45 protein-coding genes, 1 other RNA gene and 1 riboswitch are annotated in these 56,965 nt (G+C 55.3%); of the genes, 21 read left to right on the forward strand and 25 right to left on the reverse strand.

Going from position 1 to position 56,965, the window contains the following annotated elements:
• The first annotated feature begins 164 nt into the window (after window positions 1-164).
• Window positions 165-1,553 carry a GH25 family lysozyme gene (locus tag SOR61_RS03030; RefSeq protein ID WP_320611217.1) on the forward strand — a complete coding sequence of 463 codons (1,389 nt, stop codon included), beginning with the start codon at window positions 165-167 and terminating at the stop codon, window positions 1,551-1,553.
• Window positions 1,554-1,612: 59 nt separating this feature from the next.
• Here SOR61_RS03030 and SOR61_RS03035 read toward each other — a convergent pair whose 3' ends face one another.
• Entirely contained in the window at window positions 1,613-2,272 is a 660-nt protein-coding gene (locus SOR61_RS03035; protein WP_320611218.1) for an HAD family phosphatase, read from the reverse strand.
• A gap of 129 nt (window positions 2,273-2,401) precedes the next feature.
• Between SOR61_RS03035 and SOR61_RS03040 the strand changes: the two genes are divergently transcribed.
• Window positions 2,402-3,043, forward strand: coding sequence for a thiamine diphosphokinase (locus SOR61_RS03040; protein WP_320611219.1), 642 nt, complete (start codon window positions 2,402-2,404; stop codon window positions 3,041-3,043).
• 51 nt (window positions 3,044-3,094) lie between these two features.
• Here the strand turns inward: SOR61_RS03040 and SOR61_RS03045 are convergent, their stop codons facing one another.
• The 11 genes from SOR61_RS03045 to SOR61_RS03095 all read right to left on the reverse strand — a co-directional run bounded on the left by SOR61_RS03045 (window position 3,095) and on the right by SOR61_RS03095 (window position 17,445).
• Window positions 3,095-3,904: a hypothetical protein gene (locus tag SOR61_RS03045; protein WP_320611220.1), complete on the reverse strand. Its 810-nt coding sequence runs from the start codon at window positions 3,902-3,904 to the stop codon at window positions 3,095-3,097.
• A gap of 197 nt (window positions 3,905-4,101) precedes the next feature.
• Complete coding sequence (locus SOR61_RS03050; protein ID WP_320611221.1) at window positions 4,102-5,796, reverse strand: glutamine--tRNA ligase/YqeY domain fusion protein; 1,695 nt, start codon at window positions 5,794-5,796, stop codon at window positions 4,102-4,104.
• A 290-nt stretch (window positions 5,797-6,086) separates the two neighbouring features.
• Window positions 6,087-7,676: an FAD-dependent protein gene (locus tag SOR61_RS03055; RefSeq protein ID WP_320611222.1), complete on the reverse strand. Its 1,590-nt coding sequence runs from the start codon at window positions 7,674-7,676 to the stop codon at window positions 6,087-6,089.
• A gap of 97 nt (window positions 7,677-7,773) precedes the next feature.
• Window positions 7,774-8,343 (reverse strand): prolyl-tRNA synthetase associated domain-containing protein, encoded by a 570-nt coding sequence (locus SOR61_RS03060; protein ID WP_320611223.1) that lies wholly within the window; start codon window positions 8,341-8,343, stop codon window positions 7,774-7,776.
• Window positions 8,344-8,424: 81 nt separating this feature from the next.
• Window positions 8,425-9,573, reverse strand: a complete 1,149-nt coding sequence (locus tag SOR61_RS03065; protein WP_320611224.1) for an acyl-CoA dehydrogenase — start codon at window positions 9,571-9,573, stop codon at window positions 8,425-8,427.
• Between the two features lie 88 nt (window positions 9,574-9,661).
• Window positions 9,662-10,681: an electron transfer flavoprotein subunit alpha/FixB family protein gene (locus SOR61_RS03070; protein ID WP_320611225.1), complete on the reverse strand. Its 1,020-nt coding sequence runs from the start codon at window positions 10,679-10,681 to the stop codon at window positions 9,662-9,664.
• A gap of 21 nt (window positions 10,682-10,702) precedes the next feature.
• Entirely contained in the window at window positions 10,703-11,512 is an 810-nt protein-coding gene (locus tag SOR61_RS03075) for an electron transfer flavoprotein subunit beta/FixA family protein (RefSeq protein WP_320611226.1), read from the reverse strand.
• A 366-nt stretch (window positions 11,513-11,878) separates the two neighbouring features.
• Entirely contained in the window at window positions 11,879-13,093 is a 1,215-nt protein-coding gene (locus tag SOR61_RS03080) for an aspartate kinase (protein WP_320611227.1), read from the reverse strand.
• A 141-nt stretch (window positions 13,094-13,234) separates the two neighbouring features.
• On the reverse strand, window positions 13,235-14,428 hold the full coding sequence (locus tag SOR61_RS03085) for a homoserine dehydrogenase (protein WP_320611228.1): 1,194 nt from the start codon (window positions 14,426-14,428) through the stop codon (window positions 13,235-13,237).
• A 65-nt stretch (window positions 14,429-14,493) separates the two neighbouring features.
• Window positions 14,494-14,934 carry an ACT domain-containing protein gene (locus tag SOR61_RS03090; protein ID WP_320611229.1) on the reverse strand — a complete coding sequence of 147 codons (441 nt, stop codon included), beginning with the start codon at window positions 14,932-14,934 and terminating at the stop codon, window positions 14,494-14,496.
• 186 nt (window positions 14,935-15,120) lie between these two features.
• Window positions 15,121-17,445, reverse strand: coding sequence for a PBP1A family penicillin-binding protein (locus SOR61_RS03095; RefSeq protein ID WP_320611230.1), 2,325 nt, complete (start codon window positions 17,443-17,445; stop codon window positions 15,121-15,123).
• 250 nt (window positions 17,446-17,695) lie between these two features.
• Between SOR61_RS03095 and SOR61_RS03100 the strand changes: the two genes are divergently transcribed.
• From SOR61_RS03100 to SOR61_RS03140, 9 genes are all read left to right on the forward strand, one after another.
• Entirely contained in the window at window positions 17,696-17,992 is a 297-nt protein-coding gene (locus SOR61_RS03100; RefSeq protein WP_320611231.1) for a DUF1292 domain-containing protein, read from the forward strand.
• 24 nt (window positions 17,993-18,016) lie between these two features.
• Window positions 18,017-18,207: non-coding RNA, 6S RNA (ssrS, locus tag SOR61_RS03105), on the forward strand.
• 332 nt (window positions 18,208-18,539) lie between these two features.
• Window positions 18,540-19,694 carry an iron-containing alcohol dehydrogenase gene (locus SOR61_RS03110; protein WP_407066501.1) on the forward strand — a complete coding sequence of 385 codons (1,155 nt, stop codon included), beginning with the start codon at window positions 18,540-18,542 and terminating at the stop codon, window positions 19,692-19,694.
• A 181-nt stretch (window positions 19,695-19,875) separates the two neighbouring features.
• The gene (locus SOR61_RS03115) at window positions 19,876-21,177 is read left to right on the forward strand and encodes a hypothetical protein (protein ID WP_320611232.1); all 1,302 of its coding nucleotides are present in this window, start codon (window positions 19,876-19,878) and stop codon (window positions 21,175-21,177) included.
• A 26-nt stretch (window positions 21,178-21,203) separates the two neighbouring features.
• Entirely contained in the window at window positions 21,204-21,830 is a 627-nt protein-coding gene (locus SOR61_RS03120; protein WP_320611233.1) for a flavodoxin family protein, read from the forward strand.
• A 25-nt stretch (window positions 21,831-21,855) separates the two neighbouring features.
• Window positions 21,856-23,142, forward strand: a complete 1,287-nt coding sequence (locus SOR61_RS03125) for a CapA family protein (RefSeq protein ID WP_320611234.1) — start codon at window positions 21,856-21,858, stop codon at window positions 23,140-23,142.
• 88 nt (window positions 23,143-23,230) lie between these two features.
• On the forward strand, window positions 23,231-23,884 hold the full coding sequence (locus tag SOR61_RS03130; RefSeq protein ID WP_320611235.1) for a Crp/Fnr family transcriptional regulator: 654 nt from the start codon (window positions 23,231-23,233) through the stop codon (window positions 23,882-23,884).
• Between the two features lie 596 nt (window positions 23,885-24,480).
• The gene (locus tag SOR61_RS03135) at window positions 24,481-25,851 is read left to right on the forward strand and encodes a radical SAM protein (protein ID WP_320611236.1); all 1,371 of its coding nucleotides are present in this window, start codon (window positions 24,481-24,483) and stop codon (window positions 25,849-25,851) included.
• A 151-nt stretch (window positions 25,852-26,002) separates the two neighbouring features.
• A complete protein-coding gene (locus SOR61_RS03140) occupies window positions 26,003-28,378 on the forward strand; it encodes an HAD-IC family P-type ATPase (RefSeq protein WP_320611237.1) in 2,376 nt (791 codons plus the stop codon).
• Between the two features lie 94 nt (window positions 28,379-28,472).
• Here the strand turns inward: SOR61_RS03140 and SOR61_RS03145 are convergent, their stop codons facing one another.
• Window positions 28,473-29,687 (reverse strand): acetate kinase, encoded by a 1,215-nt coding sequence (locus tag SOR61_RS03145; RefSeq protein WP_320611238.1) that lies wholly within the window; start codon window positions 29,685-29,687, stop codon window positions 28,473-28,475.
• Window positions 29,688-29,846: 159 nt separating this feature from the next.
• Between SOR61_RS03145 and SOR61_RS03150 the strand changes: the two genes are divergently transcribed.
• The gene (locus SOR61_RS03150; protein ID WP_320611239.1) at window positions 29,847-31,037 is read left to right on the forward strand and encodes a nucleotidyltransferase family protein; all 1,191 of its coding nucleotides are present in this window, start codon (window positions 29,847-29,849) and stop codon (window positions 31,035-31,037) included.
• Window positions 31,038-31,132: 95 nt separating this feature from the next.
• On the opposite strand, the gene SOR61_RS03155 is transcribed toward SOR61_RS03150, so the two are convergent.
• The 12 genes from SOR61_RS03155 to SOR61_RS03210 all read right to left on the reverse strand — a co-directional run bounded on the left by SOR61_RS03155 (window position 31,133) and on the right by SOR61_RS03210 (window position 47,970).
• Entirely contained in the window at window positions 31,133-32,800 is a 1,668-nt protein-coding gene (locus SOR61_RS03155) for a formate--tetrahydrofolate ligase (RefSeq protein WP_320611240.1), read from the reverse strand.
• Window positions 32,801-32,817: 17 nt separating this feature from the next.
• Complete coding sequence (locus SOR61_RS03160) at window positions 32,818-34,320, reverse strand: IMP dehydrogenase (RefSeq protein WP_320611241.1); 1,503 nt, start codon at window positions 34,318-34,320, stop codon at window positions 32,818-32,820.
• A 17-nt stretch (window positions 34,321-34,337) separates the two neighbouring features.
• Entirely contained in the window at window positions 34,338-38,024 is a 3,687-nt protein-coding gene (locus SOR61_RS03165; RefSeq protein WP_320611242.1) for a phosphoribosylformylglycinamidine synthase, read from the reverse strand.
• 1 nt (window position 38,025) lies between these two features.
• Window positions 38,026-39,300, reverse strand: coding sequence for a phosphoribosylamine--glycine ligase (gene purD, locus SOR61_RS03170; RefSeq protein ID WP_320611243.1), 1,275 nt, complete (start codon window positions 39,298-39,300; stop codon window positions 38,026-38,028).
• A 15-nt stretch (window positions 39,301-39,315) separates the two neighbouring features.
• Window positions 39,316-40,494, reverse strand: a complete 1,179-nt coding sequence (locus tag SOR61_RS03175; protein ID WP_320611244.1) for a phosphoribosylaminoimidazolecarboxamide formyltransferase — start codon at window positions 40,492-40,494, stop codon at window positions 39,316-39,318.
• A gap of 15 nt (window positions 40,495-40,509) precedes the next feature.
• On the reverse strand, window positions 40,510-41,220 hold the full coding sequence (locus SOR61_RS03180; protein WP_320611245.1) for an IMP cyclohydrolase: 711 nt from the start codon (window positions 41,218-41,220) through the stop codon (window positions 40,510-40,512).
• Window positions 41,217-41,834 (reverse strand): phosphoribosylglycinamide formyltransferase, encoded by a 618-nt coding sequence (purN, locus tag SOR61_RS03185; protein ID WP_320611246.1) that lies wholly within the window; start codon window positions 41,832-41,834, stop codon window positions 41,217-41,219. Before purN ends, SOR61_RS03180 begins: the two co-directional genes overlap by 4 nt.
• Complete coding sequence (purM, locus tag SOR61_RS03190) at window positions 41,828-42,865, reverse strand: phosphoribosylformylglycinamidine cyclo-ligase (protein ID WP_320611247.1); 1,038 nt, start codon at window positions 42,863-42,865, stop codon at window positions 41,828-41,830. The genes purN and purM overlap by 7 nt, the downstream gene beginning before the upstream one ends.
• Window positions 42,866-42,870: 5 nt before the next feature.
• Window positions 42,871-44,292, reverse strand: coding sequence for an amidophosphoribosyltransferase (locus SOR61_RS03195; protein WP_320611248.1), 1,422 nt, complete (start codon window positions 44,290-44,292; stop codon window positions 42,871-42,873).
• Window positions 44,293-44,322: 30 nt separating this feature from the next.
• The gene (purE, locus tag SOR61_RS03200) at window positions 44,323-44,823 is read right to left on the reverse strand and encodes a 5-(carboxyamino)imidazole ribonucleotide mutase (RefSeq protein ID WP_320611249.1); all 501 of its coding nucleotides are present in this window, start codon (window positions 44,821-44,823) and stop codon (window positions 44,323-44,325) included.
• Between the two features lie 91 nt (window positions 44,824-44,914).
• Window positions 44,915-44,994, reverse strand: a riboswitch (ZMP/ZTP riboswitch).
• A 190-nt stretch (window positions 44,995-45,184) separates the two neighbouring features.
• Complete coding sequence (locus SOR61_RS03205; RefSeq protein WP_320611250.1) at window positions 45,185-46,690, reverse strand: hypothetical protein; 1,506 nt, start codon at window positions 46,688-46,690, stop codon at window positions 45,185-45,187.
• Between the two features lie 434 nt (window positions 46,691-47,124).
• Window positions 47,125-47,970 carry an LCP family protein gene (locus SOR61_RS03210; RefSeq protein ID WP_320611251.1) on the reverse strand — a complete coding sequence of 282 codons (846 nt, stop codon included), beginning with the start codon at window positions 47,968-47,970 and terminating at the stop codon, window positions 47,125-47,127.
• Between the two features lie 565 nt (window positions 47,971-48,535).
• On the opposite strand from SOR61_RS03210, the gene rimP reads away from it, so the two are divergent.
• From rimP to SOR61_RS03255, 9 genes are all read left to right on the forward strand, one after another.
• On the forward strand, window positions 48,536-48,991 hold the full coding sequence (rimP, locus tag SOR61_RS03215; protein WP_320611252.1) for a ribosome maturation factor RimP: 456 nt from the start codon (window positions 48,536-48,538) through the stop codon (window positions 48,989-48,991).
• 24 nt (window positions 48,992-49,015) lie between these two features.
• Entirely contained in the window at window positions 49,016-50,266 is a 1,251-nt protein-coding gene (gene nusA / locus SOR61_RS03220; RefSeq protein ID WP_320611253.1) for a transcription termination factor NusA, read from the forward strand.
• A 34-nt stretch (window positions 50,267-50,300) separates the two neighbouring features.
• Window positions 50,301-50,576 carry an RNase P modulator RnpM gene (rnpM, locus tag SOR61_RS03225; protein WP_320611254.1) on the forward strand — a complete coding sequence of 92 codons (276 nt, stop codon included), beginning with the start codon at window positions 50,301-50,303 and terminating at the stop codon, window positions 50,574-50,576.
• Window positions 50,569-51,030 carry a ribosomal L7Ae/L30e/S12e/Gadd45 family protein gene (locus SOR61_RS03230; RefSeq protein ID WP_320611255.1) on the forward strand — a complete coding sequence of 154 codons (462 nt, stop codon included), beginning with the start codon at window positions 50,569-50,571 and terminating at the stop codon, window positions 51,028-51,030. Before rnpM ends, SOR61_RS03230 begins: the two co-directional genes overlap by 8 nt.
• A 95-nt stretch (window positions 51,031-51,125) precedes the next feature.
• Window positions 51,126-53,513, forward strand: a complete 2,388-nt coding sequence (gene infB, locus SOR61_RS03235; protein ID WP_320611256.1) for a translation initiation factor IF-2 — start codon at window positions 51,126-51,128, stop codon at window positions 53,511-53,513.
• A 112-nt stretch (window positions 53,514-53,625) separates the two neighbouring features.
• Window positions 53,626-53,988 carry a 30S ribosome-binding factor RbfA gene (rbfA, locus tag SOR61_RS03240; RefSeq protein WP_320611257.1) on the forward strand — a complete coding sequence of 121 codons (363 nt, stop codon included), beginning with the start codon at window positions 53,626-53,628 and terminating at the stop codon, window positions 53,986-53,988.
• A complete protein-coding gene (locus SOR61_RS03245) occupies window positions 53,981-54,931 on the forward strand; it encodes a DHH family phosphoesterase (protein ID WP_320611258.1) in 951 nt (316 codons plus the stop codon). Before rbfA ends, SOR61_RS03245 begins: the two co-directional genes overlap by 8 nt.
• Window positions 54,924-55,793: a tRNA pseudouridine(55) synthase TruB gene (truB, locus tag SOR61_RS03250; RefSeq protein ID WP_320611259.1), complete on the forward strand. Its 870-nt coding sequence runs from the start codon at window positions 54,924-54,926 to the stop codon at window positions 55,791-55,793. The genes SOR61_RS03245 and truB overlap by 8 nt, the downstream gene beginning before the upstream one ends.
• 99 nt (window positions 55,794-55,892) lie before the next feature.
• Window positions 55,893-56,804: a bifunctional riboflavin kinase/FAD synthetase gene (locus tag SOR61_RS03255; RefSeq protein ID WP_320611260.1), complete on the forward strand. Its 912-nt coding sequence runs from the start codon at window positions 55,893-55,895 to the stop codon at window positions 56,802-56,804.
• Window positions 56,805-56,965: the final 161 nt, after the last annotated feature.

Consider the following 56,965-nt stretch of genomic DNA (forward strand, 5'->3'; position numbering starts at 1 on the left):
TACGAAAACTCGTTAAAAAACTTTCGTTTTTTATAGCGCGAAGCGCGTCGAGTTTTGTATGAGACGGGGCGGTGCGAAGCACCGCCAGCACGCGCAGCGTGCGTGTTTCAAATGAAAGAATTTCATTTGAAATTAGTATTAGAAACAAATGAGGTATTTTTCCAATGAAACAGAGACTCCTTTCCCTCCTTCTGCTGGCGGCCCTGACCTTCTCCCTGGCCGTCCCCGCCTCCGCCGCCGGAGCGCTCCCTTTTACCGATGTCAAAAGTGACGCCTGGTACTATTCCTACGTCAAGGATCTCCATGACAAGGGGATTGTAAACGGCACCACGCCCACTACCTTCTCTCCCCAGGGAAAGGTAAAGCTGGGGGAGGCCTTGAAACTCATCCTCATGGCCGCCGGCTACAAAGAGCAGGCGCCCACCGCCTCCCACTGGGCCAGCGGCTATTACCAGTTGGCCCAGAGCAAGGGGTTTCTTCCCTCCGGCATGAGCTTGGGGCTCAACGACACCATCAGCCGCCTGCAAATTGCCGAGCTCATCGTCAACATCCTGGGGCTGGAGCGCACCAATCAGTCTCCCTCCCCCTTCGCGGACACCAGCGACCTGTCCGCCCTGATCCTCTCTGACCATGGGATCTTCCAGGGCACGCAGGTGGATGGTAAGTCCTTCTTCTACCCTCAAAACAGCATCACCCGGGCGGAGATCAGCGCTGTGATCTGCCGGGTCTATGATTATCAGGCGTCCCAGAAGCCGGAGGACCCCGACAATCCCCCCGACATCCCGGAAGACCCCGACGAGCCCGACACCCCCAGCGGAGATTATTTCTATTTTAACGGCAAGAAAGTCTACGTGGTGGAGGAAATGCCCAAGCGGTCCTACGACTCCTCCCTCTTCCAGGTGAATGAAAACGGCTTTCTCACCTATGACAGCGACGAGTATTCCTGCAAAATCGGCATCGACGTTTCCCGGTATCAGGGGTCCATCGACTGGGCCCAAGTGAAGCAGGCCGGCGTGGACTTTGCCATGCTCCGTCTGGGCTACCGGGGATACAGCACCGGGGCCATCGTCAAGGACAACTACTTTGACAAAAACATTCGGGAGGCCTTGGCCAACGGCATCGAGGTGGGCGTTTACTTCTTCTCCCAGGCCATCAACGAGAAGGAGGCCGAGGAAGAGGCCCAGTTCTGCATGGATATTCTCAGTGCTTATCCCATCACCTATCCCATTGTTTTTGACTGGGAGCCTTATTCCAGCAGCCTGAACCCCCGCACCGACGGGCTCTCCGACCGGATGCTCACCAAATGCGCCGTGGCCTTCTGCAAGGCCGTGGAGGCCAGAGGCTATGAGAGCATGGTTTACTCCAACCTCACCTACTTCTACCTCCACTTTGACCTGTCTAAGCTGGTGGACTTTCCCCTGTGGCTGGCCCAGTACAACAAGACTCCCACCTTCTATTATCACTTTGACATGTGGCAGTATTCCAGCACCGGCAAGGTACCGGGGATTAACGGAAATGTGGACCTGAACATCCAATTCATTCCCAAGAAATAACGACGATAAAAGGCCGCGGGCCAGAGGAAACACTCCTCTGGCCTGCGGCCTTTCTTCTCTCACGTTTGTGCCTGTGCTCTCTCATAAAATCCCATAAAGTCCGTCAGGTCGGGCAGGTAGAGGTGGCAGGTCCCCTGAAGGGCCTCCTGGTCGCTGTAGGGATCGGCCACACCGGCCACCCGGTAGCCTGCCTGGTAGGCCGTCCGGGCGGCGTGGACTGCATCCTCAAAGACCCAGGTGGCTTCCGTGGCAGTCCCCATATCGTCCCGGGCATAGTGGAAGATGGTAGGGGTCCGCTTATCCACCCCCAGGTCTCCGCAGGTGACCAGGCCGTCCAGCAGGGGCAGCAGGCCGGTCCGGGCCAGGCCCGCTGTGATCACTTCCCGGTCTGTGGCGGTGGCCAGGGTGATGGCAACGCCCCGGCGGCGGAGCTCCGTCAGGAATTCTTTTGCCCCCGCCTTTGCCACAACCTCCTGGCGGTAAAAGGTGCGGATGGTCCCGTTGATGCCCGCCTCAATGTCCCGGTGGGAATCGGGCAGGCCATAGCTCTCCTTCAAATAGACGGCGCACTGAGAAAGGCTCAGGGGAAACAGGATCTGCCGCAGGCCCGGCCGCGCGGCAATGCCAAGGGACGCCAGGTAGCGCTCCCCCACCGTGTCCCACATCCCCATGGAGTCCAACAAGGTCCCGTCCGCGTCGAAAATCGCCCCTTTGATCACGGGCTCCGCCTCCTTTTGCGAAAATTTTATCGCCTCAGTGTAACAAAAAAAGTCCCCCTGGTCAAGGGGACGGCAACGTGTTATAATCAGACCACACCAGATTCTTTCGTGAAAGAGGAGTGATTCGCCATGTCTCAGCCCGCCTGTTTTATTTTTGGCGCGGGACCCTTCTTCGGCCTGCCGGTGGCCCCCGGTCCGGAGGATTTCATTCTGGCCGCCGATGGAGGCTACCGCCACTGCCTGTCCGTCGGGCTGCGGCCCCACCTGCTGCTGGGGGACTTTGACTCCCTGGAGGATTTGCCGGGGGACATCCCTGTCCAAACCTTCCCCGTAGAGAAGGACGACACTGACACGATGCTGGCCTTGAAATACGGCCTTGAGAAGGGCTACCGTGTCTTCCACCTCTATGGCGCCACCGGCGGGCGGATGGACCACACCCTGGCCAACCTCCAGGCCCTGGGCTTCCTGGCCCAGGCCGGGGCCACGGGGTATCTCTATGACGAAAGTTACACCTTTACCGCCCTGCAAAATGGCATACTATCCCTGCCGGCGCACAAGGAAGGGATTTTCTCCCTATTCTGCCTGGGCCCAGAGGCCCACGGCGTCTCCATACGAGGAGCCCAGTATCCCTTGGACAAGGTGCCCCTCTCCCCGTTTTTCCCCCTGGGGGTCAGCAACCATTTCCAGGGAAATCCCGTGGAGATCCAAGTGGAAGAGGGCTGCCTGCTGGTGGGCTGGGAGCGGGAATCACAGCCTGACGCCCGATCATAAAGGACAAAAAATCCCGTTGGAACCCATTCCAACGGGATTTTTTTCATTTCATCACATCAGCTTCGAGGTGAAATAGACCGCCAAAATAAACAGCCAGGCCGCCATCACCCAGATCGCGTAATAGGCCACAGCGGTACCCAAAGCCATTGGGGCCAGCAAGAGAACCACAGTCACCACCGCGGTGAGGTAATAGGCCAGATAAGCCGCGCCGGGCTGAAGCAGCGTCACCTCTTTGCCGCCAACCTTCAGCACACCGTTGTTTCCCTTCAGCTTCAGGGCCAAAACCACCCCTGCCACAGCCACCACCAGGGTGAGGATCAAATAGCCGTAATAGACCCTTCCCCCCTGGAAGATCCGGTAAAGCCACAGGCCCACCAGGCCCATGCCGCCCACCAGTACACAGCCGAAAAATTCTTTCTGATACAGGTAGAACACCATCATCAGAACGCCAAGACCGGGAACCACAGCCAGCACCACGGGAGAAGCCGCAGCCTCCATGTTCCGCAGGGCGAAACCGCCCAGCCCCATACACAGAAACCCACAGGCCATTACAACTTGTAAGGTTCCGTCTTTCCCCCGGCCTTCCTGCCGCACCTTCTTCGCCAAAAAGAGGAAGAGGATAAACAGGATGATTCCCGCGATGGGGAACACGGTCAGCACCTTGTAAAGGGGCATCTTGATCCCCAACTCACTGACCCGGGTGTGGATATAGTACCGATTGATGAGCACCATGACCACTTCTACCACAGCGGCGGCAGCCAGCCATAGCAGCATTTTGTTAAAGGCCTGATCCTCCTGCTGCTCTCTGGTCCGTACTTCCGGCGGCTTGCTTCTTCCGGTTTTTATCTCGTTTTTCTTCATATCGGTGAAAACACTCCCAATTCCAGGAACAGATCTCCACCCAGGGAATTTTCCCGCCCTTTCAGCGGAAGAAATTCACAAAGGGGCGATCTCTTGATCTTTGCTATTGTACCAGAAAATGAAGAGTTTCGCAAGGTAAAGAAGGGGATTTCTCCTCCCTGCTTTCCCCAAAATTTCCAGTTTTCCCAGGTCTAATTTTACTTTTTCTTGAAACTATCCTTCAGGGAAACGCTCCGGTTAAAGACCAAATGACCCGGCGCGGCGTCCTGATGATCCAGGCAGAAGTAGCCCTGACGCATAAACTGATAGGCCGTGGCGGTCTTGCCCTCCTGGGGCATGGGGGCCTGGGCCAGCCCCTGCTCCACCTTGCAGCCGGTGAGGACCTGGAGGCTGTCTGGGTTCAGATAGTCCAGGAAGTTTTTATCGGAGCCGTCGGGAGCGGGGTCGGTGAAGAGGTAGTTATAGAGACGGACCTCCGCATCGGCGGCGGTGTCGGCCTCCACCCAGTGGATGGTGGCGCCCTTTACCTTGCGCCCGTCGGCGGGGTTGCCCCCCTTAGAGGCGGGGTCGTACTCGCAGAGGACCTCTACCACCTGGCCTGCCTCGTTCTTCACGCAGCCGGTGCAGCGGATGAGATAGGCCCCCTTCAGACGGCACTCCTGGCCGCCGGGGGTGAGGCGCTTGTACTTGGGGATGGGCTCCTCCATAAAGTCGTCGGCCTCGATATAGAGGTGCCGGGAGAAGGGCACTTCCCGCTCCCCTCCTTCGGGGTCCACAGGGTTGTTTTCCACGGTCACGGTCTCCCGCTTGTCCTCAGGGTAGTTGGTAATGGTAAGCTTAACCGGGCGGAGGACCGCCATCACACGCTGGGCGGTCTCGTTGAGGTCCTCCCGCAGGCAGGCCTCCAGGAAGGCCCAGTCCACGGTGGAGTCTACCTTGGACACGCCAATGCGTTCACAGAAATTGCGGATGGACTTGGGGGTATAGCCCCGGCGGCGCAGGCCGCAGAGGGTGGGCATCCGGGGATCGTCCCAGCCGTCCACATAGTTCCCCTCCACTAGGGCACGGAGCTTCCGCTTGGACATCACCGTGTAATTGATCCCCAGACGGGCGAATTCGATCTGCCGGGGTTTGCTGGGCAGGTCACAGTGATCCACCACCCAGTCGTACAGGGGGCGGTGATTCTCATATTCCAGGGAGCACAGGGAGTGCGTGATCCCCTCCAGGGCGTCCTGAATGGGGTGGGCGAAGTCATACATGGGGAAAATGCACCACTTGGTCCCCTGGCGATGATGCTCAATGTAACGGATGCGGTAGAGGACGGGGTCCCGCATGTTGAAGTTACCCGAGGCCAGGTCAATCTTTGCCCGGAGGGTATACTTCCCCTCGGGGAACTCGCCGTTCTTCATCCGCTGGAAGAGGTCCAGGTTTTCCTCCACCGGGCGGTCCCGCCAGGGGCTCTTGGCGGGGGTGGTGGTGTCGCCCCGGTACTCCTTAAACTGCTCCGGGGTGAGCTCACAGACATAGGCCAGGCCTTTTTGGATAAGCTCCACCGCCAGCTCGTAGGTCTTTTCAAAGTAATCCGAGCCATAATAGAACCGGTCATCCCAGTCGAAGCCCAGCCAGTGGATGTCCTCCTGAATGGCGTCCACATACTCGGTGTCCTCTTTGGCGGGGTTGGTGTCGTCCATCCGCAGGTTGCAGATGCCGCTGTACTTTTCCGCTGTGCCAAAGTCGATGGTCAGAGCCTTGCAGTGGCCAATATGAAGATAGCCGTTGGGCTCTGGCGGGAAACGGGTGTGAACCTTTTTCCCCTCGCAGCGCCCGCCGGGCTGCAGTTCCTCTTCAATGATGCTGTGAATGAAATTGGTGCTCATGGTTTCTTCCGCCATGGTATCACTCCTTCTACGAATTCTCAATAAAACGATTGTATCGTTTTATTGGAGCCGCGCAAGCGGCCCGGCGGACGCAGCCGCCAAGAATGTTGTCAATACCTTTCTTGCGCCACCGGCGCAGCGGCGCATTGCGCCGCAATAAAAACTTTGTTGAAGTTTTTTATTAAGAAACAGTATTATCACGTGTTTTCTGTCAGTAACACTTTATTATATACCGTTTTCCCAATGGATTGCAACCATCTGTGTTAAAAAAGGGGAATTTCTTGGATTCTTCTCTCCGGTCTCTCTTACTTTGCAGGGTTTGCCACCGCTTCCGCCACACGGATGCCGTCCACGGCGGCGGAAACGATCCCGCCCGCGTAACCGGCCCCTTCCCCGCAGGGGTACAGTCCCCGGAGATTCGACTGGAAGGTCTTGTCCCGCAAGAGGCGGACAGGAGAGGAGGAACGGGTTTCCACCCCCACCATCAAGGCGTCGGGGGCGGCAAAACCGTGGAGTTTTCGATCCAGGGCGGGGAGAGCCTGTGCCAGGGTGTCAGTCACATTGCCCGGCAGGGTCTCCCGTAGGTCCCCAAAGATCACGTCGGGGCGGTAGGTGCTTCGGCTGTGCAAGAGGTTCGGGCTGGGAAGCCCCCGGAGGAAATCCCCCACCCGCTGGGCGGGAGCCTCGTAGCCGGGGCGGCCAAACTGATAGGCCCGCTCTTCCCAGAACCGCTGAAAGGCGGCGCCGGCCAAGGGATCGTCGCTGCCGAAGTCCCCGGGGCCGACACCCACCAGGAAACCGCCGTTGATCCATTCCCCGTCCCGGGCCCGGTTGCTCATACCGTTGGTCACCACCCCGCCGGGTTCGGAAGCCGCCGCCACAATCTGCCCGCCGGGACAGACGCAGAAAGTATAGGCCGAGCGCCCGTTGGGCAGATGGCAGACCAGCTTGTAATCGGCAGGAGGGAGCTTGTCCCAGCTTTGACCAAACTGGGCCTGGCTGATCCGATCCTGCCTGTGCTCGATCCGCACGCCGATGGCAAAGGGCTTTTGCTCCATAAGCACCCCGGCCTCCCGCAGCATTTGGAAGGTGTCCCGGGCCGAATGGCCTGGAGCCAGAATGAGGGCGTCACAGGCCATGGTATAGCGGCCCATCCCCTCTTCCACCACAAGCTCTGTGAGGCGGTCCCCGGTCACATGGATTCCGCAGAGGCGATGGCCAAAGCGGACCTCTCCGCCCAGTTCTTTGATGCTCTCCCGGAGATTCTTCACCACCTGCCGCAGTAGATCGGTGCCCACATGGGGCTTATGCTGCCAGAGGATATCCTCCGGGGCGCCAGCAGCCACAAAGGTTTCCATCACATGGGAAAGGCGGGGATCATGGGTGCCTGTGGTGAGCTTCCCGTCGGAAAAGGTCCCCGCGCCTCCCTCGCCAAACTGGACATTGGACTCAGGGTTCAGGTCCCCACCCCGCCAAAAGGCTTCCACATCCTTTACACGCTGCTCCAGCGCCGGCCCGCGCTCCAAAAGGATGGGCGAAAGGCCGGCCCGAGCTAAGCAAAGGGCTGCCATCAACCCAGCGGGACCGCTTCCCACCACCACGGGGGGAAGGCCAGAGGATCGGGTGACCGCCGGAAACTGATAGGGCGCTGTCTCCTCCCTTAGGGTGACATTCCGGCTCTTTGCCCGGGCCACCACCTCTGCCTCATGGGCGAGGGACACATCTACGGTCATCACATAGTGGACGTCGGTTTTCTTTCGGGCGTCGATGGATTGCCGCACCGGAACACAACGGTGGATCTTTCCCACGGGGACCCCCAGGACACGAGCTGCTTTCTTTTTGAGCAGCGTGGGATCTCCCTCCGGGGGCAGGATCAAATTGGTGATTCGTACCATGGTCTCCTCCTCGTTTCAAAGACTGCTGCAATGGGGCCAGCAAACAAGAAAACCCACACCGCCGGGAAACACCGGCAGCATGGGTCTCCCTGCCTGTTCATGGCGTCACTTCCCGCTCATCCGGAAGGTCCACCAGAATGGGCTCCACCCCCAAATAGGGCAAAAACTTCTGCCGGATCTCCTGCATGGAGAGATTCAAGGTGGAGGTGTTGATACAAGGATGGCAGCCAAAACGGTCTCCCTCTGCCACAGATCTGTCCAGAATCAGTTGAACCCTATGGTTCTGGTCGTTCATCATCGCCAAGATCGTCGCCGAACCAGGGGTAACCCCCAGATAGGTTTCCATGTCCTCGGGAGAGCCAAAGGAAAGCCGGGCGGACCCAATTTGTTTGGAAAGCTCCTTGGTGCGGAAAGGCTTCTCCCCTTCCATGAGGAGCAGATAGAAATTGGTCTTCTGCCGGTTGCATAAAAACAGGTTTTTGCAAATGGGCGCCCCCAGATAGCCCTCGACAGCCTCACAGTCGGCAACGGTATTGGCCGCCTCGTGATCCACCCGGTCATAGGCAATGCCCAGGTGATCCAACAGGTCATAGCAGGCGACCTCCCGGGCCAGACGGCCAGAGCAGTCAGCAGGACGGCCAGTGTAGCGTGTGACATCAATGTTCATATAGACTTACTCCTCTTAGAAAGAGAGGGCAGTGGTGCGCCACTGCCCTCTCTCGAATCATCAAATCAAACGGATCGCTAATTACTTCTTCAGCATCCAGCCGGAAACGACCATCTTCTGAACTTCGGTGGTACCCTCATAGATCTCGGTGATCTTAGCGTCACGCATCATTCTCTCAAAGGGATACTCACGGGTGTAACCGCAGCCGCCAACCAGCTGGACAACACGACGGGTCACGTCGGAAGCCACATCAGCAGCAAACATCTTACCCATAGCAGCCAGGTGGCTGTAGGGCTCGTGGTTCTGCTTAGCCATAGCAGCGCGATAGATCAGCAGACGGGCAGCGTCAACCTTGGTCTGCATGTCAGCCAGCTCAAACTGGGTGTTCTGGAATGCGGACAGGGGCTTGCCAAACTGCTTACGCTGCTTCAGATAGGGGATGCACTCGTCGATAGCGCCCTGAGCGATACCCAGAGCCTGGGCAGCAACGCCGATACGGCCGCCGTCCAGCAGCATCATAGCGATCTTGAAGCCTTCGCCTTCCTTGCCCAGCAGGTTCTCAGCGGGGACCTCGCAGTCATCGAAGACCAGCTCATAGGTGGCGGAAGCGCGGATGCCCATCTTCTTCTCCTTGGTGCCGAAGCTGAAGCCCTTGAAGCCCTTCTCCACGATGAAGGCGGACAGGCCCTTGTGGCCAACGCTCAGGTCGGGGTTGGTACGGGCAAAGACAACATAGGTGTCGGCATAGTAACCATTGGTAATGAAGATCTTGGTGCCATTCAGGATATACTTGTCACCCTTCAGGACAGCGGTGGTGCGAACGCCGTTGGCGTCGGTACCAGCACCGGGCTCGGTCAGACCCATAGCGCCCAGCTTCTCGCCCTGAGCCAGGGGAACCAGATACTTCTGCTTCTGCTCCTCGGTGCCGAACTCCAGGATAGGCCAGGAGCACAGAGAACCGTGGACAGAGAACATGATGGAGGTGGAAGCGCAATACTTAGCCAGCTCCTCGCAGCAGACGATATAGGTCAGATAAGACAGACCAGCGCCGCCGTACTCCTCGGGGATATAGGTGCCCAGCATGCCCATTTCAGCCAGCTTCTCGCGGGCGTTCATGGTGAACTCTTCCTTCTCGTCCAGTTCAGCAGCGATGGGCTTGACTTCCTTCAGGCAGAAGTCGTGGAGCATGTCAAGAATTTCCTGCTCCATTTCGTTCAGTTTGAAATCCATAATTTTTCCTTTCTTTCCCGTGGGATGCTCCCCCCCTCACAGGGGGGGAGCATTCCAAGGTATGTTAAAATAAAATTTCTAACAAAAATTAGTCCTTGTCAGCCAGGATCAGCTTGGTCAGAGCGGGGCAGACATCATACAGGTTGCCGATAACGCCCAGGTCGGCCACGCCGAAGATGGGGGCCTCGGGGTCCTTGTTGATGCAGACGATGAAGTCGGAGGAGCCCATGCCGGCCAGGTGCTGGATAGCGCCGGAGATGCCGCAGGCGACATACAGCTTGGGGCCAACGGTCTTACCGGTCTGGCCAACCTGGTGGGAGTGGGGAATCCAGCCAGCGTCAACAGCGGCACGGGAGGAACCCACAACGCCGCCCAGAGCGTCAGCCAGAGGCTTAATGGTGGTCTCGAAGCCCTCGGGGCCGCCCAGACCACGGCCGCCGGAGACGATGATGTCAGCGCCTTCCAGGTCGACCTTCTCGCCTTCCTCAGCGATGGTCTCGATCACCTTGATACGGATCTGATCAGCGGGGAAGACAAAGTCGATCTTCTCCACGGGAGCTTCACGGGTGTAGTCGGGCTCCAGCTTCTTGTTCACGCCAGGACGGCAGGTGCCGATCTGGGGGAAGGTGAAGGGGCACAGGATGGTAGCCATCAGGTTACCACCGAAAGCGGGACGGGTCCAAGCAACCTTGCCGGAAGCTTCGTCGATGTCCAGGGAGGTGCAGTCTGCGGTCAGACCGGTCTTCAGACGGCCGGCAACACGGGGACCCAGGTCACGACCCATGGGGGAAGCGCCCATCAGAATGGTGGTGGGGCAGTCAGCCTCGACGCAGTGCACGATAGCGGCAGTGTAAGCGTCGGTGCTGTAGTGTGCATAGACCTCGTCGTCGACGAGCAGGACCTTGTCAGCGCCATAAGCGATGGCTTCCTTCACAGCCTCGTCGCAGTTGTGGCCGATGACCAGAGCGACAGTCTTACCACCCTGGATGGCAGCCAGACGACGGCCGGGGTTCAGCAGCTCCAGGCCAACGTTTCTTGCCTTGCCGTTCTTGGTCTCAATAAAGACCCACAGGTCCTTAGTCTTTGCTTCGTAGCTAGTCTGTAACATTGTTCTTCGTCCTCCCCTCTATTAGATAACGCCCTTGTCTTTGAGCAGGTCATACAGCTTCTTTGCAGACTCTTCAGGAGTCTCTTCCTTGATCTGCAGGCCGCCTTCCTTGCGGGGAGGAGTGAAGCTCTTCTTAACCTTGGTGGGAGAACCCTTCAGGCCGGATCTCTCGACGTCCAGACCGCAAGCTTCTGCGTTCAGAACGGGGATCTTTGCCTTGTTGGCAGCCATCTTGGACTTGATGGTGGGGAAGCGGGGCTCATAGTCAGGCTTGGTGATGGTAACTGCGCAAGGGCAAGCCATTTCCAGCACTTCGAAGCCGTCTTCCAGCTCCTTCTTCACGCGAACGCCCTTGCCATCCTCGGTGGGCCAAACTTCCCAACCATAGGTGACCTGAGGAATATCCAGATCTTCTGCGACCTGAGGACCAACCTGAGCGGTATCGCCGTCGATGGCCTGCTTACCGAACATCAGCATATCAAACTTGATGCCTTCCAGCTCTTCGATCTTCTCCTTAGCCTTGGACAGGATGTAGCCAGTAGCCAGGGTATCGGAACCACCGCAAGCGCGGTCAGAGACCAGATAAGCCTTGTCGCCGCCGACAGACAGGCACTCCTTCAGAGCGGCCAGTGCCTGCTCGGGACCCATGGACAGAACATAGATCTTGGTGTCCTTGTACTTGTCCTTAATGCGAGCAGCAGCTTCCAGTGCATAAGCATCGAACGGGCTGACGATGGCGGGAACGCCTTCGCGCATCAGGGTGTTGGTAACAGGATCAATTTTGATAATGGTCGTGTCCGGCACTTGTTTAATGCAAACAAGTATGTTCATTTCTGATTTCCCCCTATTTTTGATTTGTTTTATTTCGATACCCCGACTCGTCCTCGCCTCATATAAAACAGAGCGATCTGTTTATGTAAGGATGCAGATCTGCCGGTTATCTTGTTCAACGCCAGCCCGAAGATTTCTCCAGTATCTGACGTTTTCCGGAAGGTAGCAGAGGTCGCCCCCTTCCAGTACACTACGGTGTGTATTATAGCAAAGGACCGCCCAAATTACAAGATAGGAACGCATCACATTCAAAAAAAAATTCCTCCCGAATTTGGCTAAAATTAGTCGTTTCGACCAATTCTCTTTCATAAAAACAACAGAGGACAGGGTTCTATCCCTCGTCCTCTGTTTTTCGTCGATTTCTTCTTATTCTCCGAAGAATCTGTCATGAATCGCCTGTACGGCGGAGTCGGTATCTGCTTCGTCCAGAAGGACCGAGATTTTGATTTCGCTGGTAGAGATCATATGGATATTGATGTCTGCATCATACAATGCGCCGAACATGGTTGCAGCCACACCGGCATTATCCAGCATACCGGCGCCAACGATGGAGACCTTCACCATATTCTTGTTCACATCGATATGCTCAAACCGCAGGCTGCTCTTGTGCCCTTCCAGGATCTCTTTTGCCTTGTCTACGTCGCTCCGCTTCACGGTAAAGCTGATATCCTGGGTATCGTTCCGTCCGATAGACTGCAAGATGATGTCCACGTTGATGTCATTCTGCCCCAGCAGAGAGAACACTTTGTAGGCGATGCCAGGGCGATCCTCCACGCCCACCAAAGCGAGACGAGCCACGTTCTTATCTTTTGCAACACCGCTGATCTGGGTCTTTTCCATTTGTTTTGCAACCTCCTTGACTTTCGTTCCCGGCTTATTGGCAAAGCTGGACAACACTTCTAAATTCACACGATACTTCTTGGCCATCTCCACCGACCGATTGTGCAGGACCTGCGCACCCAGGCTGGCCAGTTCCAGCATTTCATCAAAGGTGATCTCATCCAGCTTTTTTGCGCCCTTTACATGGCGAGGATCTGCCGTGTAGATCCCCTCCACGTCTGTATAGATCTGACACAGGTCAGCCTTCAGTGCGGCAGCCAGGGCAACAGCAGAGGTGTCGGAGCCCCCTCTGCCCAGGGTGGTGATATCACCAAACTTGTTGATGCCCTGGAACCCGGTCACGATGACGATGGAATTGCTCCGGTCCAGTTCCGACTGGATCCGTTCCACCTGGATCTTTTTGATGCGTGCGCTGCTGTAGCTGCTGTTGGTCTGGACGCCCGCCTGCCAGCCGGTCAGAGAGACCACAGGCAGCCCCATGGTCTCAATGGCCATGGCGCACAGGGAGCAGGAGATCTGTTCGCCGGTGGACAGCAGCATATCCATCTCCCGTTTGGATGCATTCGGATTGATCTCTTTTGCTTTCTCAATGAGCTCATCCGTTGTATCGCCCTGTGCCGACAGCACCGCCACAACGCGGTTCCCCTTCCGATAGGTATCGGCAATGATCCTGGCAACGTTCCGCAGACGTTCTGCGTTCGCCACCGACGTCCCACCAAATTTCTGCACAATCAGTCCCATACTTCATACCTCCTGTCATATGGCGCGGTGCTTCCCGGCCATAGGGAACGAGATTGTTCTCTCTCCATTCATTCACAATGCTTGGCTGCCCTCTGGGCAAGAGGGCAGCCTGCCTATTTTATGCCCATTCCGGCCGTTTCGTCAATCCAAAACCCGAATCACGGACAGAACTTTTTTCCCCTCCAGCGCTTTTTCCAGCTGCGGGCGGGGCATCGCCTGGGTGAGATACCCGTGCTCTCCCTCCCCTGCCTGGGGAATGGTGAGGACCTCGCTGTCTGCCAGCTCTCCCTCTGCCAGGCGGACATACCAACGGCTGCTCAGAGCATCCACCGAAGCCACACAGGCAGGACGGTTCTCCTGCCAGGGCTGATAGCCGGCGCGCTCCATCTTGCGGGCCGCAGCAATCACATCTGCAACAACTGCGCTGGCAGTGGGCAGCTTTCCTGCGCCGCGGCCATAGAACATCACGTCCCCTGTGACATTCCCCTTGACCATGATGGCATTGAACACGTCTTCCACGCCTGCCAGGGGATTTTCTTCGCTGACAAAGTGCGGTTCCACATAGGCGCAGACGGTTCCGTCTTCCCCGGCGATGGCACGGCCCAGCAGCTTGATCCTCCGCCGACAGGCCGCCGCATAGGCTTCATCTTCCAGGGTAATTTGAGTAATACCCTTTGTAGGAATCTGATCCGGCAGCAAATGCCATCCAAAGGCAATGGAAGAAAGAATGCTCAGCTTACGGCAGGTATCATATCCCTCCACGTCTGCGCTGGGATTCTGCTCTGCATATCCATTGGCCTGCGCCCCCTTCAGCGCCTGTTCGAAGGGAACCCCATCCTGCACCATTCGGGTAAAAATATAGTTGGCAGTGCCGTTGAGGATCCCGCAGATCTCCAGAATATCATTGGCTGCCATACACTCGCTCAATGGCCGGAGGATCGGGATACCGCCGCCCACACTGGCCTCAAAGAGATAGATCGCTCCATGCTCTGCGGCCAAGTCCATCAAGCGGCGGCCATGGGTGGCCACCAGCTCCTTGTTGGAGGTCACCACACTCTTTCCCGCTTTCAACGCGCGCTCGGTAAAATCCAGCGCCGCCCCGACTCCCCCGATGGTTTCCACTACCACCGAAACCTCAGGGTCCTTTTCAATCACAGAAAAGTCCGTCACAAAGCAAGCGGCGAACGGACTGTCAGGAAAATCCCGCACATCTAAAATATATTTCAGCTCCAGCAGCTCATCTACCTTCTTTTTCATTCCGTCGCCCTTCCCAGTGATGACCTCTGCCACACCGGAGCCAACGACGCCGAAACCCAAAACCGCTACTTTTACCATAAATGGTTCCATTCCTTTCCTTTGGTCTCATCCTGTTCCCAGTCCTATTTTCCAGTCAGGCCGTGTCATCCTGCAAGAATCTCCCCCCGCAAGACACCGTCTGTTTTATCGATCTGCTCCAACAGATCTTGGAGACTTCCTCTTAGCCCGGAAGTCTCCGCATTGATCGTCACGACCGCACATCCATTGATGGGGATCCCCTGGTTGATGGTCAAAATATTGGCGCCCGAACCAGCGAAGAGGTTCAAGGCATGAGATAGGATCCCAGGCTGGTCCTTCATCATGATCTGAAAGGTGACGATCCTCCCATGAAGCATATCCTGGAAGGGGCGGACCGCATCCTTATATTTATAGAAAGCACTCCGGCTGATTCCTGTAAGAAGGACCGCCTGATTGACGGTCTCCGCTTCGCCGGTATCCAGCAGGCGGCGGGCCTCTACTACCTTACGGAAAATCTCCGGCAGTGCATCCGCATTCACAATATAATAATTGGGTGCTTTTGACATGGCTTTTCTCCGTTCTCCAAGGGTGCATTTTTCTGTCCAAGGGGTATTCTACCACATCTGTCCGCCAGTGGCAACAAAAAGTATTTGACTGAGCGACAGTTTTCCTTCTTCTTTTGCTCGAATTTCAGTCATATCATGCAAAAACCGGGACCCAACAGGAATTGGGTCCCGGTTCGCCTCTCAAGACTATGGTGTTTCACCGCCGCCATCCACCGGTGGTTCGATGGGATCGGGAGGCGTCGTACCTCCGCCTTCCCCGGATCCTTCTCCTCCGGTTTCACCGCCGGTTTCTCCTCCGGTCTCGCCGCCGGTAGCAGGCGGGATCACCGGCTGTTCGATCTTGTGGATGTTGCAGTATCCTGTCGGTACATCGTCCGGATAGAAGGTCCCTGTGACCAGATGCCCGGAGCAAGCCGGTCCAGGCAGCTTACCGCTGATGCCGCAGTAGGTGACCTGCTTCAGGTTAACACCATCCGGCGTATCAAATGCCTTATACTGCAGGTTCTTATGGATCTCCTGCATCACCATCCGCCACATATTGGTGGAGGGATTGCGCAAGCCTGTGGAGAGTCGTTCCTGCTGGTCATATCCGGTCCAGACCGCAGCCGTGTAATAGGGTGTATAACCCACAAAGTACAGGTCCTTTCGAGAGGTCGTGGTACCGGTCTTACCAGCAATATCCTGACCGCTAAAGTTTGCAGCGGTACCAGTACCACTGGAGACGACTTGCTTCAGCATATCAGTGATGTAGAACGCAGTACGCTCAGAGACCGCTCTCTCCCCTTCCTGGCCATTGTTGTCCTTTTTCCGGTCATTGTCCAGCAGGATCTTCCCGTTTCGATCCAGCACCATGGAATAGGTACGCGGCTCCATGTAGATGCCGCCGCGGGGGAAGCTGGAGTAGGCCGCTGCCATCTGGTAGGTGCTGACGCCGTCGGTCAAACCACCCAGCGCCAACGGGGCAAGGTCAATATCCGAGTAGTTCTTATTGCCCACTTTCCGGGACTCGACCAGATCAAAGTGGAACTTGTCCTCCATAAAGTCGAAGCTGACCTGGGGCGTAATATCACTCAACACCTTAACCGCAACTGTATTCAAAGAATCTTCCACTGCCTTAGCTACGGTAACCGGTCCCTGATAGCTTCCCGACGCATTGACAGGCCACCCCTTTTCCTTGTCATAGGGGCTGTCGTCATAGATGGATGCAGGGGTGATCTTACCCAATTCAATGGCCGGAGCATAGACCGCCAAAGGCTTAATGGAAGATCCGGGAGGACGCAGGGTCCGTGTGGCCCGGTTCCAACCTAGGCTGCTGGTCTTTTCTCCCACGCCGCCGGCCATGGCAACCACGTCGCCAGTCTCGTTATTGACCACGGTGATGGCAGACTGCAGAGGCTGCCCAGTGGCAGACGTATAGTTCAGATTGTTCCGGTCGTTATAGATCTTGTCCACCGCTGCCTGAACGTCTTTATCGATGCAGGTATAGATCTCCAAACCGCCGGAGTAAACCATCATCTGTGCATACTCCTTGGACCAGTTATAGGTCTCCTGCAGGTCATTGACCACGTCAGCGATGACCGCATCTTCATACCAGGTATAGACTGTCGATTTCTGGGAGACCTCCGAGCCATGGTCAAAGTTCAGCTTTTCCGCAATGGCGGCATCCCGTTCTTCCTCCGTGATGTACCCCTGTTCCTCCATCACGTACAGGATAGTCTCCTGCCGCTGCTTGTTGAAGTCACGGGAGGTCATCACCTTTCCGGTCTTCTCGTCCACGACCTCCAGATTACCCAGGGGGTCGTATTTAGACGGATTGTTGGTAATACCAATAAGGCTGGCGCACTCTGCAAGGCTCAGCTCCGAAACATGCTTACCAAAATATTTAAAGGAAGCGGTATACACACCGTTGCAGCCCTGGCCCAGGTAGATGTAGTTCAGATACCATTCCAGAATATCTTCCTTGGAATAGTTCTTTTCCAGTTCCAGTGCACGGAAGATCTCCGTGATCTTCCGCTTGACCGTCACATCATCATCTGTGGTAAGGTTTTTGATCAGCTGCTGGGTAATGGTAGAACCGCCCTGGATATCCCGTCCAGTAAACATAAGCAGGATACCATTGGCTGTTCTGAGCCAGTCAACGCCATGGTGTTTGTAGAACCGCTGGTCCTCGATGGCCACCGCAGCATTCATCAGATCTTCAGGGATCTCATCCCGGGTGACCCAGACACGGTTTTCGTCACCGTACAGGGTCTGCATTTCCGTGTAGCCCCCTGTTTCTTTATCCAACCATAGCATCTTGCTGGTCAAATTCATATTCATGGCATAGTCATTTAACTGCAAGTCTGCCTCGGGCAGGATTACATTTTTAATGTAGGCTGCCGCCATACAAAACAGCATGGCTGTGGTGATGACAATGATCAGCACGATCGTCATGACGACTTTAAACGCCTTGCCGTGTTTTTTCCGTCTTCGCTTAGTCTGTTTTCTGCGGGTATCTTGATTTCGTTCCAACTTGACACCTCCGATGTCAGATACTAAAGAATGAACGCCTCAGTTCCTCAGGGGTCGCCTGAGTTCTGTGTCGTCAGCATCCCTCCTTTACCATGTCTATTCTCCGTATTATACCACACCTTTTCAATTTGTCTATCCGTGAATTATGAGGTTTTTATGAAATCTTTCCCGAAAGTTTTCTTCTCTTCTCCCTTGCTTTTTTCCCTCTTACGGGGTAAAATATAGCCAGTTCAACGAAGGAGATACCCGCATGAGCGAAGAATACAGCGCAAATTTCATTACCGTCACCGACGATGACGGCAACGAGTTCGAGCTGGAGCATCTGGACACCATCGAGTTTAACGGCGAAACGTATCTGGCCTTTTTCCCTGCTGTTTCGGAAGACAGCGAGGAAAACAATGAAGAAGAACTCGGTCTGGTCATTCTGAAAGTCATCCGTGAAAACGGAGAAGAGCTCCTCTCCACCCTGGACAGCGACGAAGAGACCGACGCTGTCTACAACGAGTTCATGAAAGAACTGTTTTCCGAAGAAGAGGAAGACTCCTGAGCTCCTCCTCTCCCTTCCTGAAAGATCGCCCTGCTCGGTGCGTGAATTGGACCCTTTTAAACCCACATTTCTTAAACGGGACGCTGACTCGCTGTGTGAATTGCAGGCCTCCCGACTCCGGTTGGAAGTTGGAAGCAGAGAAGCACAGCGGAGGCAACCCACCTGCCATTCTGTGCAGGTTTTAATCGGGTCCGCACGGCCAGAGTGGGGCTTTCTGTTCTCTTTTCTCAAATATGACACAATGCCTTTGTTTTTTCACGACGCAGGAAAAGACAGAGGCTTTTTTATTGCTTTTTACCGTTCCTTTTTCCTCTTTTCGGCAAAATGACAATAGTATCTTTATTTATTAAATCACTTTCGGAAGTCTCTTCCTGGAAATGTACATTGTTACCAAAAATAGGTCAAAATTCTTGTTGCATATTTTCGTCCCATTGGAACTTGCCATCGTTCCTTTTCAATGTTATACTAATTGCGAAAGCAGTTTAGCCCATCTTTTAGGTTAAACCGCATAAACACTTTTGAGTAACTTGGAAAGGATGCGATCCCTATGATTAAAGACTTTGGTTTCATCATTCCTCAGAACTGTCAGTTCGGCATGGGCGCTCTGAAGAAGCTGCCTGACTTCCTGAAGATCTGCGGTTCCGACAACGTTATGCTGATCTCCGACCGTGGCCTGGAAGCCATCGGTGTCGTTGATAAGGTTCGCGAGATTATCAAGGGTGCTAACCTGAAGTACAGCGAGTATCTGGACGTTCTGCCCAACCCCACTGTTGACATCGTCAACGAGTGCGCAGCTCAGTACAAGGCAGCTGGTGCTACCGCTATCCTGGCTCTGGGCGGCGGCTCCCCCATGGACGTTGCTAAGGCAGTCGGCGTTGTCGCTAAGTTCGGCGGCAGCATCACCGATTACGAAGGCGTCGGCAAGGTTCCCGGCCCCATCGATCCCCTGATCGCTATCCCCACCACCGCTGGTACCGGTTCCGAAGTTACCGTCGCTGCCGTTATCACTGACGAAGCTCGTAACTACAAGCTGTCCGTGCTGGGCCCCGAAATCTCCCCCACCTACGCAGTTCTGGATCCCGAGCTCATCATGACCGCTCCCGCTTCCGTTGCTGCTGCCTGCGGCGTTGACGCTCTGATCCATGCTATGGAATCCTACATCAACACCGACGCTAACCCCTTCGCAGCTGCTATGGGCGAGAAGGCTATGGAACTCATCGGCGCCAACATCCGTAAGTTCGTGGCTCGCCGCAACGACGCTGACGCAGCTTGCGCTATGATGCTGGGCTCCACCTTCGCTGGCATCGCTTTCGCCAACAACCGTCTGGGCAACATCCACGCTATGTCTCACCCCGTGTCCGCATTCTTCCACGTTGCTCACGGTGTGGCCAACGCAGTCCTGATGCCCACCATCTTCGAGTTCAACGCTCTGGCAAGCGACGAGCGCTATGCTAAGATCTATGAATACATCACCGGCAAGAAGGCAGGCCCCGACTTCGTGCCTCAGATGCTGTGCGACGCTCTGCGTCAGCTGAACGCTGATCTGGGCATCCCCGCTTGCCTGGCTGACGTCGGTGTCACCGAGGACAAGATCCCTCAGATGGCTGTCGACGCTATGAAGAGCGGCAACGTCATGGTCAACCCCAGAATCACCACCGTGAAGGACGTCGAAGCTCTGTATCACAAGGCTATGTACAAGTAATCCGTTTTTCGGATTTTCAAAAAAAGAGATCGGCTCAGCCGGTCTCTTTTTTTCTTGTCTCAAAAGAGTCAAAGCCTTTTACTTTTGATAAAACATGGTATAATACAAGCAACAGTGCTTGTATGCACCCTTTATTGCTGTAGCCTGTGATCCAAAAGGCCATTCCTAGGAGGCATGTTCCATGAATCCAACCCTTGAACAATCGACCCTTGACTTACTTCGTTCCAATAGTATGACCCCCGATGTACTGGACCTCTCTACTATGACCCAACTTTTCCTCTCACAAATGAGAGTTTCCCTCTACGGCGGGAAGGCTTCCGTTCCCATGCTCCCCACCTTCTTGAAACCCTTCGGTACTCTGAAGGATGATGAGCCTGTAGCCGTCGCCGAAGTGGACGACCAGGAGGTCCGTGTATGTCTGGTTACCTTTTCCAATGGACAAGCAACTTGTGCTGAGGAAACCAGCTTTCCAGTCCCTGGTCGGGAGTATCCCGCTCCCTTTGAAGATCTGATTTATGCTATTGCAGAGCTCTTAGAGCCTCTATTACCCTCTGCAAAACGGATCGCTATCTCCATCCCCTTTCCTGTCGACTACGACGGAAAAGGAGATGGTACCCTTCGCCGCTTCCCGGGAAATATGGCCATCAGCGACTATGAAAATAAGCCTGTCCTGGCTGCGCTGGCAGAAGAGCTTTCCAGCCGTGATCTTCCTCCCCTCCCTGCTGTTTTGGTCAGCGAACCGGACGCTGTTCTTCTGGCTGCCGCCCTGACTGTTCCGCAGCAATCCCGTTATCTGGGCTGCACCTGGGGATCTACCATTGACGTAGGATTTTCCGCCCCTGGAAGCATTGTCCTGCGATGGCTGGGGATCCCCGGTGATCTCATGCTCTTTGACGGAGGTTTCTCCAGCGCAGAATGCGTTCCCTTTGGTCTGGTGGATTTCAGTAAGGACCGAGACTGTTACGCTCCGGGTCACGATCTCTATCTGAAGATGGTCTCCACTGACTACTTAGGGGAGATCTACCGATTGGTCATGATCAAAGCTGCGGAGAAAAAGCTGCTCTCCTTTGGCTGCAGCCGGGACATTCTGTCTTTGACGTATCTCAGCACCGATGCTTTGGCTGACTTCCTGGCCTCTCCGGAAGGTTCCGGGACCATCGCCCATTACTGCCGGGAGGAAGAGGACCGCTCCGTTGCCCTCATCGTGGCCAAAGCTGTTATGGACCGTGCCGCCCGTCTGGTCTGCGCAAATCTATCCGCAGTGCTTCAATTTGTAGGCGCCGGCCGAAATGCAGATGCTCCTGCCTGCGTGGGCATCTATGGACAGGCTTTCCAGATCCCTCCTCTTCGTGCATGCCTGGAGGCGCATCTTGCCACCTTTACCAGGGATATCCTGGGCCTGCATACTACCCTCTACACCGGGGACCACATGCTTGCCACGGGTACAGCTGCCGCCGCTTTCTACAACGGCATCCCTGAATAACATCCAGAGAAAGGAATCCACACTCTATGAAAATCATTGGCATCAACGGAAGTCCCAGAGCCAACGGAAACACCAAATCTGCGCTGGACGCTATGGGGAAGATTTTTGCTGAGGAGTCCATCGATTTTGAAGTCCTTCACATCGGACACCAGCTCTCCCCCTGCTCCGGCTGTTTTCGCTGCGCCAAAACCCATACCTGCACCCTCCCCGACGATGGACTCAATCGGTTTTATGAACAGCTCATCCAGGCAGACGGTCTTGTTTTCGGCTCTCCTGTTTACTTTGCCTCGATCACCAGCGGCATGCGCTGCTTCATGGACCGGATCGGCTGCATCGACATGAACAACGGACGGCAGTTCCGTTTCAAGGTGGGTGTCCCTGTGGTGGTGGCCAGACGGGCCGGGGCAGTCAACGCAATGGATGAGCTGATCCATTATCTCAATTACGCCCAGATGCTCATCCCCGGCTCGGTCTACTGGCCTCTCGCCTTTGGCAATCGTCCGGGGGAGGTATGGCAAGACGAAGAAGGTATCCAGACCCTGGAGGTCCTGGCTCGAAACATGGCCTATGTGATGAAGGTCATGGATGCCGGAAAGGCCCAGCATCCTGTTCCCGAACTCCCCAGAAAATATTACACGAACTTTATCCGATAATTTCTTACAAAGGAACGATTGACGTATGAATAAGAAACTTTTCCTTACTGCTCTGGTTTTAGTTCTCGTTTGTGCGCTCCTTGTTTTTCTGGGGATAAAAAAAGAGCATCCCCAAGCGCCCTCTTCCCAGGGCCAGCAGACAAGCAGCACGCAGCAAACAGAAAAGCAGGAACCGATCACAGCTACTCTGGCTGTCTGCGGTGATATTATGAGCCATCTGCCTCAAACCAATGATGCCTATGACGCTTCCAGCAATACTTACAGCTATTTGAATTGTTTCCAGTTTGTAAAACCTTGGATCGAGCAGGCCGACTTTGCTGTGGGTAACTTTGAAACCACCTTGAACGGCCCTCCTTATTCCGGTTATCCCCAGTTCTGCGCTCCTGATGCCCTTGCCCACGACATCAAGGCCATCGGCTTTGATCTGGTGACCACTGCCAATAACCACAGCATGGACAAGGGGTATGACGGACTGTGCCGTACCCTGGACGTATTGGATGAAAGTGGTTTGCAGCATGTGGGCACCTACCGCACCCAGGAAGAATTTAACGAGAACAACGGCGTGGTTGTCGCCGATGTGGGCGGGATCTCCGTGGCCTTCCTGGGCTACTCCTACGGCACCAACGGCATCCCGATCCAGTCTGATCGGAACTTCTGTCTGAATCGCTTTAACATTGACTACGATGGCGCCTGTACCACTCTGGACCAGGAAAAACTGAAAAAAGAGCTTTCCTATGCAGAAAGTCTGAATACCGATCTGATTGCCGTTATGATCCACTGGGGCATCGAGTATCAAACCACTCAAAATGCCTATCAGGACCAGGTGGCAGACTTCCTTATCCAGAATGGCGCCGACCTGATTTTGGGCAGCCATTCCCACGTACCCCAGCCCATGATGACCCGCACGGTCACCATGGACGATGGTTCCACCCGCTCCGGTTTCGTCTGCTATTCCCTGGGGAATTTCGTGTCCAACCAGAGCCCCGCTACGGTAAACGTCAACTACACCGACACCACCGCTGTGCTGAACATCGAACTGACCAAGGACCCTGCAACCAATGAAACCACGGTTTCCGGAACCAGCTATGTTCCTCTCCTGGTCCTCAATCGTGGAGCCGGTGTCAGCGACCAGTACTATATTATGGATGTCCATGCGGGAATGGCTGCGTACGAAAACGGTGACACCTCTCTCGTCACCTCTGCTGTCTACCAAAAGCTGCAGTACGCCCTGGAAGGCTGCCACTCCATCCTGGGTGAATCCTACGACTATACCAAAACAAGCGGCAGCAGCCCTGAAAACGCAGCTGCGTAAGCATCGCACAAAAAGGAAAAGCCGTTGCAAATGCAACGGCTTTTCCTTTATAATTAAGAAGCAATAGATTATATCAGGGAGGCTTGCTATGACGATCTATCCGGAAATGGCCCGCTGTCCGCTGTTCTGCGGGCTTTCGCCAGAGGAAACCAATTACGCTTTATCCTATTTTAAAAGCAGAGAGAAATCCTATCAAAAGGGAGAATTCCTTCATCATGTCTCCTTCCCTCTTCCGTCTTTCGGGCTTGTCCTGCGGGGAACGGTACAGGTCTATATGGACGACATTGACGGACATCATATGATCATGAACCATGTCGGCCCTGGGGAGCTGTTTGGAGAAGCCTACAGCTTTCTCGGTATTGACGCACCCATCTATATCTGTGCCGTGACCGATGTCAGAATCCTGTGGCTCAGTCCTGCGCGAATTCGGACCCCCCTCTTCCCTCTTCAGCCTTTGGACCAGGAATTATCCAACCGCTTCATCGCAGCCCTGGCTGCCAGGACTTTAAAAATGAATCAGCGCATTCAGATCCTTTCCAAAAGCACGCTGCGCAGAAAACTGATTGCGTTCCTCTCTCAGTATGCCAAAGCCAAAGGAGAACCCTTTGACCTTCCTTTTGATCGGGCCAGCATGGCTGACTTTCTGGGAACCAACCGCAGCGCCCTCTCCAGAGAACTATCCAACATGCAGAAAGAAGGAATCCTCACCTTTCATCGGAACCAGTTCTGCATTCTGGATTAAAGCTCAATCCATTCTCTGACATAAGGCGTTAAAATATCGATAATACGGCAGCAATTCTTCAAACCCTGATAAGACCTCATCCACCAACGCTCTGCTATATAGTATGCAAAGCAGCAACAGATCCCTTTGCATTGTACCATTACGAAGCAGCATTTCCTCCTTTCTGTTTAAAAATCAGCGAAATGACGAAAAATTTATCGAGAATTCCTTTTTATTCCATTTATACCAATTCATGTGTTCCTCTTCTTGCTCCGTTCTTCAACACAGCGTACATTTCCGCAGCTTCTCTTTAATTTATTATAAAACTTTTTTTATGCTCCAAAATTTTTCCCCTTTTAATAGGTCTTTAAAACTTAACATCTTCCGCTTTTTTATTCTTTTGAATATTATTTTTCTTTTTATCTGCATCGCCCTGTATATTATTAGTCATTTTGCACATAAATAAAGCATACTTTTTGTAGCTTCGTAGAACCTCTCTTGAAAAAGCAACCAAAGCATACTATTATATACTGTGATCATTTCTTATATCTTATATATCATACTTCCGTTTCCACGGAGAACTTTCGATATAGTTAAACAAAGGGAGGAATGCCACTATGTTTGGTAACACCATCAAAAAATTCGCAATTAACCAGGCCTTTTCCTATATTGAAAAAGACCCCATCAAGAATCTCTCCAAGGTTATGGATATGGTTGACAAGTTCGCAGGCAATGGCCCCGAGAGCTTTCCCCGTCAGAGACAGGCTGTTCGCGACGCCATCAGCAACGAAGACTCCACTTCTCATAAGCTGGTGCTTCGTATGATGACCGAGATGGATCTCGGCTTCACTGAGACCCTTCTGTCCAACTTTTTCCTGAACGCCAGCATCACCGGCTGGAAAAAGCAGGACGAATATCGGAATAAATATGATTGCAACGTCCCCTGGGCCATCCTGCTGGACCCCACTTCTGCCTGCAACCTGCACTGCAAGGGATGCTGGGCTGCCGAGTATGGTAACAAGCTGAACCTTTCCTATGATGAGATCGATGATATCATCCGCCAGGGCAAGGAAATGGGCACGTATTTCTATATCTACACCGGCGGTGAACCCCTGGTGCGCAAGAAGGATATCATCAAGTTGTGCGAAAAGCACTCTGATGCCATCTTTATGTGCTTTACCAACGCCACCCTAATCGATGAGGAGTTTGCTGACGCCATGCTTCGGGTCAAAAACTTCGTACCTGTCATCAGCGTGGAAGGCTTTGAGGAGGCAACCGATTCCCGCCGCGGCGACGGGACCTATCAAAAGGTCGTCAAGGCTATGAACCTGCTGAAATCCAAGCGTCTGCCGTTCGGTATCTCTACTTGCTACACCAGCGCCAACATCAAAGACGTAAGCACCGAAGCTTATCTGGATCAGCTGGTGGAATGGGGCGCTTTCTTTGTCTGGTACTTCCACTACATGCCCGTGGGCAAGGATGCTGTGCCTGAACTCCTCCCCACTCCTGAACAGAGAGAGTATATGTACCATCAGATCCGTGAACTGCGGGGTAAGAAGCCCATCTTCATGATGGACTTCCAGAACGACGGTGAGTATGTAGGCGGCTGCATTGCCGGCGGCCGGCGTTACCTCCACATCAACGCCAACGGCGACTGCGATCCCTGCGTGTTCATTCACTACTCTGACTCCAATATTCGCGAAAAGACCCTTCTGGAGGCTCTGTGTTCTCCCCTGTTTAAGGCATACCACGATGGCCAGCCCTTCAACGAAAACCATCTGCGGCCCTGCCCCATGCTCGAAAACCCCGACGCTCTCCGCGCTATGGTGAACAACACCGGTGCCCACTCCACGGATATGGAAGCCCCCGAAGGCGTCGAGGATCTGTGCAGCAAATGCGATGCATATGCCTCCAACTGGAAGCCCACCGCAGAAAATCTCTGGTCCTGCTCTCACAGCTGCGCTGCCTGCGGCCAGAAACCCCAATAAAGCACCTTCCAAATTCATCCAGTCCTGTTGCGATTTTGGACAGAATAGAGTATAATACCTTTGGTTTCGGTACCGGAGGGCCCGATGGATTTACTCACCGGGTCCTTCGGTTCTTCCATTTCCGCATTTTTTGAGAAAGTCGAGGGTAGCTATGCCATCTATTTCCCACACTTCCGAGAACCCCATCCTGGGCCTTACAGATGCGCAGGTAAAAAAACGGATCCAGGCCGGGCTGGTCAACACCCCGCCGGAATCTCCTACGAAATCTGTAAAAAAGATCGTCCTGGAAAACCTGTTTTCCTTCTTCAACATCATCTTCTATGTCATCGCTGCCTTTCTTATCGCAGTCGGTTCCTGGGGAGAACTAATTTTCCTCCTGGTGGTCGGTGCCAACACCGCCATCGGGATCATCCAAGAGCTCATATCCAAGAAAAAACTGGATGCGCTCTCTCTGCTCTCAGCTCCAAGAGCGCAGGTCATACGAAACGGCGAAGAAATCACCATCCACACCGCAGATCTGGTGAAAGATGATGTGGTTGTGTTCAGCGCCGGGAACCAAATCACCGCTGATGCACAGGTGATCTCCGGCTCTGTGCAAGTGAACGAATCGCTCATCACCGGTGAATCCGATGAAATCACTAAGCAGCCTGGAGACACCCTTCTTTCCGGCAGTTTCGTGGTCTCTGGAAAATGCTATGCAGGCCTCACCAGAGTGGGCTCGGCATCCTATGCCTCTCAGCTCACCAACGAGGCCAAGAAGTCGAAAAAAAGCCATTTACCCGGCATGATGCGTTCGTTGAACCGTTTGCTCATCGCCATCGGTATTTTGATCGTCCCCATTGGGGTCATGTTGTTTTATCGCCAGACCTCCCTCCTGGGTCTCTCTGTCAAAGAAGGCATCGAGACCACTGCCGCTGCTGTCATTGGTATGATTCCCGAAGGATTGTACCTCATGGTCAGCCTGGCGCTGGCTGCCAGCGTGGCGCGCCTTGCCGCAAAAAAGACTCTGGTCCAGGACCTTAAGTGTACAGAGACACTGGCCCGCGTGGATGTTCTCTGCGTCGACAAAACCGGCACCATTACCCAGCCGAAAATGGCCTATTGCGGCCTGGTCCCCCTCTCGACCCAGGAGACACAGGAGCAGTTGGAGCAGCGCCTATCTGACTTTGTGTCCAATATGGACCCTGACAACGAAACTATGCAGGCACTTCAGAAGGAGCTCAAACGGGATGCTGCACGAATTGCCATAAAAACGATCGGCTTTTCTTCTGAGACGAAATACAGTGCCGTCTCCTTTGGAACGGACTCCTATGTGCTGGGCGCTCCGGAGTTTATCTTAGGGGCTGATGGTTACGCCTCCATCAAATCCCTGGCAGAAGAAGCCATGGCAGATGGCAGCCGCGTTCTTCTGTTTGCCTCCTGTGACCTTGCGCCCGATGGGCGAAGGGTCTCCTCCCCTGTTCCTCTGGCCTTTGTGCTTCTCCGCAACCCTGTCCGTGAGAACGCCAAGCAGACCTTTGAGTACTTCCATCAGCAGGGAGTCACCGTGAAAGTCATCTCCGGGGACAACCCCGTCACCGTCTCCGCCGCTGCACGGGAAGCAGGTATTGAAGGTGCCGACCGCTATGTGGACGCCTCCACCCTGCAAAGCTATGAAGAAGTCCTCACCGCCTGCGAAGAATACAATGTCTTTGGACGGGTGAAGCCAAACCAGAAGAAACTGCTGATCCAGGCCCTGCAAAGCCACAAGCATACAGTGGCTATGACTGGCGATGGCGTCAACGACGTGCTGGCGCTGAAGGAAGCCGACTGCAGCATCGCCATGGCTTCCGGCAGTGATGTAGCCGCCCAGATCTCTGACCTGGTCCTGATGAACTCTGACTTTTCTTCCATGCCTTCCGTGGTGGCAGAAGGACGCCGTGTTATCAATAACATTGAGCGTTCCGCCACCCTCTACCTTGTGAAGAATATCTTCTCCCTGATTCTGGCGATCATCTCCATCACAGCCGTCTTCTCCTATCCCCTCACCCCTTCTCAGCTTACGCTGATGAGTCTCATCGCCATCGGCATTCCCTCCCTGATCATCTCTCTGGAACCCAACGAAGATCTGGTCAGCGGCAAGTTCCTGCGCAACGCCATTATCCGCGCCCTTCCCGCTGCGCTTACCGATCTCTTCATCATCATCTTCGTCTTGCAGTTCCAGAAAGCGTTCCAAATGAGTAACCAGGAGATCTCGACGATCACCGCTCTTCTTGTCACCATCGTAGGTTTCTTCGTGGTCTGGCGATTGGCCAAGCCCATCAATCGACTCCATATCGGAATGATGGCAGGTCTTATCCTTATGCTTGTGGTCATCGTTCTTTTCTTCCCCTCGCTGTTCTCTCTCTCCGGCCTGTCCTTTGGCGGATACCTTGTTTTGTTGGTCTTCATTCTTCTGATCCCTTCTGTGATCTGGCTGCTGAACAAAGGACTGGAAGGACTGGAACTTCTCCTCAACAAGATCAGCGGTGGAAAATACGCAGAATAAATACCCTCTATGACAATGATAAAAAAAATCCCGAGTCCATACGGACTCGGGATTTTTCGTTTCATGCACTGGGTATCATAGAAAGGGGATCGTCTTAGTCAGCCTTCTTGGCCTCCAGCTCACGAACCAGCTTGGCGGTATCCAGAGCGATCACCAACTCCTCATTGGTGGGGATGAGCAGGATCTTGTTGGGGGAATCGTCGGTGGAGATGAAGGCCTCCTTGCCGCGAACGTTGTTCTTCTCGGGATCCAGGTTCAGACCCAAGAACTCCAGACCTTCCATGATCTTCGCACGGAGGGAAGCAGAGTTCTCACCAACGCCAGCGGTAAAGACCACGGCGTCCACGCCGCCCATAGCAGCAGCGGAAGAACCGATTCTCTTGGTGACCTTGTAGCAGAACATATCGATAGCCAGCTGAGCGCGCTCGTTGCCTTCGCTGGCAGCGGCTTCCAGATCACGGAAGTCAGAGGAAACACCGGAGATACCCAGAACGCCAGACTCCTTGTTCAGCACGTTCTCCACACGCTTGCCGGAGTAACCACGCTGATCTGCAATGTACTCGGTGATGGCTGCGTCGATAGCGCCGGAACGGGTGCCCATGGGCAGACCGTCCTGAGGAGTGAAGCCCATGGAGGTGTCGATGGACTTACCGAACTTCACGGAGCAGGTGGAAGCGCCGTTGCCCAGGTGGCATGTGACGATCCGCAGTTCCTCAATGGGACGGCCTATCATCTCAGCTGCGCGCTGGGAAACATACTGGTGGGAAGTGCCGTGGAAGCCATAACGGCGGACCTTATTCTCGGTGTACCAACGATAAGGCACTGCATAGATAAATGCCTTGGGAGGCATGGTCTGATGGAATGCGGTATCAAACACAGCGACCATGGGTTTGTTGGGCATTACGTCCTGGCAAGCCTCGATACCAACGATGTTGGCGGGGTTGTGCAGAGGAGCCAGGGGGATACAATCCTGGATGCCCTTCATGACCTTTCTGTCGATGATCACGGAATGGGTGAATTCCTCGCCGCCGTGCACCACGCGGTGACCCACAGCGTCGATCTCGTCCATGCTGGTGATCACGCCGTAGTGGTTGTGCTGCAGGATGGCCAGCACTTCCTTGATAGCTGCCTCATGATCGGGCATATCCACGTCAGCGTCAAACACGTCCTTGCCAGTGGGAGTATGCTTCAGATGGCCGTCAATGCCGATTCTCTCACACAGGCCCTTTGCCAGAACTTCCTTGGTATCGGGGTCCAGCAGCTGATACTTCAGGGAAGAGCTGCCTGCGTTAATAACCAGAATTTTCATGGTAATTTGCACTCCTTAACAGTAGTTTCAATGATATCTTGCTTGTTTTCCCCTTTCGGGGTAAAATACTCATACATCTAATATATTATCCCATTCTCCCCAAAAGGACAACAGTTTTTTCCCCTAATTTCAAATTTTTTCTATGGAAGGAGTTTGGCTATGCATACAATCGGAATCATCGCAGAATACAACCCATTTCATAGCGGTCATCACTACCACATCCAGGAGGTCCGCCGCACCTTCGGCCAGGATTGCGCCGTGGTCTGCGCCATGAGCGGCAACTGGGTTCAGCGGGGTGAGGCTGCTATCACCGACAAGTGGACCCGCAGCCTCTTTGCTCTCCAGGGAGGCGCCGATCTCATTCTTGAGATCCCCACCCCCTGGGCCGTCTCCTCTGCCGAAACCTTCGCCCAAAGCGGGGTCTCTCTTCTGGATGCAACCGGCCTTGTGGATACCATCAGCTTTGGCAGTGAAGCCGGCCAGCTTGCTCCCCTGCAGGCTGTGGCAGCTTGCATTGACTCCCCAACATGGCAAGAACATTTACGGGAAGGGCTTCGTCATGGCCTCTCCTTTCCCGCCGCCCGACAAAAAGCAGTCAGCGCTTTGCTGGGCCCAGATGCCGACTGCCTGCGCACCCCCAACAACAATCTGGCTGTGGAGTACCTCCGGGCCATGGAACGGCTGGGGTCTCCCATGGCCCCCCATACCCTTTCCCGACTGGGCGCAGGGCATGATGCGGACGATCCCTCTTCCCTTCCCCACGCCTCAGCCTCCTACCTACGACAGCAGATCATCACGGAGCATCCCCGTGCCCTTTCCCCCTTTCTTCCAGCCGATACAGAAGCTGTCCTGCGGCAGGACCCTGCCAGCCTCGCCTTCTGCACCCAGGGCATCTTGGCCCGGCTTCGGACCATGACTGAGGCAGACCTCGCCCGTCTGCCGGACAGCGGCGAGGGACTGAGCCAGCGTCTGTACGCCGCCGTCCAGACCGCCGCCACCCTGCCGGAGCTCTATGATCTCACCAAAACCAAACGCTATCCCATGGCACGGATCCGACGCCTGGTCCTCTGGGCTTTCCTGGGTCTGACGGAGACAGACCGTCCCCAGAATATCCCCTACCTTCGAGTGTTGGGCTTCTCCCCTCGGGGGCAGCTGCTCCTCCGGCAGATGAAACACACTGCGGCCCTCCCCATTCTCACCAAGCCTGCCCACGCCGAAAAACTCTCCCATGAAGTCAGCTCCCTGTTTCATCTGGAAGCACGCTGCACCCTCCTTTACGATCTCTGCCGCAAGAGCTTTGGCCAGAGCGCTGGTAAGAACGAATACACCCAGAATCCCATCCGAGTATAATCTCTTCTCATTTCAAAAAATCGGACGCCTGTACCTTTTCGATACAGGCGTCCGATTTTTTATGGGAAATCATTCAAACGAGCACGAAGCAAAACTTAGAACAAACCGGTGATCTTACCCGTTTCATCCACGTCAATCTTCTCTGCTGCGGGTACCTTGGGCAGGCCAGGCATGGTCAGGATGTCACCCGTCAGGGCTACGATGAACCCTGCGCCAGCAGAAACCTTCAGATTGCGAACCGTGACCACAAAGCCCTCCGGCGCACCCAGCAGGGACGCATCGTCGGAGAAGCTGTACTGGGTCTTGGCCATGCAGATGGGATAGTTGCCAAATCCCTGCTCTGCCAGCTGCTTTGCCTGTTTCTTGGCCGCAGGCGTCAGCACCACATCCTTGCCGCGGTAGACCTTGGTCACGATGGCATGGAGTTTCTCTTCAATCGTCGTATCCAGCTGATAGGAATGACGGAACTGGTTGGGCGTCTCACACAGACGGACCACTTCCTGGGCCAGGGCTACGCCGCCTTCGCCGCCTTTGCCCCAGACTTCGGACAGGGCTACATTGACGCCCAGCTCCTTGCACTTGGCCTCGATCAGCGCCAGTTCCTTCTCTGTGTCCATGGGGAACCGGTTGATGGCCACAACGCAGGGCAGACCAAAGACCGTGGTGATATTCTCCACGTGGCGCAGGAGGTTGGGCAGGCCCTTCTCCAGGGCTTCCAGGTTCTCGGTACCCAGGTCAGCCTTAGCCACGCCGCCGTGATGCTTCAGAGCGCGAACAGTGGCCACAACCACCACAGCGTCCGGGCGCAGCCCGGCCATGCGGCACTTGATGTCCAGGAACTTTTCTGCACCCAGATCGGCACCAAAGCCGGCTTCCGTCACAGCGTAGTCCCCCAGCTTCAGAGCAGCCTTGGTGGCCATGATAGAGTTACACCCGTGGGCAATGTTTGCAAAGGGGCCGCCGTGGATAAAGGCAGGGGTGCCTTCCAGGGTCTGAACCAGGTTGGGCTTCAGGGCATCCTTCAGCAGGGCTGTCATGGCACCGGCTGCTTTCAGATCGTTGGCAGCCACCGGACGGTCGTCATAGGTGTAACCTACGACCATACGTCCCAGCCGTTCCTTCAGGTCCGTAATAGAGGTTGCCAGGCACAGCACCGCCATGATCTCAGAGGCCACGGTGATATCAAAGCCATCCTCACGAGGAACCCCCTGCATCCGGCCGCCCAAACCATCCACAATGTTGCGCAGCTGACGATCATTCATATCTACGCAGCGCTTCCAGGTGATCTTCTTCACATCAATCCCCAGGCTGTTGCCCTGCTGAATGTGGTTATCCAGCATGGCAGCCAGCAGGTTGTTGGCTGCGCCAATGGCGTGGAAATCGCCGGTAAAGTGCAGGTTGATGTCCTCCATGGGCACCACCTGTGCATAGCCGCCGCCAGCGGCGCCGCCCTTCAGGCCAAAGACAGGACCCAGAGAGGGTTCCCGGAGGGCGACCACAGAGTTCTTTCCGATCTTCCGCAGGCCGTCTGCCAGACCAACGGTGGTGGTGGTCTTGCCTTCGCCGGCAGGCGTGGGGGTAATGGCTGTCACCAGAATGAGCTTGCCGTTGGGGCGCTCCACTTCCTGGAGCATAGCGTAGTCGACCTTTGCTTTATAGTTGCCGTACTGCTCCAGATATTTTTCGTCAACACCAACCGTCTGCGCAATCTCACGAATGTGCTTCATTTCACAGCTCTGGGCGATCTCGATATCGCTTTTCATGCTGTCCCCTCCCTTTCTTATGCGTTGTTGCTGGTAGAGCGCAGGGTCACGTCATGGTAGCCGCCTTCCACGATACTGGTGGCAGACACCACGGTGATCTTGGCGTTCTTCTGCAGCTCAGGAATGGTGATCATACCACAGTTGCACATGGTAGACTTCACCTTGTACAGGCTCTTGGCCACGTTATCCTGGAGGGAGCCTGCGTAGACCACGTAAGAGTCCACGCCTTCCTCAAAGGCCAGGTCGCTCTTGCCGCCCAGGTCATAGCGCTGCCAGTTCCGGGCGCGGTTGGAGCCCTCGCCCCAGTACTCCTTCACGTAGGTGCCGTTGACCATGAGCTTGTTGGAGGGGCTTTCGTCGAACCGGGCGAAGTAGCGGCCCAGCATCAGGAAGTCCGCACCCATGGCCAGAGCCAGGGTCATATGATAGTCGTAAACGATGCCGCCGTCAGAGCAGATGGGCACATAGATGCCGGTCTTTTCAAAGTACTCATCCCGGGCAGCAGCCACCTCAATGAGGGCGGTAGCCTGGCCACGGCCGATGCCCTTCTGTTCACGGGTGATGCAGATGGAGCCGCCGCCGATACCGACCTTCACAAAGTCAGCCCCGGCTTCTGCCAGATAAAGGAACCCTTCCCGGTCCACCACGTTGCCGGCGCCTACCTTTACGGAGTCACCGTACTTGCCGCGGATAAAGTCCAGGGTCCGCTTCTGCCAGACGGAATAGCCTTCTGAGGAGTCGATGCAGAGGATATCTGCGCCGGCTTCCACCAGAGCGGGCACTCTCTTTTCGTAGTCCTTGGTGTTGATACCGGCGCCCACCATGTAACGCTTCTGGGCATCCAGGATCTCGTTGGGGTTATCCTTATGGGCAGAGTAGTCCTTCCGGAAGACGAAGCTCTGGAGTCTGCCCTGGTCGTCCACCACGGGCAGGGCGTTGAGCTTGTGCTCCCAGATGATATCGTTGGCCTGCTTCAGGGTGGTGTTTTTGGGGGCGGTCACCAGACGCTCCACCGGTGTCATGAAGTCTGCCACCTTCTCGGATTCATCCATCCGGCTGACACGATAGTCACGGCTGGTCACCAGACCCATTAGGTTGCCGTTGGGGGAGCCGTCTTCCGTGACAGCCATGGTAGAGTGGCCGGTCACCTTCAAAAGGGCCAGCACATCGGCCAGGGTATCGTCGGGCTTCAGGTTGGAGTCACTGCTCACGAAACCGGCCTTGTAGCTCTTCACCTTTGCCACCATGGCAGCTTCGCTCTCAATGGACTGAGAACCATAGATGAAGGACAGGCCGCCCTCCTTGGCCAGGGCCACTGCCATCTTGTCGTCCGAAACGGCCTGCATGATAGCGGAGGTGAGGGGAATGTTCAGGGACAGCGCAGGCTCCTCTCCTCTTTTATACTTCACCAGAGGAGTCTTCAGGGATACGTTATCAGGGATGCATTCCTCAGAGGTAAATCCGGGTACCAGCAGGTATTCGCTAAAGGTACGGGAGGGTTCAGGATAGTAATAAGCCATAGCAGGCTCCTCCTTTCTTATTTAAAGTATTCCACTGCGGAGCGGAACAGTTTCATATCGTAGTCGCCGGGCACGTTCCGGTAGAGGCCGGCGCCAGTCCGTTCACTATGCCCCATCTTGCCCAGCACACGGCCATCGGGAGAAGTGATACCTTCCACAGCGCAGGCAGAGTTGTTGGGGTTAAAGTGGATATCGGCCGTAGGGTTACCAGACAGATCCACATACTGCGTGGCGATCTGGCCATTTTCTGCCAGCTTCTTGATGAGCTCTTCCGAAGCCAGGAACCGGCCTTCCCCGTGAGAAATGGGCACCGTATAGACCTCGCCGGGCTTGGTGTTCATGAGCCAGGGAGACAGGTTGGATGCCACCCGGGTCCGCACCAGACGGGACTGGTGGCGGCCGATGGTATTGAAGGTCAGAGTGGGGCAGGTCTCGTCTGTGTCGATGATCTCACCATAGGGAACCAATCCCAGCTTAATGAGGGCCTGGAAACCGTTGCAGATACCCAGCATCAGGCCGTCCCGGTTCTTCAGCAGATCGTTGACCTGCTCCTTCACCTTGCCAGCCCGGAAGAAAGCGGTAATAAACTTGGCAGAGCCATCGGGTTCGTCGCCGCCGGAGAAACCGCCGGGCAGGAAGACGATCTGAGACTCTTTCAGCCGCTGCGCCACATAGTCCATGGACTGCGCAATGTCCAAAGCGGAGCGGTTCTTAATCACCACGATCTCCGGTTCGGCGCCGGCAGCCCGCATGGCCTTGGCTGCGTCGTACTCGCAGTTGGTGCCGGGGAACACGGGGATCAGGACACGGGGACGGGCCACCTTCACAGCAGGACGCTTCCAGCTGTCGCAGTTGGTCTCAAAGGCGGGGATCTCCCCCTGGCTCTGGCTGATGTTGCAGGGATAGATGGGCTCCAGCTTGTTCTCGTACCGAGCCAGCAGTTCCTCGCCGGTAATCTTCTGGTCCTTCCAGATTAGGCTGCCGTCAGCCGTGGTGACACCCAGAGGCAGGCCCACTTCTTCCTGGTCGGTCAGTTCCATGACAAAGGAACCATACGCATAGCCGAAGAGTTCGTCCATGGTGCAGCCTTCATCGAAGGTCAGACCAATGCCGTTGCCCAAAGACATCTTCAAAACGGCTTCTGCCACACCGCCAAAGGTAGGCGTATAGGCAGCGCAGACCTTCCCCTTCTTCATAAGGCGATTCACGGTCTGGTAAACCTGCTTCAAAGAAGCTGCTGCCGGCAGGCCATCGGGACCATACTCGGGGCAGAGCCAGACAACGTGGTGACCGGCTTCCTTAAACTCGGGAGAGACCACGTTGTCAATCTTATCCGTGGTGACCGCAAAAGAGACCAGGGTGGGAGGAACGTCCAGCTTCTCAAAGCTGCCGCTCATGGAGTCCTTGCCGCCGATGGCTGCGATCTCCAGCTCCTTCTGGGCACGGAAGGCACCCAGCAGGGCGGCCAGCGGCTTGCCCCAGCGCTTGGGGTCCTTACCCAGCTTCTCAAAGTATTCCTGGAAGCTCAGATAGGTCTCCTTCAGGTTTGCACCGGAAGCCACCAGCTTGGAGACCGACTCGATCACAGCCAGATATGCCCCGTGATAGGGACTCTTCTCGGTGATATAGGGGTTATAGCCCCAGGCCATCAGAGAACAGGTATCGGTATCCTTCTTCTCCATGGAGATCTTGGTGACCATAGCCTGGGTGGGGGTCAGCTGATACTTGCCGCCGAAGGGCATCATCACTGCACCGCTGCCAATGGTGGAATCAAAGCGCTCCGACAGGCCACGCTTGGAGCAGACGTTCAGGTCCTCTGCCAGGGCCATATAACCATCCCGGAAGTTGCTCACCTGCTCCTTCAGGATGGACTCGGGCTTTGCGGTCACAGCCTGAATATGCTTCTCCACGCCGTTGGTATCCAGGAAGGACCGGGCGATGTCTACGATATTCTTACCGTTCCAGTGCATGGTCAGCCGTCCCTTATCGGTAACGGTGGCCACCACGGTGGACTCCAGGTTCTCGCTGTCTGCCAGCTCCATGAACCGGTCAGCATCCTTGGCTTCCACTACTACGGCCATTCTCTCCTGAGACTCACTGATGGCCAGCTCGGTGCCGTCCAGGCCTTCGTACTTCTTGGGAACCTTATTCAGGTCGATCTCCAGGCCTTCAGCCAGCTCGCCAATGGCCACCGACACACCACCGGCACCAAAGTCGTTGCAGCGCTTAATGAGGCGGGATGCTTCGGGATTCCGGAACAAACGCTGCAGCTTCCGCTCTTCGGGAGCGTTACCCTTCTGAACTTCCGCACCGCAGGTTTCCAGGGACTCCATGGTATGGGACTTGGAGGAACCGGTTGCGCCGCCGCAGCCGTCACGGCCGGTCCGGCCGCCCAGAAGGATCACCACATCCCCGGGGGCAGGACGCTCCCGACGGACATTCTCAGCAGGAGCAGCAGCGATCACTGCGCCGATCTCCATTCGCTTAGCGGCATAGCCGGGGTGGTACAGCTCGTCTACCTGACCGGTAGCCAGACCGATCTGGTTGCCGTAGGAGCTGTAACCTGCGGCAGCTTTGGTCACGATGGTACGCTGAGGCAGCTTACCCTCCATGGTCTCACTGATGGGAGTCAGCGGATCTGCTGCGCCGGTAAGACGCATGGCTGAGTAGACATAGGAACGACCAGACAGCGGGTCACGGATAGCGCCGCCCACGCAGGTGGCTGCTCCGCCAAAGGGCTCGATTTCTGTGGGGTGGTTGTGGGTCTCATTCTTAAAGAGAAGGAGCCAGTCTTCTTTCCCCTCTGCGGTGTCCACCTTGATCTTTACAGTACAGGCGTTGATCTCTTCCGATTCGTCCAGCTTGGGCATCTTCCCCTGTTTTTTCAGGTACTTGGCCACGATGGTACCAATGTCCATAAGGTTAATGGGCTTAGTACGGTTCAGACGCTTGCGAAGATTCAGATATTCCTCATAGGTCTGCTGCAAAATGGGGCTTTCAAAGGTCACCTCATCAATGGTGGTGAGGAAGGTGGTGTGGCGGCAGTGGTCGGACCAATAGGTGTCGATCACTCGCAGCTCGGTCATAGTGGGGTCACGGTCCTCGCTGCGGAAGTAATCCCGGCAGAACCGCAGGTCGTCCAGGTCCATAGCCAGGCCGTAGTCTGCCACCATCTGGCGCAGGGCGTCCTCCTCCATTTCCCGGAAGCCTTCCAGGGTGGCCACCCCTTCCGGCACTTCATACTCCATTGCCAGGGTCTCAAAGGGCTCCAGAGAAGCCTCTCTTGCCTCCACAGGGTTAATGAGATACTTCTTAATGGCGGCAACTTCCTCTGCCGTAAGGGTGCCCATGAGCTGATACACCCGAGCGGAACGGACCAGAGGACGGTCACCCTGGGACATGATCTGAATACACTGGGCCGCAGAGTCTGCTCTCTGGTCAAACTGGCCGGGCAGATACTCCACAGCAAAGACGATGCCGCCCTCCGGCAGGGTGTCGGTCACCACGTCCAGCTGGGGCTCGGAAAGGATCGTCTTTACGCTGTAGTCAAACAGCTCCGGCGTGATATTTTCTACGTCGTACCGGTTGAGCAGACGGATGCCCTCCAGGGATTCGATCCGGAGAAGGGTGCGAATATCGTTGAACAGCGCATCCGCCTCTGCGGTAAGCCCGGGACGTTTCTCAACATAAACCCGATATACCATGTTACTTTACCTCTTCCTTTGCCCGCAGGGCCTTGGCGCCAATGTCTCTGCGGCAATATGCATTTTCAAAGGTTACCTTGGCTGCCTGTGCGTAAGCGTTTTCAATGGCAGCTTCCAGGGTGTTGCCCAGCGCGGTCACACCCAGCACGCGGCCGCCGGAGGTCTTCAGAACGCCGTCCTCCAGCTTGGCCCCGGCCACAAACACCTGGGCATCCAGGTCTGCGGGGATAGTGATGGGATACCCCGTCTCATACTTCTTGGGATAGCCCTGGGAGGCCAGAACGATGCAGCAGGCGTGCTGCTTCCGGAACTTCACTTCGGTCTCCGCCAGGGTTCCCCGAGCAGTGGCTTCCATCACGGTCAGCAGATCGCTCTCCAGCAGGGGAAGCACCACCTGGGTTTCAGGATCGCCAAACCGGCAGTTGTACTCAATCACTTTCGGCCCCTTTTCGGTGAGCATCAAGCCGAAGTAAAGGCAGCCCTTAAAGGTGCGGCCTTCCTGGTTCATGGCTCGCATGGTGGGCAGGAAGATCTCTTCCATGCAGCGCTGGGCCATTTCTTCGGTGTAGTAGGGGTTGGGGGCAATGGTACCCATGCCGCCGGTGTTGGGCCCCGTGTCCCCGTCGCCGATCCGCTTGTGGTCCATGGAGGAAACCATGGGGATAACCACATTGCCGTCGGTAAAGGAGAGGACAGAGACCTCGGGACCGGTAAGGAACTCTTCGATCACGATGTGGCTGCCGCTCGCTCCGAAGATCTTATCTTCCATGCACTCCCGGACAGCGGCCATGGCCTGTTCCCTGGTTTCCGCCACAGTCACGCCCTTACCCAGAGCCAGGCCGTCGGCCTTGACCACAGTGGGAATGGGGGCAGTCTCCAGATAGCGCAGCGCTTCATTCATATCGTCAAACACACGATACTCTGCCGTGGGGATTTGATACTTCTTCATAAGGTCCTTGGAGAACACCTTGCTGCCCTCCAGAATGGCTGCCTTTTTATTGGGACCAAAGCAGGGGATGCCCACTTCTTCCAGTCGATCTACAGCACCCAGCACCAGGGGATCATCCGGGGCCACAACCGCAAAATCAATGCCAGTCTCTTTGGCAAACTTGGTAATACCGTCCAGGTCCTTGGCGCCGATTCCCGTGCAAATAGCATCCGCTGCAATGCCTCCGTTGCCGGGAGCTGCATAGATCTCCGTCACACGGGGACTCTTTCTCAAGGTCTTAATGATGGCATGCTCCCGGCCGCCGCCACCTACAACAAGAATTTTCATGATACATCCTCCTTCTCAGTGGTGGAACAACCGCATCCCGGTGAAGGCGATCACCATGCCGTAGCGATTTGCTGTCTCAATAACATTGTCGTCCCGAATGGACCCGCCGGGCTCCACGATATACGCTGCGCCGGACTTTCTGGCCCGCTCCACATTATCACCGAAGGGGAAGAAGGCATCGCTGCCCACGGTCACACCCTTCTGGGTTGCGATCCAGGCTTTCTTTTCCTCTGCGGTCAGGGGTTCTGGTTTTACCTTGAACTTGGTCTGCCACTCCCCTTCCCGGAGCACATCTTCGTACTCGTCAGAGAGATACACGTCAATGGCGTTATCCCGGTCAGGACGGCGGATATTGTCCAGGAACTGCAGTCCCAGGGTCTTGGGATGCTGCCGCAGATACCAGTTGTCTGCCTTGCTGCCAGCCAGGCGGGTGCAGTGGATACGGCTCTGCTGACCCGCACCCACGCCGATGGCCTGGCCGTCCTTCACGTAACACACCGAGTTGGACTGGGTATATTTTAAGGTGATGAGCGCCACGATCATATCGATTTTAGCGCTGTCGGGCAGCTGCTTGTTCTCCGTGACCAGGTTGGTCAGCAGGCTCTCGTCAATCTTATAATTGTTTCTGCCCTGCTCAAAGGTGATGCCGAACACATCCTTGTGCTCCTGCACAGCAGGCACATAGTTGGGATCGATCTTCACCACATTATAATTGCCCTTCTTCTTGGTTTTCAGAATTTCCAGGGCTTCGGGCGTGTAGTCCGGTGCGATGATGCCGTCGGAGACTTCTGCCTTGAGGTAGGCAGCAGTAGCTGCGTCACAGGTATCGCTCAGGGCAGCCCAGTCTCCGTAGGAGCACAGGCGGTCAGCGCCGCGGGCACGGATATAGGCGCAGACAATGGGGGTGAGCTCTGCGTCCGGCTCCACAAAGTAGATGGCCTTATCCGTCTCGCTGAGAGGCAGACCCACAGCAGCCCCGGCGGGAGAAACATGCTTGAAGGACGCAGCAGAAGGCAGGCCGGTGGCTTCTTTCAGTTCCTTCACCAGCTGCCAGGAATTCAGCGCATCCATAAAGTTAATATAGCCGGGTTTCCCGTTGAGGACTTCAATGGGCAGGTCTCTTCCGTCGTTCACAGAAATACTGGCCGGTTTCTGGTTGGGATTGCAGCCATATTTCAGTTCCAGTTGTTTCATTCTACTCTCCCCCAATTACTGATTTTTATTGAGAATGGTTTCCTCATACGCTCCGGTCTCAAGGTTTGTGAAGCGGACATACAGAGAAATCTTATTGGCCTCGTTAAGGTTGTCCCACACCATTCTGGTGAAGGACGCCATGTCGCCGCTGATGGTCACCCGCTCCGGCTCCCCCTGGAAGGTGGGGATCGGGTTTCCGTCGCACACATAGGTGTGAAGGAAGTGACCCACGCCAGGCAGGCCGGGATACTCGTAGGTATACCGTGCGCAGGCACTGCCCTTTTCATCGGCGCTCTTCAGGATGGACATCTTATAGCTTCCGTCCGGAGAAATCAGGCCGGAGATCCGGGGGGTCCAGTTTGGGCCGTCCGGTTCAAACTCCCGGGTACGGAGGGCCTGCTCAAAGGGCAAGCCCTTTTCCAGGAAATCACGAATGGTATCCGTCTGGTCACCATTGGTCACAATGAGTCCACGGCCAAAGGACCGCACCGGATGATAGATGATCAGGCTGGGGTCTGCCAGCTTGGCCGGGTCATGGGCTTCGGTCCGAATCCCATCCGGCTCTTTGATAAACACCCGGTTCCGGCTGTTCTCGCTGCGGCCCATAATGAAATAGGCTACGACGGCATGCTTCCCATCTTCCGTCTGTCCCAGAACGATGCCTCTGCCAGGATAGGTGTTGCCTGCCAGCAGAGCCGCAAGGTCATGATTCTCATATACATTCATGCGTTCTCTTTCCCCTTCCCAATCTCTTCTGCGATCCTCTGGGTCGCCTGGGGCAGCAGTTTCCACTCTGCCTGCTCCATCACCCGTCTCTGTAATACCTCCGGAGTGTCGCCCGGTTCTACTTCCACTGCCTTCTGCAGGAGGATCTCCCCCCCGTCGGTCACTTCATTTACAAAGTGCACCGTAGCGCCGGTGATCTTCACGCCATGTTCCAAAGCCGCCTCATGGACCTTCAGCCCATAGAATCCCTTTCCGCAGAAGGAAGGGATCAGGGAGGGATGTACATTGATGATCCGCCGAGGCCACCGGCCAGTGAAGTCTCCGCTGAGGATGCTCATAAATCCTGCCAGAACAATAAGCTCAACCCCGTGCTCCTCCAGCGCCTGAGAAATCGCCGCCTCAAAGGCTTCCTGGCTGCCCAGGGCCTTCCGGCTGCACACCACTGCCGGCACACCGGCCTGCTCCGCTCTGGTCAGGGCATAGGCCTTGTCATTACTGGCAATCACCAGCACGATCTCCCCGGCAGTCAGAACGCCGCTTTTCTGGGCGTCTAACAGTGCCTGAAGATTGGTACCGCCACCGGAGACCATCACGGCAATCTTCGTTTTTACCATAAAACAACGCCCTCGCTGCCGGCAACGATCTCGCCCAGGCGGACCGGCTTCTCGCCAGCAGCTTCCAGAGCGGCCATTGCCTTGTCAGCCTGGTCTTTGGCTACCACGACGGTCATGCCAACACCCATGTTAAAGGTATTGAACATCTCACGCCGGGGGATGCTGCCCTTTTCCTGGATCAGATTGAAGATCGGCAGAACGGGCACAGCCGCCTCCTGGATGTGAGCCGTCATCCCCTTGGGCAGGCTGCGGGGAATGTTCTCATAGAAGCCGCCGCCGGTAATATGAGAGACCGACTTGATGGTGACAGACTCCATGAGCTTCAGAATGCTCTTCACATAGATCCGGGTGGGGGTCAGCAGCGTCTCACCCAGAGACTGTCCGCCCAAGGCTTCCACAGGAGCTTTCAGGTCGGTGTTTTCTACGTCCAGCACCTTTCGCACCAGAGAGAAGCCGTTGGAGTGGACCCCGGAAGAGGGCAGGCCGATGATCACGTCTCCCTCCTGGATGGAGGACTTATCAAACACCTTTTCCTTGTCTACCACGCCCACAGAGAAGCCAGCCAGGTCATATTCATCCACGGGATAGAACCCAGGCATCTCGGCGGTCTCGCCGCCGATCAGCGCCGCCCCGGACTGGACACAGCCCTCTGCCACGCCGGAGACGATATCCGCAATTTTCTCGGGAACGTTCTTTCCGCAGGCGATGTAGTCCAGGAAGAACAGCGGCTTTGCCCCACAGCAGATGATGTCGTTGACACACATAGCCACGCAGTCAATGCCCACGGTATCGTGCTTGTCCATCAGGAATGCCAGCTTCAGCTTGGTGCCGACTCCGTCTGTCCCGCTGACCAGTACAGGACGGGAAATTCCTGTCAGATCCAGCTCAAAGAGACCGCCAAACCCGCCAATGTCAGACAGAGCGCCTGCCGTCATGGTCTTGGCGATATGGGTTTTCATCAATTCAACTGCTTTATATCCAGCGGTGATATCCACACCCGCTGCTGCATAGCTGTCAGATTTAGACTGCATGATAATTACTCCTTTCCATTCCAGCAATAGGTACACACTTTACAGGGTTCCAAACCAATGGCCTCCAGCAGACCATCCAGAGACTGATACTCCAAGGAGGTAAAATGCAGTTTCTCACAAATGGCCGCCCGCAGCTTCTTGCCCCGCTCCGTGGATGCATCGCTGTACTCCTCCAGGTGCTGATCGCCCTCTTCCCCTTCCAGCTCATACACGGTCCGGCGCGCCAGCAGCTCCATGGGAGACCGGCTGGTGGAGAAGTTCAGGAACTTACAGCCGTACATGATGGGAGGACAGGCAGAGCGGATATGCACTTCTTTGGCCCCATTGGCATAGAAGAACTCCACCGTTTCTCTCAGCTGGGTCCCTCGCACAATGCTGTCGTCAACAAACAGAAGCTTCTTTCCCTCGATGAGTTCGTGGACGGGGATCTGCTTCATTTTTGCCACTTTATCCCGTTCCCGCTGGGTGGTGGGCATAAAGCTGCGGGGCCAGGTGGGCGTATACTTAATAAAGGGACGAGCGAAGGGGATCTCACTTTCGTTGGCATAGCCGATGGCATGCGGTGTTCCGGAGTCGGGCACACCGCTGACATAATCGATATCCTGGGCCACGCCCTTCTCCCGGTCGGCCCGGGCCAGGATCTCACCATTGCGGTTACGCATCACTTCCACGTTGATCCCCTCGTAGTTGGAGTTGGGATAGCCATAATACGTCCAGAGGAAGGCGCAGACTTTCATTTCTTCTTCCCGGGGCAGGAGGGTCTCCCATCCGGTTTCTGTCACCTTGACCACTTCCGCCGGACCCAGCTCATATGCGTCGTGGTAGCCCATCTTCTGGTAGGCAAAGGTCTCAAAGGACACGCAGCAGCCTTCTTCATCCTGTCCGATATGGATCGGCAGGCGGCCGTAACGATCCCGCCCGGCGATGAGACAGTCCTGGGTCATGATGAGCACAGAGACCGTACCTTCCACCATCATCTGTGCGTAGCGGATGCCCTCGGCAATGGTGGGTCGCTGGCTGATCAGGGCAGCCACCAGTTCGTTGGAGTTGACCCGCCCGCCGCTCATGGCCTCAAAATGGCCGTCTTCACTGTCCAGCAGCTGCTGGATCAGTTCTTCTTCGTTTCGGATAACGCCCACCACGCAGATAGCATAGGTCCCGTGAATGGACCGGACCAGCAGCGGCTGCGGGTCCGTATCGCTGATGCTGCCGATGCACAGCTTTCCGACCATCTCTCCCACCGTCTTGTCAAACTTTGTGCGGAAGGGAGCGTTTTCAATATTATGGATCTCCCTCTGAAATCCCAGTTCCGGGTCCCAGGCTGCCATACCGCCGCGGCGGGTTCCCAGATGGGAATGGTAGTCGGTTCCAAAATACACATCCAAAACAACGTCACGCTTTGAAATTGCGCCGCAAAAACCACCCATAATGCTTTCCTCCGTTCGTGATGCGAAAAATTACTGTGCTGTGTTATACTCCGCCTCAACGCCGGCGTTCTTCTCCAAAACCTTACGGGACTCTGCTGCTCTGGCCTGACGCAGCTTCTCAGAGAGTGCCTCGTCCGACACAGCCAGGATCTCAACGGCCAGCAGTGCTGCGTTGGCTGCACCGTCGATGGCCACCGTTGCCACAGGGATGCCTGTGGGCATCTGCACCGTGGACAGCAAGGCGTCCAGGCCGTCCAGAGTGGAGGATTTCACGGGAATCCCGATGACCGGCAACGTCGTGTTGGCCGCCAGGGCGCCGGCCAGGTGGGCGGCCTTCCCTGCTGCTGCAATGATCACGCCGAACCCCTTTTCCTGAGCAGTACGGGAGAAAGTGCCTGCCTGCTCGGGGGTGCGGTGCGCCGAGTATACATGGACCTCAAAAGGAACGCCATATTCCTTTAATTTATCAATGGCTTTTTCCACGACAGGCAGATCGCTGTCGCTTCCCATAATAATGCCTACTTTTTTCATAAAACCATCCTTTCTCATCTCTTGACCCGGAGGAATCCATTCTTTTTCCAGGAATACAAAAATTGGCAGTCCAATTCCATCCCTGTGAAAATTGAACTGCCCAGACGGTCGGCCGAACTATTCCTTTTGCTCCCTGTGGTTCCCCCACTTCCGTCAGTCACAAAAAGTCCTCGATTTTACTTTTTAATTATACTATGGTATGACGGTTTTCGCAAGCAATAAAATGTAGAGGATTCCTCTCTTTCCTACCGCTCTCCTGTGCAGATGCAAAAAGCAACACGGTCCTTCGCCCAAGGCAAAGGACCGTGTTGTTGTCAGCAAAAGAAACGGCGAAAATCAGGGCTCCATAGTTTTAAATAAATTAAGCCTTCTTCATGGCTTTCTTTTCAGCTTTAGCAGCCTCTTTGGCGTCCAGCTCATCCAGCTCAGCGCGGGTGTTCTTCAGGTAGATCTCAATCCCCTCTTCCACGTTGGCGCGGCGCTCCTTCTTGGACATTCCGACAACTTCCATAAGGATACAGAGCGCAATACCAACGAACAAGCCATAGGACGGGTTGGCGCAGGTTGCGATAGCGCCGGCAGTGATGCCTGCCACGCCACGCTCCACGTTGGTCCGGCACATGTTGATGCCCACGTAGAAAGAACCAAAGGCCTGAATGATCAGGGTCTGTGCCATAGCCAGAGGCAGGATAGGCCGGATAAGAGACATCAGGGGCACGATCAGCTGGCAGATCCACTTGGTGGTATTAAAGGTGCAGGAACCACCGAAGATGGAGTACATGTTTTCCTTACCGGTCTTATACCGTTCTGCCACAGACACGGTCATAGCAGACCACAGAGGACCGGACATGGTGCAGGTGGGGCTGAAGAAAGCCTCGATCAGGTTACGGATACCGCAGCAGATATTGGTACGGTCGGGGTCCACGTCAATATACTCGTCCTCACGATACCGCTTGGTATCTTCCATGAAGGCGGTACCGCCGACGATATCGCCGAAGGCGATGACGTAGCACATCACGGCCATGGGGAAGCACTTCAGCAGGATCTCAACAGGGGGAATGCCGATACCCACGATGGAGAAGTTATGCCAGACCCAAACCAGGCCGGGAATGGGGTTGAACCAGAAGCTGGTATCGTTGGAGAAGTCGGGCAGAGCAACCTCACCGATAATCATGGCAATGATGCCGCTGACGATGATGGACGGCACGAAACCGGCCTTGGTGAGGAGCTTGATGAACTTGTTCTTGCTGCCAAACTTCACCTTACCGAAGCCATTGGAGAAGAGCAGAAACAGGCCAAAGGCACAGCCGATGGACCAGGAAATGGGATACTTAAAGAAGCCGGAACCGCCATCCGCCACGGCTTTGAATCCGTATGGCCCGCAGCACGCGGCGAAACCTGAGCCTATTAGAATGCCCGCTTTCAAGGACTGGGGGCAGATGTCGATGAGCTTGGTGGCAATGCCAGTGGCACCCAGGATGACATACATGAGACCCAGCAGCAGCTCCATGCCGACCAGAGCGTACATGCGCTCTTTTCCCTCAAAGTTCAGCAGGAACGCCGTGATAAGCGGCACAGCCGGTGTGATCCAGCCGCCGATCAGCGGGTCGCCCAGGGTGTTGTTCACCATGTACAGAAGCTCATGGACGAACACGATGGACAGTGCCATCTCAAACGTGAAACCAAACAGATCCTGCAAATATGCAGTAGCAGCCGACCCCGTCATAAAGACGACGCAAGCCTGCACCATTTCCGGAAGTTCCCATTCGTAATGGACAAAGGGGATACGAAGGTCAAATTTCCAGATCTTGATGCAAGGTTGTTTTTCACCGTCTTTACGGCGCGCGGTGGGAAGCATCAGTTGCATGTCTTTTCCCTCCTAAACAAAAACACAAACTTGACTTACACATGTTGACAGGGAGTCTTTCTCCCCGTCGGGGCCCTTTTTCACTCTTTCCTCCAAGAACGCAGTACATTATAGCACTATTTTCCCAAATGTAAATCGTTATTCATTCGTCATTTCAAACAAATTTATCCTATTTGCACAGGAATACGACTTCTTTTTTATGGAACTTACTAAATTTTCACTTCTTCTGTTTCTTTTTCTGAAATTTTTTATGACCGATTTGTTAACTCTATGAATGAATATACTTTATTTCCATGGTTTCGCCTGAAATTTTCCCTGTATTCTTTTCTCCTTATCATCATTACCTATACATTTTGTAGAAACCTACAAAAGCCCTATCTATCAAAAAAACACACCGCAAAGCACATGCTCTGCGGTGTGTTGCTCCCTTTTGTTCAGTTGTTGGCCGCAGGTGCGCTGAGGGAATTGGGGGTGAAAATATGAAGATCATTCTCCGTCAGCGCAGCTGTATAGGGGTTCACCAGATCGTTGATCATCTGCAGGGACTCCTCCTTGTAGAGCTCGTAGCACCACTTGGTACCCTTGTAGGTGACGGTGCCGTCCCCCGGGAGGCTGCCCCCCACTACCCCGGTGTCCAGATTCAGTTTCAGGGCCTGGGTTGCAAACCACGCCAAATCTGTAGAGGAAAGGTTTGTCTCGACATTTCTCTGCAAAATATCCATGAACTGATTCATCTTTGTGATGCTGGACCAGGAAACCACTTTCTTCGCCACAGTGGTCATCATGTTGCGCAACGTCTCCGCCCGCTGGATGTCCCCAAGAGGATAGCCTGTGCCGTCGGCGTTTTTCCTGAACCGGCAGACCTCCATGGCGGACTGGCCGTCCAGGTGCTGCATGCCAGGTTCATAGTAGATTTGCAGATCCTGGCTGGGGTCATCGTAATACATGTTGACAGGAACGTTAAACTCCACGCCTCCTACAGCGTCCACCAATTCAATAAACCCATCCAGATCCAGTACGATATGGAAATCCAGGGGGAAGCCCACCAAATCGGAAACCACCCGTTTGAGGTTATCAACACCCTTGTGGTAGCTGGCGTTGATTTTGGGATTAGGCTCATTCACCAAAGTGTCTCTGGGAATGGACAGCATGCCGATTTTTTGATTAGGAACATCATAGGTTACGACCATAACGGCATCAGCGTTTCCGCTGGACTGGTCAGAGCAAGTAAGCAAAAAGGTGTAGGTCTGTTCCTTGCGCTGATGGTCTCCCTTCTCCATATCAGGAGGAACCCCCTGCTCCGTTTGGGAGTGGGAGGCATCCGCCGTCGGGATCGTCGGCGGTCTGATGAGCACTTTAGAAACACCATACCCTATCACGATCACTGCCGCGACAATCACAATAGCAATATAAAATCCACGAAGGATCCGATATCCTTTTTTCAATTTCCGTTTTCTTTTTTCTGCCAAGGTCACAGCCTCCTTTTTCCAATTTCAATATTTCTCCGAAACTGTGGCTGGATGTAGTATACATAATTTGACCCTTCTCGGCAAGACTTTTGGACACACCTTTTCCAGTGTTAATAATTCTTTCATATTTAATACCTATTATTATATGCTCGCTCTCTTCACCCCACAAAATTAATAGTTTTTAATTCTTTTAAGAATTCTTCCCTCTGAAGGCAGACCACGATTTTTGAGAAAGTCCTTGCAACATTTATGTCATTGTGGTATAATGACCGTACTTTATAAGATTTATGCTGGTGGAGTGGGGCTTGCCCCGCTCTTTCTTTTATGATAAGGCCCTGGCTTCTTCCAACACAGCCCGGCCTTACGGGAGGTTATTATGTCTAAAATCACAGAACTGACCACAGAACTTGCCCGCCCTGTGGTAGAAGCCAACGGCTGCACCCTCTGGGATGTGGAATACGTCAAAGAGGCGGGCAGCTGGTACCTGCGCCTCTATATCGACAAAGAGGACGGCGTATCCATCGACGACTGTGAAGCTGTCAGCCGTGTCGTCTCCGACCTTCTGGATGAGGCCGATCCCATCCAGGATGCCTATACCTTCGAGGTCTCTTCTGCCGGTGCAGACCGGGCGCTGAAAAAGCCGGAACATTTCCAGGCCTTTATGGGGGCGCAAATCGATGTAAAGCTCTATCAGGCTGTGGAAGGACAAAAGCTCTTTACCGGTACGCTGACCGGTTACGATAACGGAGATATCACCCTCAACGAAGGTCCCTCCTCCGTTACCTTTTCTAAGAAAGAAATCGCTTTCGTACGTTTGCACGTTAGTTTCTAACATGAATTGAGGAGAAAATAGGTTATGGCTAAGAAGACATCGAAACCCGCAAAAAGCAACGAACTGGACGGAAAAGAATTTTTTGCCGCCATTTCTTTGATCGAAAAGGAAAAAGGGATCCCCAAAAGCTACATGCTGGAAAAGATCACCCAGGCCCTCATTTCTGCTTACAAGCGGGACCATGAACGCATTACCGACAACGTATTCGTGGACGCCAACGAGGCAGCCGGAACCGTTCGGATGTACGTAAAGAAAGAGATCGTAGAAGAAGTGGATAATCCCTACACGGAGATCGCCCTGGACGAGGCCCGGAAAACCCTGCCCTCCGCCCAGACCGGTGACGTGGTACGGATCGAGATCAAACCCCGCAACTTCGGCCGCATCGCTGCACAGACGGCCCGTCAGGTCATCATCCAGGGAATGCGGGAAGCAGAGCACAGCATGATCTACGACATGTTCAGCTCCAAAGAACACGAAATGATGATGGGCACCGTGACCCGTGTTGATCCCCGCAACGGAGCGGTCTCTCTGCGGATCACCAACAACGGTGAGTCCACCGACGCTTACCTTTCCGCCTCTGAGCAGGTGCGGGGTGAAGTGATCCGGGAAGGCGACCGACTGAAGGTGTATGTGGTTGAGGTTCGGCGCTCCAGCCGTGGTCCTCAGGTCCTCATTTCCAGAACCCATCCCGGTCTGGTCAAGCGGCTCTTTGAACTGGAAGTGCCCGAAATTTACGATGGCACCGTCGAGATCCGCTCCATCGCCCGAGAGGCTGGCAGCCGCTCCAAGCTGGCCGTCTGGTCCTCCGACGAAAACGTTGATCCCATCGGCGCCTGCGTGGGTCCCAAAGGCACCCGCGTCAATAATGTGGTGGCAGAACTCCGCAGCGAAAAGATCGACATCATCAAGTACAGCGACGATCCTGCAGAGTACGTGGCCGCCTCCCTCTCCCCTGCCGACGTTCTCTCCGTCGTTCCTCTGGAAGGCAGCAAGAGCTGCCGGGTCGTCGTCCCGGACGATCAGCTCTCCCTGGCCATCGGCAAAGAGGGACAAAACGCCCGCCTGGCCGCCAAACTGACCGGCTATAAAATCGACATCAAGTCCGCATCCGCTGCCCACGAATGGGAAGAGGAAGACGCAGCCGCAGAAGCTGCCCGGGCAGCTGAGGAGAGCGAAACGGACGATCTGGTCCCCCAGGAGGAAGACTTCGTGGAGGAACCTGTGGAAGACGTTCTCCCCGAGGAGCCTGCGGAAGAAGAGACCCCGGAAGCATAAGCTTTCCTTTTCCCTAATATAAGGAGGTGGCACCGTGCCAAAAAAGATCCCTATGCGCCAATGCCTCGGCTGCCGGGAAATGAAGCCAAAACGTGAACTCATCCGGGTCGTCCGATCCCCGGTGGGAGAGATATCCCTGGACTTTCACGGGAAAAAGCCCGGACGCGGCGCTTACCTCTGCCCTGACCCCGAATGTATGAAACGGGTCCGAAAGTCCAAGGCGCTGGAACGCGCCTTCTCCCTCCCCATTCCCGAGGATGTTTATGACGCCCTGGCCAAAGAAATGGAAGGAGGCGGTACGGATGGATAGCATACCCTCCCTCCTGGGTCTGGCGTTCCGGGCAGGGAAACTTGCCGTGGGAGAAGAGCCTGTCGGGGTCGCCTGCCGGGTACACAAAGCGTACCTGCTTTTGCTGGCCCACGACGCAGCGGACAACACCATCCGCCGCGCACTTCATCTCACGCAAGGAGGAAACAGCATCTGTCTCACTCTGCCCTATTCCAAGGCTGAGCTGGGCGGCTGTCTGGGCCGCGCTTCCTGCGCCATGCTGGCCATCACTGACGTTGGCTTCGCTGCAGCAGCGGCCAAAAAGATGGCGCAAGCCGACCCGGAGCAATACGGGCAGGCCCTTGAGGTCCTGTCTAAAAAAGCGGAACGGGCCAAAAAGTGCCGAAATGAAAAAAAGAAGCAAACCAAAGGGTCCAAACCCCGTGGAAAATCTTCCCCTGGCGAGAACCCTTCCCAGCGAAACAAACCTCGCTGATTTTACAGCAAACCAATCGCGGGTAAGCAAGGCTGTGCCCGCAGCGAGAAAAGCAAGTGATACATGCGCTGGTCTGGAACCCAAGTTCCCCAGCTATGACGGAGGTGGCTTATTTGAGTTTTGAAAAATATCGTGTGCACGAAGTAGCCAAGGATTTCGGAAAGCAAACCAAGGAAATCACCCAGATCCTCACCACATACGCTACCACACCGAAAAACCATATGCAGGTACTGGATGACAAGGAACTATCCCTCGTCTTTGAATATCTGACCCAGCACAATCAGGTCTCTGACCTGCAGGCCGTGTTTGCCGGTGCGCCTGCCAAGAAAGAAAAGACCGACGCCCCCAGGAAAGAGGACCGTCCCCGGGACAAGAACCGTTCCGGCGACGCCCCCAAGGGCAAGAACAACGACCGCCCTGCCAACCGCGGCGGAAACAACGACCATACCAAGGGAAAGCCTGCCCAGCAGCCGGCAAAGGCCGAAAACCGTCCCACCACCAGAGTCCCTGAAAAGAAGATCGTGGACACCCGTAAGGCAGGCAACGTCAATCTGGCCCGCTACGACGAGCACCTGGAAAACCTGGCTCCGGAGCGCGCCAACAAGATGCAGAGCGGCAAGCAGAAGATCCAGAGCCGCAGCAACCAGCGCAAAGGCGCTAACTTTGGCAACAAGCGGAAGCAGGAAGAGCAGGAAAAGATGCGTCGTCTCCAGCTTGAGATCGCCAAGAAAACCCCTCTCACCGTGAAGATCCCCGATGAGATCGGCGTAGGCGAGCTGGCTTCCCGTATGAAGAAGACCGGCGCAGAGGTCGTCAAGCAGCTCATGAAACTGGGCGTCATGGCGTCCCTGTCTGAGATCATCGACTATGATACCGCCGCCCTGGTGGCCATGGAACTGGGCTGTAAGGTGGAGAAGGAAGTCATTGTCACCATCGAAGAAAAGCTGATCGATACTGCCGAAGACAAGGAAGAAGACCTGAAGCCCCGCGCCCCCGTGGTGGTGGTCATGGGTCACGTCGACCACGGCAAGACCTCTCTGCTGGACTATATCCGTCACTCCCGCGTGGCAGAAGGGGAAGCCGGCGGTATCACCCAGCACATCGGCGCTTATCAGGTGGATGTGAACGGGTCTCCCGTTACCTTCCTGGATACCCCCGGCCATGAAGCCTTTACCGCCATGCGTGCCCGCGGCGCCATGATCACCGACATCGCCATCCTGGTGGTCGCTGCCGACGACGGCATCATGCCCCAGACCGTGGAGTCTATCAACCACGCCAAGGCCGCTGAGATCCCTATGATCGTGGCGATCAACAAAATGGATAAACCCGAAGCCAACCCCGACCGGGTGAAGCAGCAGCTCACCGAGTACGGTCTGGTCACCGAAGAGTGGGGCGGCGACACCATTTGCTGCCCCATCTCCGCCAAGACCGGCATGGGTATTGACAACCTGCTGGAGATGGTGGTCCTGACCGCAGAAATGCGGGAACTGAAGGCCAACCCCAACCGGTCCGCCCACGGCGCTGTCATCGAGGCCCGCCTGGACAAGGGCCGCGGCCCCATCGCCACCCTTCTGGTCCAGAAAGGCACCCTGCATCAGGGCGACGTGATCATTGCCGGGACCGCCGTAGGCCGTGTCCGTGCCATGACCGATGCAAAGGGCAGAAAGATCACCGAAGCCGGTCCCTCCTTCCCTGTGGAGATCACCGGTATGGGTGAAGTTCCCGGTGCCGGTGACGACTTCCACGCCGTTGCCGACGAGCGTATGGCCCGCGAACTGGTGGAACAGCGCAAGCACGAGAACAAGATGGCAGCCAACTCCGCCAGCCAGAAAGTTACCCTGGATGACCTCTTCTCCCAGATTCAGCAGGGCGAGTTGAAGGATCTGAACATCATCGTGAAGGCCGACGTTCAGGGTTCCGCCGAAGCAGTGAAGGCTTCTCTGGAAAAGCTCACCAACGAAGAGGTCCGGGTCCGCGTCATCCACTGTGCCGTAGGCGCCATCAATGAGTCCGACGTTATGCTGGCCTCTACTTCCAACGCCATCATCGTGGCCTTTAACGTCCGTCCCGACGCCAACGCCAAGGAGTCTGCCGCCCGGATGAAGGTGGACATGAGAATGTACCGCGTCATCTACGACTGCATCAACGAGATGGAATCCGCCATGAAGGGCATGCTGGCACCCAAGTTCCGTGAGGTGGCGCTGGGCTCTGTGGAAGTACGCGAGGTCTACAAGATCACCGGCGCCGGTATCATTGCCGGCTGCTATGTCACCGACGGCAAGGTGTCCCGCAACGCCCAGGTCCGCCTGGTCCGGGACGGCATCGTGATTCACGAAGGCACCATCGCTTCCCTCCAGCGCTTCAAAGATGCTGTTAAGGAAGTGGCCCAGGGCTATGAATGCGGCATCGGCATTGAAAAATACAGCGATATTAAGGTAGGCGACGTCATCGAAGCCTTTGTTATGGAGCAGATCGAGGTATAATTCCTTCTGCATCGATGCGTCTTTCTGCCGCCTGCGATACGATCATCACAATGCGGCATGACCAGCAACTGGTCATGCCGCAAACAACCAAGAAAGGAATGGTCATGCGCCTATGGCTTCTAATCGAATCGGACGGATCAACGAAGAGATCCAGCGGGAGCTGGCCTCCCTCCTTCGTACCATCAAAGACCCGCGGGTCCACGGGCTGGTCTCTATCACCAACGTGGACACCACCAACGACCTGCGGTATGCCAAAGTCTATGTGAGCGTCCTGGACAAAAGTGACGTAAAAGACGTCATTCGCGGCCTGAAATCCGCCGGTGGCTATCTGCGCCGGGAACTGGGCCGAAACCTCTCCCTCCGCTATACCCCTGAGCTGGTCTTCCAGGAAGACACCTCCATTGACAAAGGCACCCATATTCTAAAACTTCTCAACGATATTGAACAAAAAGAGTCCGGAGGACACCATGACTGACCATCAAGCTGCCAGCACCCTGCGCGCTATGGATCATATTTTGATCCTGACCCACCGTCGTCCCGACGGCGATACCATTGGCTGCGCCTCTGCGCTCTGTCTGGCTTTACGGCAAATGGGAAAAACCGCCTGGGTTTTCCCCAACGAAGATGCCCACGGGCTCTTTACCCCCTATTTTGAAGAAGTGCTGGCCCCTGCCACCTTCTCCCCCAAAGCAATCGTAGCGGTGGACGTGGCCGCCCAGGGAATGCTGACTGACAGCGCAGCGGCCTGGAAAGATGCCATCGATCTTTGCATCGACCACCACGGCTCCAACAACGGGTACGCAAAGGAAACCTGTGTTGATCTCAGCTGCGCCGCTTGCGGCGAGCTCATCTATCGCATCCTCCTGGAGCTGGGGGTGACCATCACCGATCGAATTGCCATGCTTCTCTATATGGCAGTTGCTACGGATACCGGTTGCTTTGTCTACTCCAACACCACCCCGGAAACCCATCGCATCGCCGCTGCGCTGATGGAGCGGAACTTTGATGCCCAGTGGGTCAACAAGCGTCACTTCCGGATGAAGTCCCTCATCCGAATGAAAGTGGAAAGCCGCCTCATTCAGGAAATGGATCTGGAAGACCAGGGCAGCCTGGTCTTCGCCTACGTCACCCTGGACCTCATCCGGGACTTACAGGCCACCGAGGAGGATCTGGAGGACATCTCCTCCTTTATCGGCCAGCTGGAGGGCGTGCTGCACGCCGTTACCATCCGGGAGCTTTCCCCCGGTACCTGCAAGATCTCCCTGCGCACCGATGAAACCATTCTGAACGCCTCTCACGTCTGCGCTTTACTGGGTGGCGGCGGCCATCCGGCAGCGGCAGGATGTACCATCTCCGCTACCCCAAAAGAGGCCAGAACCCAGATGCTGGCAGCCATCAGGAAGGTGCAGCATGGCTAACGGAATCCTCATCATCGACAAGCCCCAGGAGTGGACTTCCCATGACGTGGTTGCAAAGCTCCGAGGACTGCTCCATGAGAAACGAATCGGTCATGCCGGAACCCTGGATCCTATGGCCACCGGTGTCCTCCCTGTCTTCGTGGGCAGAGCCACTCGCGCGGTGGAATTCGCCGCTGAGCGGGAAAAGGAGTACATCGCCGGCCTTCGCCTGGGTACCGTCACAGACACCCAGGATATCACAGGTACCGTATTGGAAACCCACCCTGTTGCGGTCTCCCGTCAGCAGGTAGAAGAAACCCTGGTTTCTTTCCGGGGGGCGCAGATGCAGATCCCTCCCATGTACTCGGCCATCAAAAAGGACGGAAAGAAACTCTATGAGCTGGCCCGTCGAGGGCAGGAAGTGGAGCGGCAGCCCCGCCCCATCACCATTTACCAGCTGGAACTGCTGCAGCAGGATTCTCCCACAGATTTTCTCCTCCGTGTCCTGTGCTCCAAGGGGACCTATGTTCGCACCCTTTGCCACGACATCGGACGGGCTCTCGGCTGCGGCGGTACCATGATTTCCCTGCGCCGAACCCAGTCTGCCGGTTTCCAGCTCAAGGATGCGGTGACCTTGGAGCAGGTAGCGAACCACGCTGACCCCGACCAGCTGCTGCTGCCTGTTGACCGCTATTTTGCCCAGCATCCTGTCCTCACCCTCTCCACTCCTGCCCAGGAAAAAAAGGTGCGAAACGGAAATGCCGTAACGCTATCCGGTCCGGATGGACTCTATCGGGTCTACAGCAGCCAGCAGGAATTTCTGGCGTTGGGGAAACTGGAACAGGGCGTCTTGTCCACCGTCAAAAGCTTCTTTCACGTATAATCCTATTTCCGTCCTTCCGTGACGGTGTTTCTCGATCTGTCAGTTTGGCCTCTCCGGCCACACTGCGTACCGAACCAATGAGAAAGGAATGGTCCTACCTTGGAACAGAAAAAACGAGTCATCGCACTGGGTTTTTTCGACGGCGTACACAACGGCCACGCCGCCTTAATGCGCCGAACCGCTCAGGTTGCCCGGGAGCTCGGTGCTACCCCCTCTGCCTTCACCTTTGATCCCCACCCCCAGAACGTCATTTTAGGACGTCCCGTCCCTCTCCTCACCTCTCCGGAAGACCGGGCAGACCTTATGCATAAGTACTACGGCATCGAGGATGTCATCGTCGAACCCTTTACCCCTGAGTTCATGCGTCAGCCCTGGCGCAAATTCCTGGAAGAAACCTTGATCCGGGATCTGGGCGCTGTTCACCTGGTAGCCGGCCACGACTACCACTTCGGTTATAAAGGGGAGGGCAATCCTCATCGGCTCCAGGAAGCCTGTAAGGAACTGGGCATTGGCTGCGATATCATTCCCAAAGTGGAGCAGGAAGGCATCACCGTATCCTCTACCTATATCCGCACCCTGGTAGCCCAGGGCGAGATGGAACGGGCCAATGAGTTCCTGGGCCATCCCTACACCTTGAGCGACCATGTGTCCCACGGGAAAAAGCTGGGCTCGGTCCTTGGTTTCCCCACAGTAAACCTGACTCTGCAGGAGAACGTTCTTTCCCCAGCAAAAGGGGTCTACGCAACCAAGGTCATCCTGGAAAACGGCGATACCCACATGGCGGTGACCAACGTCGGCACCCGTCCTACTGTTGATGACGGCGACAAACTTACCATCGAAGGTTTTATTCTGGACTTTAACGGCGACCTCTATGGCCAGAAGATCCAGATGGAGTTCTACAAATACCTTCGGGAAGAAAAGAAGTTCCCCTCCTTTGACGCACTCAAGGAAGAAATCGCTCGCAACGTGGAGCAAACCCGGGAATACTTTAAACAGCATCCTGATTTTTGATGAAAAGACTCCGCCCAGAAACTGAACTGAACCAGTAAAAACGGACAATAGACAAAACGCCCCCTGATGTAGGAAAATGGAAGTACTACATCAGGGGGTATTATTATGGCGAGAAAATATGAAAAAGTAAAGGTACTTCTTCCTGTTGTCCAGCAACTGCA

It is taken from the genome of Evtepia sp. (genome assembly GCF_034090835.1).
GTDB lineage: Bacteria > Bacillota > Clostridia > Oscillospirales > Oscillospiraceae > Evtepia.

Bases quoted from the DNA above. Each gene is read 5' to 3' on its own strand.
- SOR61_RS03030 (WP_320611217.1), top strand. From the start codon at position 165: ATGAAACAGAGACTCCTTTCCCTCCTTCTGCTGGCGGCCCTGACCTTC.
- SOR61_RS03040 (WP_320611219.1), top strand. From the start codon at position 2,402: ATGTCTCAGCCCGCCTGTTTTATTTTTGGCGCGGGACCCTTCTTCGGC.
- SOR61_RS03045 (WP_320611220.1), bottom strand. From the start codon at position 3,904: ATGAAGAAAAACGAGATAAAAACCGGAAGAAGCAAGCCGCCGGAAGTA.
- SOR61_RS03050 (WP_320611221.1), bottom strand. From the start codon at position 5,796: ATGGCGGAAGAAACCATGAGCACCAATTTCATTCACAGCATCATTGAA.
- SOR61_RS03055 (WP_320611222.1), bottom strand. From the start codon at position 7,676: ATGGTACGAATCACCAATTTGATCCTGCCCCCGGAGGGAGATCCCACG.
- SOR61_RS03060 (WP_320611223.1), bottom strand. From the start codon at position 8,343: ATGAACATTGATGTCACACGCTACACTGGCCGTCCTGCTGACTGCTCT.
- SOR61_RS03065 (WP_320611224.1), bottom strand. From the start codon at position 9,573: ATGGATTTCAAACTGAACGAAATGGAGCAGGAAATTCTTGACATGCTC.
- SOR61_RS03070 (WP_320611225.1), bottom strand. From the start codon at position 10,681: ATGTTACAGACTAGCTACGAAGCAAAGACTAAGGACCTGTGGGTCTTT.
- SOR61_RS03075 (WP_320611226.1), bottom strand. From the start codon at position 11,512: ATGAACATACTTGTTTGCATTAAACAAGTGCCGGACACGACCATTATC.
- SOR61_RS03080 (WP_320611227.1), bottom strand. From the start codon at position 13,093: ATGGGACTGATTGTGCAGAAATTTGGTGGGACGTCGGTGGCGAACGCA.
- SOR61_RS03085 (WP_320611228.1), bottom strand. From the start codon at position 14,428: ATGGTAAAAGTAGCGGTTTTGGGTTTCGGCGTCGTTGGCTCCGGTGTG.
- SOR61_RS03090 (WP_320611229.1), bottom strand. From the start codon at position 14,934: ATGTCAAAAGCACCCAATTATTATATTGTGAATGCGGATGCACTGCCG.
- SOR61_RS03100 (WP_320611231.1), top strand. From the start codon at position 17,696: ATGAGCGAAGAATACAGCGCAAATTTCATTACCGTCACCGACGATGAC.
- SOR61_RS03110 (WP_407066501.1), top strand. From the start codon at position 18,540: ATGATTAAAGACTTTGGTTTCATCATTCCTCAGAACTGTCAGTTCGGC.
- SOR61_RS03115 (WP_320611232.1), top strand. From the start codon at position 19,876: ATGAATCCAACCCTTGAACAATCGACCCTTGACTTACTTCGTTCCAAT.
- SOR61_RS03120 (WP_320611233.1), top strand. From the start codon at position 21,204: ATGAAAATCATTGGCATCAACGGAAGTCCCAGAGCCAACGGAAACACC.
- SOR61_RS03125 (WP_320611234.1), top strand. From the start codon at position 21,856: ATGAATAAGAAACTTTTCCTTACTGCTCTGGTTTTAGTTCTCGTTTGT.
- SOR61_RS03130 (WP_320611235.1), top strand. From the start codon at position 23,231: ATGACGATCTATCCGGAAATGGCCCGCTGTCCGCTGTTCTGCGGGCTT.
- SOR61_RS03135 (WP_320611236.1), top strand. From the start codon at position 24,481: ATGTTTGGTAACACCATCAAAAAATTCGCAATTAACCAGGCCTTTTCC.
- SOR61_RS03140 (WP_320611237.1), top strand. From the start codon at position 26,003: ATGCCATCTATTTCCCACACTTCCGAGAACCCCATCCTGGGCCTTACA.
- SOR61_RS03145 (WP_320611238.1), bottom strand. From the start codon at position 29,687: ATGAAAATTCTGGTTATTAACGCAGGCAGCTCTTCCCTGAAGTATCAG.
- SOR61_RS03150 (WP_320611239.1), top strand. From the start codon at position 29,847: ATGCATACAATCGGAATCATCGCAGAATACAACCCATTTCATAGCGGT.
- SOR61_RS03155 (WP_320611240.1), bottom strand. From the start codon at position 32,800: ATGAAAAGCGATATCGAGATCGCCCAGAGCTGTGAAATGAAGCACATT.
- SOR61_RS03160 (WP_320611241.1), bottom strand. From the start codon at position 34,320: ATGGCTTATTACTATCCTGAACCCTCCCGTACCTTTAGCGAATACCTG.
- SOR61_RS03165 (WP_320611242.1), bottom strand. From the start codon at position 38,024: ATGGTATATCGGGTTTATGTTGAGAAACGTCCCGGGCTTACCGCAGAG.
- purD (WP_320611243.1), bottom strand. From the start codon at position 39,300: ATGAAAATTCTTGTTGTAGGTGGCGGCGGCCGGGAGCATGCCATCATT.
- SOR61_RS03175 (WP_320611244.1), bottom strand. From the start codon at position 40,494: ATGAAACAACTGGAACTGAAATATGGCTGCAATCCCAACCAGAAACCG.
- SOR61_RS03180 (WP_320611245.1), bottom strand. From the start codon at position 41,220: ATGAATGTATATGAGAATCATGACCTTGCGGCTCTGCTGGCAGGCAAC.
- purN (WP_320611246.1), bottom strand. From the start codon at position 41,834: ATGGTAAAAACGAAGATTGCCGTGATGGTCTCCGGTGGCGGTACCAAT.
- purM (WP_320611247.1), bottom strand. From the start codon at position 42,865: ATGCAGTCTAAATCTGACAGCTATGCAGCAGCGGGTGTGGATATCACC.
- SOR61_RS03195 (WP_320611248.1), bottom strand. From the start codon at position 44,292: ATGGGTGGTTTTTGCGGCGCAATTTCAAAGCGTGACGTTGTTTTGGAT.
- purE (WP_320611249.1), bottom strand. From the start codon at position 44,823: ATGAAAAAAGTAGGCATTATTATGGGAAGCGACAGCGATCTGCCTGTC.
- SOR61_RS03205 (WP_320611250.1), bottom strand. From the start codon at position 46,690: ATGCAACTGATGCTTCCCACCGCGCGCCGTAAAGACGGTGAAAAACAA.
- SOR61_RS03210 (WP_320611251.1), bottom strand. From the start codon at position 47,970: ATGGAGAAGGGAGACCATCAGCGCAAGGAACAGACCTACACCTTTTTG.
- rimP (WP_320611252.1), top strand. From the start codon at position 48,536: ATGTCTAAAATCACAGAACTGACCACAGAACTTGCCCGCCCTGTGGTA.
- nusA (WP_320611253.1), top strand. From the start codon at position 49,016: ATGGCTAAGAAGACATCGAAACCCGCAAAAAGCAACGAACTGGACGGA.
- SOR61_RS03230 (WP_320611255.1), top strand. From the start codon at position 50,569: ATGGATAGCATACCCTCCCTCCTGGGTCTGGCGTTCCGGGCAGGGAAA.
- infB (WP_320611256.1), top strand. From the start codon at position 51,126: ATGACGGAGGTGGCTTATTTGAGTTTTGAAAAATATCGTGTGCACGAA.
- rbfA (WP_320611257.1), top strand. From the start codon at position 53,626: ATGGCTTCTAATCGAATCGGACGGATCAACGAAGAGATCCAGCGGGAG.
- SOR61_RS03245 (WP_320611258.1), top strand. From the start codon at position 53,981: ATGACTGACCATCAAGCTGCCAGCACCCTGCGCGCTATGGATCATATT.
- truB (WP_320611259.1), top strand. From the start codon at position 54,924: ATGGCTAACGGAATCCTCATCATCGACAAGCCCCAGGAGTGGACTTCC.